The sequence below is a fragment of the Alteromonas oceanisediminis genome (assembly GCF_018474025.1).
GTDB classification, from domain to species: Bacteria; Pseudomonadota; Gammaproteobacteria; order Enterobacterales; family Alteromonadaceae; genus Alteromonas_E; species Alteromonas_E oceanisediminis.
Map to the genome: position 1 here is coordinate 115344 of NZ_JAHCTA010000007.1, position 56491 is coordinate 171834.

Genomic DNA, 56491 nt, shown 5'->3' on the forward strand with positions numbered 1-56491 from the left:
TCAATCAGATCCGTATCAAGATCAGTGATATCATCTTCATCGAATAGATCATCAATACTGTCTTCTGTCAGCGCAGATTCAACATCAAGTTCATCAATAAGCTCATCATCTAAGTCGTCCGTGAGGCTATCGGACAGATCGATCTCGTTATCGTCAGACAAATCGATACCGTCCAACTCATCCATATCCACGTCATCAAGCTCTTTGCTTAACTCATCCTCATCGTCATCGAATAGACTGTCGCCATCGTCTGAATCGTCTGGTACCAACATCTCGTCGCTAAGGTCGGCGTAACTATCCAATTCGCTTTCAACTGCGTCGTCCAGTGACTCGCCTAACTCCTCGGATAAAACGTCATCCAGTAGTTCATCGTCATTGAACAAATCATCAGCATCATCAGGCGTGGCCAAATCGTCTACCAGCGCATCGCTCATGTCGTTGACCGGTGCTTGCGTTGCCTGTGCGGCAGTCTCAGGGATAGGTTGAGCGTTAGGTTCGGAGCTGCCAGCCTGCGAGCTGCGATTTCGCTTAAATAACCAAGCGATAAAACCGCCAACCAAACCCAGTGTTAACAAACCCGAGCCAATAATGAGTGCTAGCGGACTGGTCAGGGCATTCAACCACGACGCTTGTTCTTTTTCTTGCTGTTTAGCTTGCTGGCTTTTCACCAAGTCCAACAGCTCTTGCTGTAACGCGAGTTGCTGGTCGATTTGCGGTTGTACCTGTTCATCAACCTTGGCGCGCAAATTAAGTAGGTCTTCGTTGACGGCGTCGAGACGTTCGAAAACCTTTCTATTTTCATCAATTAAAGACTGCACACCATCGATTGAAGAGGCAAATTCTTGCCGTAACAGCTCAAACTGCTGGAGTTGCTGCTCATCCAGCTTAGTGAGCTTTTGTTCGAGTTGATTCTTCGTATCCGTTAAGTCGCTTTTGTTGACGAGCTCGACGGGCGGTTTGATATTATTGGACTGCGGTGGGGTTGCTGACGCGCTTTGATTGCGTAGAGCCGCATCGTCACGTTCAGCGCGTGCTCTCGCCTTTTCGCGGTCTATTCGCGCAATGTAACGTTCTGAGGGCAATCTCAGTGTAGCGCCATCAACAAGCAAGTTTAAATTTTGCTGTTCAAAAGCGTCTGGATTAAGGTCGTAAATGGCGACCATGACTTGATAAATACTGAGATTATTATTCTGCCGATACCGACTGGCAATCCGCCACAACGTATCTGACGGATCGATTGGCCCGTACTCAGCCCCAGAATACTGGCCTTGGGCATCTCGAGGGCCTTTAATTTGAACACTGGAAGTTTGCGCTGAGGTGTCAGTCACCACGGCAAAAACGATGACGAAAACCACACTCATCATTAGCCCGGGTATTGATCTCATCGCGTTCCTTATTCTTCTTAGTAACGTGCTGACTACACGTTTTTTATTGCTGCCTACGCCGTTATATTGACGCACCTAAAGTTCAGTAAGCAAGAGTTATTCCATACACAGCGAGGCTGCATTGGCCACCCAAACTATAAACTAGAACGGGCTAACTAACCACCGCATAACGTACAATGGATAAGTTCGCCCGGCTATTGTGCCTGACATGGTGTTATCGGCTCAAGTACACCCAAACTGAAATGGTTTTCGCCACCGACGTCAGACGCTACAAGTAATCGCGGATCAGCACTTCAGCAATCTGTACGCTATTAGTGGCAGCCCCCTTTCGTACGTTATCTGATACGACCCACAAATTGATGCCATTCGGATGGGAGACATCATTGCGAATACGACCCACGTGCACAGAATCGTTACCACTGGCTTTACTCACTTGTGTTGGGTAATCCTCCCGCTCGCTGTAGAGAGTAACGCCAGGTGCGTTCATTAACAGACTCTTGACCCCTTCAGCGTCGATTGGCTGGCGAGTTTCAATGTGGATCGCTTCGCCATGCCCATAAAAAACCGGTACTCTCACTGCTGTTGGGTTAACACGAATTGTGTCATCACCCATGATTTTGTGGGTTTCCCACACCATCTTCATTTCTTCCTTGGTGTAGTCGTTATCCATAAACACATCGATTTGCGGGATCGCGTTGAAGGCAATCTGGCGCGTGAAACCCTCTGTAATTACTTCTCTACCGTTAAGTAGCGCTGCCGTTTGCTGGGCTAAACCATCCATAGCGGACTTTCCTGCCCCCGACACAGATTGATAAGTGCACACATTGATGCGCTCTATGCCCACCGCATCATGAATAGGTTTCAGTGCAACCATCATTTGGATCGTAGAGCAGTTCGGATTGGCAATAATATTGCGATTTCTAAAATCAGCTAGCGCATGTGCGTTGACTTCAGGCACTACCAAAGGGATATCAGGCTCATAACGATAATGAGAGGTATTGTCGATGACCACACAGCCAGCATCGGCTGCGATAGGTGCAAACTTTTCAGACACGCTTCCACCCGCGGAAAAAAAGCCAAGCTGAACCTGACCCCAGTCGAATTCGTCGGCATTTAGAACCTCAATTTCCTCTCCCTTGAAAGTGATGCTACCACCGGCTGAACGCTCACTGGCGAGCGGATACAACGTTCCAACCGGGAAGTTACGTTGTTCAAGTATATCGATCATCGCTTGACCGACCAGACCAGTTGCCCCTAATACGGCAACATCATAGGCTTGTGACATGAGGTATTGCTCTCCTAATTTAAATCAGTATCGCTGCACGGAAATCCTAAAAGACGCAGCCGGTGAACCGTTTTTGCTTGTAATAAATGATGCGGCACAATGAGTGGTTGAGCCGAAAACTCCCGTCGAACAGCATAGTGTTTTCTCAACGCAACAAAAGCTGAGGCAGGACTGTCTGATTGTGCCATTGCTGAACGCAAAAGCCTATCGTCGTGACTCATATCATATAGCGAAAAGATCAGTCTCGGCAGCGTGCTGGGATCATCAAGCTCAGCAGCCGATAGCACGATAGGTTCAAGCTGATGCAACACGTCCGATAAGCGCAGTTTTAGGTTTTTATCCAGCAAACGGCATAACTCGGCATAGGCCATAAAAGTGCCGCGCGCTTTGCCTTCAATCGAATGACCGGCGATATGTGCCGAGCCCATTGCGATACGCGCCAGCAACTCAACGTTGATGTTAGGTTCTCCCTGCCATGCATCCAGAATGAGTTGAGGACATCTGTCTGGCTGCGTGTTGGATTGGTGCAAAAAAGCAGCTTCATCGACTACGCCGCCGCGACAGGCATTAATGATCACTTGTGACGGCATCATATTGTTCAATATCTGCGCATTGAGCAAGTTTTTGGTGGCATACTCACCATCAGACTCATACGGCACATGCAAACACACAAAATCACAGCGCACGGCGTCATTTAAGGTTACAAAGGCACGCGGATCGTGCGTATCCTCTAATGGTGGGTCGCATAAGCAAAACGGAATAGCCAATGCCGTCAACTTTTCAGCCAGCGCGCTACCAACATGACCGGCCCCCACAATCCCTACCGTCTTGGTTTGTAGTGCGTGCAAGGGATCCTCTTCATCACGCACACAATTGAACAGTGTACTAACGACATACTCAGCAACTGCCACCGCATTGCAACCCGCCGCTGATGACCAGCGTATCCCGTTATTTTCCAGATAGGCCGTATCCAGGTGATTAAACCCAGCCGTTGCTGTTGCAACCCATTTGAGTTGGCTGGCAAAGGCGAGCAAATCAGGTGTTACAGATAATGTGGACCGTACGATTAACGCATCGACATCATCCAGATCGTGAGGAGTGATTGAGCGCGCATCGAACGCCTGCGCATCGCCCAGCAAACTGAAACATTCCGCCGCAAAGGGCATGTTATCGTCGTACAGTATTTTCATACGTTTGAGTGTAATCAAAGCCTGTGCTTTTGACGACAAAAATAACCACCTTCTGCCACTATTTGTCAGCGTTCAAGAATGCAATCAACGCATTGTTGACCTCGTGTGGTACTTCAAGTTGCGGATAATGACCCACATCCAACGCGACAGTCTCAGCCTCAGGTACGCAACGACGAAACTGATCCAGCATATGTTTGCCAGAGATGGGATCGTGAACCCCATTGATAAAACACAGCGATTGCCGGTTGATTTTAGCGACCTGCTGCATCGCCGTAACCCAGCGATCACGATACGTTTGGCGCTCGTCAAGATAGTCCAGCAAAGCGGGCAGAACACGGCGGCCATGATGATGGTTCAGCAGTGTCCAGAGTATGTCTATTTCTTGCGGTTTAGGTTGCGTGGCGGCACCAAATATTTTGCTAAAACTGCGTGCCATAGTGCCCTTGCTCATGAGGTTCACTATCAATGGGCCTAACGGGCTGTGCAGCAACTTTTGCGTAAGCAACGGCCGATGGCTTTCGGCGAACAGCCCTCCATTGAGCCAGCAGAGCTTTTCAATCACGAATGGCAGTGTGTGCTCAGTTTGTCGGGCGAGTAATTCCTGAGCGACTGAATTTCCATAATCATGCGCGACAACAAAGCAGCGTGAAATACCTTGCTGCACGCATAACTCAGACACGATGTCTGCCTGTTCAATAATCGAATAACGATACGGATGAGGCTTATCGGAAAAACCAAAGCCGAGTAAATCCATCGCCAATAGCGCATGGGATTTATTCAGGGCCTGCCATTGATTATGCCAGTCCCACGCTGCGCTGGGGAACCCATGAATAAACACAACGGTAGTTTGCCGCCCCACATCACCATGACGCCAGTAGGCAATGCGATGCCCTAACAGCGATGTAAACTGTGCGTGCTTGGCATGTTGCGCTAAATCAGGTTGAGGCATCGCTTTCGCCTAGTTTTTAAAGTCAGGGCAGTCACGTTCAAGCTTTCTTAATATGCCAGGCCACGCCAAAGAACCGCCGGCGGAGCGTGTTACCTTGTCAGCTTGGGCCCGAATACCCGCGAGAATCGGTGCAGGGATTGCCCTCAATTCAACACCGCTCGCTTGTGCCTGAATCTGTATTTCACAACTGCGCTGCAATATAAACATTCCCAAAAATGCATCCGCCACGCTATCAGCGCACGTAAGTAGACCATGATTACGCAAGATCATAAAATTGGTGTCGCCTAAGTCGTTAACCAGTCGCACTTTTTCATCCGGATTAAGCGCCACGCCTTCGTAATCATGATACGACAAAGACGCCAATGCAAACAGTGATTGCTGGCTGTAGGGAAGTAAACCGTCTTCCTGTGCTGAAACGGCGATCCCTGCCGTGGTGTGCAAATGCAAAACACATTTTGCATCATCACGCGCCTCGTGAACTGCGCTATGAATGGTAAATCCAGCCGGATTTATTTCATATTCACTGTCCATTACCTTATTCCCCTGAAGGTCTACCTTCACCAAGCTGGACGCCGTGACTTCTTCAAACAATAAGCCATAAGGGTTAATGAGGAAGTGATGCTCCGGGCCCGGCACTCGCGCCGAGATATGCGTAAAGACCAAATCGTCCCACCCGTAATGGGCAACCATGCGATAACATGCAGCAAGGTCAACACGCATATTCCACTCATCGACACTGACCGATTGTTGAACTGAAGATGACATTGAAAGACTCCTAAATGAAACGGTTTAGTTTACTGATGTAATAATGTACGCTGGTTTTCGTGGTAAAACTGTCGTGGATCCGACAATGTTATGATTTTGTTATCTGAACCGCAAAAACGCATTCTGGCCAGCACCGACTGGTTTCAGCAACTTTGCCACGGCAGCCGTACGTTCGTTTTACACGCTATTCGCGTGCTCGAACTCTCGCACAGACAGCGGCTGTACTCGCGAGGTGACGAGGGTGACGGATTCCACTGCGTACTGAGCGGCCGTGTTAAGGTCAGCAATTTGCATCGATCAGGCAAACAGATGGTACTGGCCTACCTGAGTCAGGGAAGCTGGTTTGGTGAAATATCGATGTTCGACGGCAAGGGACGCACGCACGACACGGAAGCCGAAGGCAATGCGCAGTTAGCGTTTATGAGTCGCCAGCATTTTCATGAGCTGCTTGCACACTACCCGGCAGTGCATGGTTATTTTATTCAGATGCTATGCGCTCGATTACGCACAACGTTTAGCTATATTGACGCCAGCGCAAGCTTGACGCCACGGCAACAACTCGCCAGGCGCTTGATTTTACTGGCCTCTAATTTTGGGCAATCCCCAGCAGCGGCGAATAATACGGAGATACATGCGTCGCAGGAAACGCTGGCGATGATGCTTAACATGTCACGGCAAACGGTTAATCAACTGATGAAACAATTGCAGCAGGATAACCTGATCCAGCAGCGCTATGGACGTATTTCACTACTTGATATGGATGCGCTGAAAGCGCTGGGCGATTGGAATGCTGAGCCACTCAGGCATTAAACCCCATGAATGATGGCGCATCAAAGCCCGCTTGAGGCGGGCTGTGGAGTTGCTTTAATTTGAATTAATCCTGATAACGTGACATCAGTAAAGTGGCGTTTGTACCACCAAAACCAAAACTGTTCGACATGATCGTATTTAATGTCGCTTCGCGAGTTGATGTGACGATATCCAAACCAGCGGCTTGCTCATCCAACTCCTCAATATTGATCGACGGCGCAATAAAGCCGTGCTTCATCATCAGTAGGCTATAGATCGCTTCGTTCACGCCAGCCGCACCGAGTGCATGGCCTGTCAGCGATTTAGTGGCACTGATAGGCGGTGATTTATCGGCAAACACTTCACGGATCGCTTTTAACTCCTGAACATCACCCACAGGCGTTGAGGTACCATGGGTGTTTAAATAATCAATCGGCCCGTTGTGATGCTGCATCGCCATTTGCATGCACCGCACAGCCCCTTCACCGGACGGCGCGACCATGTCATACCCGTCTGAAGTTGCACCGTACCCCACCACTTCGCCGTAAATCGTCGCACCGCGCGCCAAAGCATGTTCCAGCTCTTCAACCACAACCATGCCGCCACCGCCTGAACTGACGAAGCCGTCGCGCTGAGCACAATACGTCCGTGATGCGACACTAGGGTTATCGTTATACTTGCTGGATAACGCCCCCATGGCATCAAATTGACTGCTTAGGGTCCAGTGTAACTCTTCGCCGCCACCGGCAAATACCACATCTTGCTTATTCAGTTGGATCATCTCCATGGCATTGCCGATGCAGTGCGCGCTGGTCGCACAGGCAGAAGAAATGGAATAATTGATCCCTTTGATTTTAAATGGCGTGGCCAAACAGGCAGATACCGTAGAGGCCATACAACGCGTAACCATGTAAGGGCCGACTCGCTTTACGCCTTTTTCACGTAAAATATCCGCCGAAGCCACTTGGTTTACCGACGAAGCGCCGCCTGAGCCAGCAATAATACCCGTACGCGGATTAGAGATTTGCGCTTCACTCAGTCCAGAGTCGGCAATTGCCTGCTGCATCGCGATGTAAGCGTAGGCAGCTGCATCTCCCATAAAGCGTAATGCTTTTCGATCAATATGCTCGCTCAAATCAATGTCGACTTTGCCCCAAACGTGACTGCGCATTTTCATTTCTGCAAACTGTTCAGAAAATGTGATGCCCGATTTACCCTTGCGCAGTGAATCGGTCACTTGCTGTGCATCCGTTCCAATACTGGAAACAATCCCGATGCCGGTAATAACTGCTCTTCTCATAGTTCACCTGAAAAATTAAACGCCAGTAGTGTAACGATTTATTGCGAAAAACTGGTCTGCTCTTTCGCACTCGATCACGTTATCATAAGTGATGAACATTTATATGACGCTTTAACGACATACCTGTGCAACAACCTTACGCTAAAATTCAATTTGACCCAAGTGGCAGCCCCTTTGCCAACGAATTTGACGATGTTTACTTTTCAAAAGAGGATGGCGCTGCTGAAAGCCAGTACGTGTTCGTAGAAAATAATCAGTTGTGGCAGCGCTGGTCAGAAAGTGCTGGTCCGCACTTCGTCATTGCAGAAACCGGCTTGGGCACGGGCCTGAATTTTTTAGTCGTTGCCGAGCAATTCCTGAGTTTCCGTCAACAATGCCCTAACTCGCCGCTTTCTCAGCTTCATTTTATATCCACGGAAAAGTTTCCGCTGACTCATTCTGATTTAATAAAAGCGCTACAACCCTTTGCACATTTTAGTTTACAGCCATTTTTGACTCGCTGCGATCTGACTAACGTACAAGGCTGCCATCGATTTGAAACCGTGGTTAACGGAACGCGATTCGTTTTGGATGTGTGGATAGGTGATGTGTTAAACACGTTACCGCAATGGCATGCGGGGAATAAAGGTGTTGTTGATGCCTGGTTTTTGGATGGCTTTGCACCGAGTAAGAATCCCGACATGTGGCAAGACAGCCTGTTTTCACACATGCGACGCTTGAGTAAAAGTACAGCGACGTTTGCCACATTCACCGCCGCTGGATTTGTGAAACGCGGTTTACAACAGGCCGGATTTAACGTTGAAAAACGTAAAGGGTTTGGCCGCAAACGCGACATGCTGGCCGGCAGAGTGAATGAAACTGATACGACACTGCCTGTTCGACATCCCCAACCTTTCTACAATCGCTCCGTTGAAACCATAACGCCGCCGACGGCGCAGGGCCATCCGGTGACAATTATCGGCGGCGGTCTGGCCGCTGCTAATCTGTGCTATGCGTTGGCGAAACGTGGCATCAGCAGCCATATCGTCGTTCAGGATAGCCATATGGCGATGGGCGCTTCCGGCAATCCTCAGGGCGGCTTCTATCCGCAACTCACCGCAGACGCCAGTAACAACAGTCAAATTCAACTTGCCAGCTTTTTGTACGCGAAACGAGTTTATCAACAATTACTATCGCAAGGCTTCGACTTTGCACATGAATGGTGTGGAGCGCTGTTACTCAACTTCAGCGCAGAAATCGCTAAGCGCCAGAATAATCTCATCGATAAAGGGGTATGGCCGAGCACACTGTTGTACCCAGTGAACGCCAAACAGGCTAGAGAGATTGCCCAGATTCCGTTGGAAAGAGGCGGAATATTTATTCCAAGTGCGGGTTGGGTAAGCCCACCGGAACTGGTTAGTGCACTTTTCAAGGCGGCGGAAGCGTTAATCACGGTTGACTATTCCATGGAGACTTCGGTCGATGGCGTGAACGTAGGCGCAAACGAAGTGGTTGAGCTGCACTGCACTTCCCGCGGTAAACAGTCGGTGAAAAAAGCTGCAACCGTGGTGTTTGCCACGGGGCATCACAGCGCACACATCAATCACATTAATAACCTTCCGGTGGCGCTCACACGAGGTCAGGTGGAACAGATCAAGACAAATGCACAACTCACACCGTTAAGCACTGTACTATGTCATAAAGGCTATATGACACCGGTATTTAATGGCTATCATGCACTGGGTTCGACCTATGTAAAAAATGATATTGATACACATTATCGGCAAGATGAGACCCAGCAAAATTTATCCACACATCGACGCTGCCTGCCTGAGGCGGCCTGGCTAGACAATATCAATAGTGAGGGGCAAGGCCGCGCTGCGATCCGTTGTTCAACGCCCGATCACTTGCCTTTGGTGGGCGCCATGCCTGACGTGGAAGAACAAGCTAACCAGTATCGCGACTATGGCGGAAAACGACCACAGCGACTCCCGCAACAACCGGCTAACCTGTCTGGCGTGTTTGTCTTGACGGGATTGGGTTCAAGAGGACTAACCACTTCCCCTCTGATGGCTGACATTCTCGCAAGCCAGTTGCTTAACGAACCGCTGCCGATGGCGAACACCTTATTGAGTGCACTTAACCCCAACCGCTACCTGATCAGGGCTTTAAAGCGCGGAACGTAGTTTAGCCTTTCTTCAGTTTCACAGTACCGCTAACTTCATTGCCACTGCTCTCACTCGGGATGAGCGCGTCAACCACATAAAACGGCAGCAACATCTGCGCGCTGGCGACCACATTTTTTGTACGAAAACCGAGTACACGCGCGTTCACCAGATAGCCTCCCTGATGCTTTGTCATGGTGCCCGTTAGCACATAATCCATGGGCAGTTCGGTGTCTAACTCCAGATAATTTCGTGACAAGATAAAGTCACCCGCCTCTGTGACGCGCACATAATCAGTCGCTTTGTAGTCCACCACCGGGATGCGGAACTTGTGCAACTCATGGACAAAGGATTCAGCCATTTGCTGACCCAGCAAGTTCGTTTCCTGAAGGTTGCTATCGAGCAGAGCGAAATGCGTGACCGCAATGGGGGTGCTGGTGGTGATGTGATCCATATTGCCAATCAAATCCTGGGTAAGATTTTTCACGTAATCACCCACATGCTTGGTCAATGGCCGACCTTTGTAAGCGCCTTGCACACTGGAATACACCGGCGGTTGGCCAAAGGTACCAAAGCTTTCTGCAGAATCGCTATCCTGTGAATTGCTGTTGTCCGCACTCACAATCCTATCGCCCCCTGCTCCGCCAGTAATATCAATGACTTGCATGCCCGCCGGGGTATCATTGATGGTACTCGCCTGAGCAGCGGTATCGACGTCCGGCGACGTTGAACAACCCAGCATGCTAAACGCCGCGATGACCGACACAGCGAATCGCAGTATAGAAGGCATTGGTGTGTGTTTCATAATGTGTTCAACCATTGAAGTGAAAGTTAAAGGGCATCTGCCGTACGGTAGATTTTCCCGGCACGTGTGGTGACTTGTTCACGTTGCCAAAACAGCGCTGCCGGAAAGAAACGCGTTGCCGCAGCAACCACATCTTTAGAGCGTGCATTGATAATTCGCGCGTTAACGATAGCGCCTTCCTGTTGCTCAACGATAGTGCCGGTTATATAGAAATCCACCACTTCAACACCGCTCAACTGCTCAATATTTCGCGTTAACACCCGATCGGCATCATCGCTGATCAAAATATCGTTTGAGACCTTAAAATCTTGTGTGATCAAACCACGACGCGCCGATTCAGTCATCAAGCCCTGCTCAAGCTGGTGACCCAACAGCATCAATGGTCCTTGCGCCGCCCGGTCATACTCCATCGACGTAACAGGTACAAAACCCACGACGGCGTAGCGTGACTGCCGATTTTGTCTCACGCCCATAAACAGTTCGTTTGCAAGCTCGTGTGTATGCAGTTCTACATTTCCCAGCGCCGGGGGAACAGTGGCGCGCTGCGATTGGTTAGCGGCCATCTCATCAGTCGTTTGAGCGCAGCCCACCAACAGCAGTATTGACAAGAAACACAACCACTTACTGGCAGAGTAGATACGACAGTTATTCATCATTACAGGTCTCACTCGCGTGATTAACACGTTAACGTGCGAGAAGGTAAAGCAAGAACTTAGCCAGCGTGCACAGCGCTAACTTGCGCGGTCACATCGGCCTTTACCCGTTTTTTTACCAGCGCTTGCCGTTTTGCGCTCAAGTTCCTCTCCAAACTACGGCAAATTGATGCCGCTTTAGTCGTTATGGCAATGTTTGTTCAGCCTGCATCAGACTATCCCACAAGGTCAACACTTGCTGTTGGTCTTGCTCTATCAATTCCTGATTAGAAAATGCGCCGGCTAAACTGCTGCGCATCGTTTCGTCCAGCAGCTTAAGTGAAGGTTCAGCGTGACTGATAACACGGCTGACGACCACGTCGAAGTGACCATGCAGATAACTGGCAATAAAGAGCGCATGATCATCCTGATTATTGACAGCGCCCAGTAGGGTTGCCTCCATATTGTCCACATGGGATACAAAATCTGACATCGTTCTTTTTACTCGCTTACAAAGTCGGTGACGGAATACAGCACATGGTCGCGGTATCCGCATATAATATTAATGTGCCCGCATAGCATAGCATCGACAGTGGCGTTTCCGGTATCAACGACGAGAGGTCTTCCCGAAAGCGCTTGCAGCTTAGATTTGCTCGCGACAACGATGATGTTTTGTTTGCCGACGCGCTGAATAAACTCAGCGCTGAGCTGTTGATTTCCGCGACCAAAAATATGCCCTTGCCCACCAATCAAAGTGACCACGATTTTAATCGGTGCATGTTGTTCTACCAGCGTCATCAACTGCGCAGCGGTAACATCCTGCGCAAGAACACGATCACCTTGAACGATATCAACGCCCAATAACGTATTGGTTAAACCAAAATGTTGCATGATACCGTCGATGGTCGAGCCGGAGCCCATCACGAAACGCGTGTCAGGGTGCTCATCCATCAACTCTCGCACATAGTCTGCGATATCCGTGATCACCAGCTCGTCCACTTCTTTGCCGCCCATCTTTACGGCCTGCACATAGCGCAATTCTTCCGGCACCTGCATTTCGCCAACTTGACGAGCAATGACCTGCCCTTGGCGAAATGCATCTTCGTCAATATCTCGCACTTCCGCCTCTCGCACGGAGACCAATTCGCCCTTGATCATCATGTCAAGCACCTTACCTGCGGTTGTGGGCGACACAGCGTAAACGCCTGAGTGAATTTTGCAACCGGCTGGAATACCTAAAACAGGGAGGGTGTTGCCTACAACGCCAAACACATCATTGGCTGTACCATCCCCCCCCGCAAAAACGATAATATCCACTCGCTCTTCCAATAGTGCCTTTGCCGTGGCAATCGTATCTGACGCTTCGGTCTGCGTTTCACTGGGTGTGTAAACACAGCGCGTGTTAAACCCCAGTTCCTGCGCAACAGTTTCGCCCATGTTCCGCGCCGCCGTGAAAATAGTGACATCCTCGCTATGCGGTTTAATTTCACTCAATGCACGCTGCGTTTTTTGATTCGCCTGAGGCTCGGCGCCACGTTTAAGTGCCAGCTCGCGTGTGGCCTTCCCGTCGCTGCCTTTCAACGCCGTAGCGCCACCAAGACCCGCAAAAGGATTGACGATTAATCCTAACTTGAAACGTCTTTGCATCAGTTGAAATCCTTACTGTGCAACAGGCACAACTCCAGCGTGAGTGGCGTCGTTTGATAATGAGTGTGTAGTGCATCAATAAACTGGTGCGCTCGTGAGGGGAAGCCATGCTGAAGATAGTGTTGCAGTGCATTGCTCACCTTGTGCGCAAACGCCGTGCGATCAGGCTCGACCCCCGCCAAATTATCCGTACTGACACGGAAAAAACGCCCCGCAGAAGTACTGAACGCCCATTCAATCGCTTGCGGTTTAACCTCAACTTGCTCAAAGGCTTGCTGCTGTTCGTCATTCCGCCCGTCTGGGCAGTACCAATAGCCGTAATCAACCTGCTGTCGACGCTGCTCTCCGGCTATGCACCAGTGCGCGACTTCATGTAATGCACTGTTAAAAAAGCCGTGCGCAAATTCAATACGATGATAGTGAGCCTGCGCATCGGCTGGCAGATAAATTGGCTCGCCAGCGCCGCGAACTAACCGCGTGTTTAGCGCTTTAAAGGTTTGATTAAAAAGGGTTATCAGTTCATCCACACATTGGGTTTCTTCTACTTCCGCTGTCGGCAACACGGCAAATTGAGATACATGGGGTGCAACGCGGGTCATTTCTATCGTTGGATCGCAGTGAGTAAATTCTGACGGGCAGTTTAACAGAAACTGCTTGGCGCTTGTATTACTCTGCAAGTTGCGCCAACCTAACGGTCTGTCAACTTGTATGAAAAACGCCGTGTCACTTACCTCTGACCATATCATCCAGCATATCCATAAAGTCAATGCACGCCGCGATCTGGCACAAAAAATGGGCCGCTTAGAGGCCGTTCACGCGCTACAGGAGTGGCAATGTCGCCGCTTATTAACCACTCATGCTGATTTGCAACAAGAGCCTGAGTTTGCCGATGCCATGACTTTTTTTGTCGACGAGCTTTATGGGCCTAAGGATTTTAGTCAGCGCGACAAAGACCTCAGCCGGGTGATCCCTAAGTTATCATCCGTATTACCAGAGAAAGCACTGAACGCGCTGAACGACGCACTGCGGCTAAATGCCTTGTCCTTCGATCTGGATCTGGACATGGTGAATGCGATGGTGAAGCGTCGTAACGCCGACATTAAATCGCCCAGCGATATTGATACTGAGTTGTATGCCAACGCGTATCGCGACGTGGGGCGCTGTGATGATCGCGCCACTCAAATCGACATTGTTGACCATCTTGGCATGCTACTCGCTGACGTGGTGAAAGTTCGAGGGATCAGTATGCTGATCAAACTAGCGCGCAAGCCCGCTAAAGTCGCGGGCGTTTTGACGCTGCACGAATTTTTAGAGCGCGGCTTTGCGGCGTTTAAACAATTAGGCGACGTGCGCGATTTTCTGGACCCTATCGTCGACCGCGAACGCCACATTATGCGAGTGCTATGTGATGATAGTTATTCGCCGGAGAAGAACCCATTGCCGGATGAGCCAATTGCATGAGTGAACTAGTTTGGCCATTGCCTCAACCGTTTGTCGCTGACTGGGAAATACAGGCCGACGTTATTGATCACTACGGACACGTTAATAACGTGGCGTATATCGTTCAACTTGAAAAGTTAGCGTGGTTGCACAGCAACGCACTGGGCTTGAGTATCGACCAATATCGCTCACTCGATCGCGGTATGGCGATACGACGGCACGAGGTTGACTATTTATTGCCTTGCCATACCGGTCAAACAATTGCCTGCGCTACGTGGATAGTGAAATGCGACAGCCGATTAAACTTAACACGCCAGTTTGAGTTTATCTGCCGCACACGGGGTAAACCTGTGTTTACTGCGCGCACCGATTTTGTGTGTATTGCGCTTTCCAGTGGTGCACCCAAGCGTATGCCAGAAGCGTTCAAGTCCGCTTATGCCGGTGCGATGGTATCAGATGCGCCACAACATCGAGCGGAGGCTAACTGATGCGTGTGCTTCGCATCTTGGTGTTGCTGTCGCTAGCAGTCTCTGTGGGTTTGAACCTGTTGCTTTGGCAAAAGTTAGCGCGTGTGGCGCCCTCTTCAATATCATTGCCCTCTTCAACTGGGCAACCGTTAGAAACATTGTCTGCGTCCGATCGATCAGGCGAGCAGGATGCCGTCGACACTTTCGCTCCAGCCACGTCAACGACGCAGGATAATGCCGAATCCTCCACCAACAAAACCGAACAGCTTGAACGGCTCTATGCGTTGTTGCGCGAGGATAATTGGCCAAGTCTGATCGCGAAACTGCGCGATTATTTGCGCCGTTACCCCCACGATATTGAAGGCTTGATGATAGAAGCCGAAGTGATCGCGCGGACTGAACCCTTGTCGGTCGCGCTAGTACATTATTATGGTTTACTTGATTTACCCCTGAACCGTGAACAACGCGACCAAGTCAACGAAAAGATCAGCCAACGGTTTGAAAATGCCAGCGAACAGTTGCGCTTTGAGCGCGCCTGGAACTTGTTGGCGGAGTTGCTTGAACCTTTGGTACAGATTGCCCCGGATGAACGACGTTACTTGGTATTGCTTGCCGAAGCCTATGCTCAGCAGGCAAATGCCGTGATGATGGAAAACACTCTGGCGGCATTACCCAATGACGATCCAGCCATCGCGTCTATCCGCCAGATACTCATGCGCCAGCAACGGGTTGGACCTCAGGATCCAGACCAGCAACTCGCTGAACTAGGTGATTCACAAAGCGACCAGTCAGCGCAGCGCGTTCCACTGGATCGCATTGGCAATCAATATATGGTCGATGTGCGGATCGATTCACGCCCCCTGCGTTTAATGTTGGATACTGGTGCGTCAACAACGGCGATCACGGCAGACAGCTGGGCGCGCTTAAATCGACACGTGGCGTCTGAGTTTATCGGTATATTTAAGGTCAATACTGCGGCGGGCTTTATTCAATCACCCATGTTTACCGTGAAGACCTTGAGTATGGGCTCATTGCGCTTTGACGATGTGGCCGTCATGATCATTCCGTCGCAAATGATGGGCGATGACAGCGAGCGAGCGCCCCAAGGGTTACTGGGCATGAACATTCTGAGCCAGTATGATTTCCGTATCGATCAGCAAGAGGCGCAGTTGTTGCTTCGGCCACACGCTGAGTAACCGAAACAACATATCATGAATCGCCTTACAGGCTAGCAGCGAGGCGCGTGCCTTGATCGATTGCTCGCTTTGCATCAAGTTCAACAGCCTCGTCAGCGCCGCCGATAAGATGATACGGCTTTTGTAAGCCCTCAATCAATGCGCGCAGCGGCTCTTGCCCTGCACAGATAATGACATTATCAACGTCGAGTAGCTGTGCCTCTTCACCGACCGTAATATGCAAGCCAGCGTCATCGATTTTTTCATAACTTACGCCCCCGAGCATGTGAACGCCTTTCATCATCAACCCTGCACGATGTGCCCAGCCTGTCGTTTTCCCTAAACCAGACCCCACTTTGCTGCTTTTGCGTTGCAGCAGGTAAATTTCACGTGGCGAAGGTTCAGGCTGTGGCTGCATACCTTCAACGCCGCCACGGGCTTTGAACGACATGTCAATCCCCCATTCTTTCATAAACGCCGGGATGTCGGTGCTGGGTGTCGCTTTACCATGCGACAAAAACTCTGAGGTATCGAAGCCAATGCCACCGGCACCAATCACAGCTACTCGCTGACCAACCGGCTTTTTGTGTTTGATAACGTCGATGTAACTCAATACTTTGGGATGATCTATTCCCTCAATCGCTGGCGTGCGCGGTAAAATCCCGGTAGCCAGAATGACCTCATCAAAATCGCCTTGATTCAACGTATCCGGCGTCACTTTGGTATTCAAATGCACGGCAACATTGTGCAGCTCAAGCTGGCGCTTGTAATAGCGCAGCGTTTCGTAAAACTCCTCTTTACCAGGGATCTGTTTGGCGATATTGAACTGCCCACCAATCTCGGCATCCGCATCATACAACGAGACTTTGTGGCCTCGCTGCGCCGCTGTTGTGGCCGCAGCTAAACCTGCGGGGCCGGCGCCAACAACCGCTATATGTTTAGTGTGCGTCGCGGGTTGGATCACCAGTTCTGTCTCATGACAGGCGCGTGGGTTAACCAAACAGCTGGTCATTTTGCCAGAGAACACATGGTCAAGGCAGGCTTGGTTACAGCCAATACAGGTGTTAATTTCATCCGCTCTGCCCTGTTCGGCTTTAACAACGAATTCAGCATCCGCGAGAAACGGGCGTGCCATCGACACCATGTCCGCATCACCGCGTGCCAACACGGCTTCTGCCACATCGGGCATGTTGATGCGGTTTGAGGTGATCACCGGCACCGACAATGCCTCACGAAACTTAGCCGTTACCCAAGTAAACGCCGCACGTGGTACTTTGGTGGCAATCGTGGGGATCCTTGCCTCATGCCAGCCGATACCCGTATTGATAATCGTTGCCCCCGCCTTTTCAATCGCTTTGCCCAATAGGACAACTTCATCGTAGGTTGAACCGCCCTCGACTAAATCGAGCATCGACAATCGATAGATAATAATAAATTCGTCACCCACAGCCGCACGTACTCGACGCACCACATCAATTGGCAACTTAATACGGTTTTCGTAACTGCCGCCCCATTCATCATCACGGTGATTGGTGCGCGCTGCAATAAACTGATTGAGGAAATATCCCTCTGATCCCATAATTTCAACACCGTCGTAGCCGGCGCGCTGCGCCTGCTTCGCGGTAAAAATGAAATCTTCTATTTGTTTTTCAATGCCGTCGGCATCTAATGGCTTAGGCTTGAACGGATTAATCGGTGCTTGGACCGCACTCGGCGCAACCAAATCTTTGTTGTAGGCATAACGCCCTGTATGCAGGATTTGCATGCAAATCTTGCCTCCAGCATCGTGCACGGCTTGAGTCACAATTTTGTGATTTTCTACCGCTTGATCGGAGTCCAGCCTGTGAGTTTCGGCGTGGGTCGCGCCTTCATCGTTGGGCCCAATGCCCCCGGTCACGATTAAACCTACGCCGCCACGCGCACGCTCAGCGAAAAACGCCGCCATGCGCTCGTGACCGTTGGGGGCCTCTTCAAGGCCCGTATGCATTGAGCCCATTAATATGCGGTTTTTTAACGTTGTGAAACCCAAATCCAGCGGCCTGAACAGGTGTGGATAGTGTTCATTCTGCTTGTGGGTACTCACAGCGGGGTCGATGTGTGCTTGCATAATTTGGTCCTAGGGTAACAGTGTATTTAAAGCGAACTACAAACGGCTAAAACGCGTATGAAGTTCATCAAATTGAGGGGGTTTACGCTCTTTTTGTGCTTGTATAGCGGTATGAACATCAGGCATTTGAAACATACCGGCTTGCCATGTTGCCATGTGATTTAAGCTGTCGGCGACACTGTGGTCGCGCGCATAGGTGATCATATCCTTGCAGCCATGCACTGCCATCGGAGAATTCGCCGCTATCGCTTTTGCGATACTCATAACGCCTTCTAGGAGCGCGATTGGGTCAGAAAACACCTGATTTACAAAGCCGCACCGAAGTGCTTCGTCAGCACTCAAATTTCTGCCTGTGTACGCCAACTCTCGTACAAGCCCATGCGGCATAATGTGAGGAAGGCGTTGCAGTGTTCCCAAATCAGCGGTCATGCCTATTTGGGTTTCTTTGATACAGAAAAACGCCTCTTGAGTACAATAACGGCTACAACAAGCGCTAAGCATGTCAACCGCTCCGCCAATTGCACCACCATGAACCGCCGCCAGAACCGGCATTCTGACCGTTTCCAACGCATTAAAACTGTCTTGCAGTTCAAACACCATACGGCGCAAGCGTTCAGCGCGACGTGCTGGTTCGCCACTGAAGTCCTTGGCCATGTTTTCAAATACACTCAAATCCATTCCTGCACTAAAGTGCTTCCCTTGCGCAGAGATTACAATCACCCGAGCCGCAGAATGTTCATCAATAGATCGCACAACCGACGGTAACTCCTGCCAAAAGGCCGGCACCATGCTGTTAAGCTTATCGGGGCGAGAAAGCTGGATATGAGCAATATGGTGTTCAATGGAGACCGTCATAGTGGTTAAGTTGTTAAACGAAAGCGCTGCTGCGGTAGTCATAGCAAAATCCTCAAGGCGACGATGCGAAAGTGTCACCATATCGGCTAATTTTGACAGTGTCAAGATTGCCGTTCGCGGCAAAAATGCTATGCTATCGAAAGTTGATTATTGCTTGATTTACACGGTTTAGGAAACGCATGTCGAAGCGCGCTGATAAATCCCCTTATCATCATGGCAATCTGCGCGAGTCATTGGTGATAAAAGCGAGTGAAATGCTACACGTTGAAGGTATTGATGGACTGTCAATGCGTAAACTTGCAGACGCGGTCGGGGTATCTCGAACAGCGCTCTACCATCATTTCCAAGACAAAAATGCCTTATTGTGTGCTATTGCAGAGCAGGGTTTCGCGCGCTGGCATGCCACTTCAGAGCGTATATTTAACCAAGCCAAGGTCAAAGATAGAGATAAAGTACGCCAGTTTGTACACGATTATATCAACTACGCTGCTGACAACCCGCAGTTATATGAACTTATGTTCGGGCGCACGCTTTGGAAAAATGCGACGCCCACAGAGTCTCTTAAAAGCGTGGCCTATCCTAGCTTTCAACATCAGGTTACAATGACCAAACGCTGGCAACAACAAGGCTTAATGCCGGCCAATGAAGATACGCTTCGGTTAGCACAGGTTACCTGGGGCACATTGCATGGTATTGCCCGCCTGTTAATCGATGGGATCTACGCAGACCGCACACACATTGATGAAATGTGTGAGTGCGCGGTCAATCTGTTCAGCCAGCCAAATCGCTAACGAGGATTGCATGCCAGCGCACGCGTTACTGAGTCAATTAAGCAGCCTTCTAGGCAAGAAAAATATTGCCACACGGGCAAACGCTAAACAGCATTTTACACGAGGTTGGCGATCCGGTGGTGGTGACGCATTAGCCGTATTGTTCCCACAAACATTGGTACAGCTATGGCAGGCGCTTGAAGCCTGCGTTGAGGCAAATTGCATTATTATCATGCAGGCGGCTAACACGGGTCTAACCGAAGGTTCTACACCCAGTGGCAATCAATACGACCGCGCTGTAGTGGTGATTAATACGCTGGCAATTAACGACATTATCGTCTTGGATCAGAGCGAACAAGTATTGAGTTTTGCAGGCGCAACCTTGCACCAATTAGAGTCGGTGTTGCAACCGATGGGCCGCTCACCCCACTCTGTAATTGGCTCATCGTGTTTGGGTGCGTCTATTGTTGGCGGGGTTGCAAACAACTCCGGTGGAGCTTTGGTTAAACGGGGGCCGGCATACACCGAACTTGCCCTGTTTGCTCGGGTTAACGAGCATGGCAAGCTTGAGCTGGTCAATCATCTTGGCATTGAGCTAGGCAATGAGCCGATTGAGATATTAACGCGATTACAACAGGGTAAGTTTAATAAAGCACCGGCCCCAACTCACGCTAAAGCGTCCGCCAGTGACTATGAAACCATAGTTCGCGACGTGAACGCTGCCACCCCAAGTCGTTTTAATGCCGATCCAACCCGCCTGTTCGAAGCCAGTGGCTGTGCTGGCAAGTTGGCCGTCTTCGCTGTGCGCCTGGATACCTTTGCCACCGCAAAACGTGAACAAACCTTTTATGTCGGCTGCAACTCTCCCCATACATTGAGCAAACTTCGGCGTGTTATGTTGAGCACGTTTACGCACTTGCCTGACGTTGCCGAGTATATGCATCGAGACACCTTCAATATTGCACATCAGTATGGAAAAGATACGTTTTTAAGTGTGCAAAAACTAGGGACAGCGCGCTTACCCGCTTTATTTTCCCTGAAAGGCAAGATTGACGCGACACTCAGCAAACTTCCTTGGGCGCCCACCGGCTTAACCGATAGGTTGATGCAGAGCGCAAGTGCGTTAATGCCGGAGCATTTGCCGCAACGCTTGCTCGATTTCGAAAACCGCTACGAACATCACCTCATCTTAAAAACCACAGATGCGGGCATTGAAGAGGCTCGTCAATGTTTGTCTGATTTTTTCCAGAGCGAACCACTTAACAATGTGGATGGCAATTATTTTGCCTGTACCGATGACGAAGCGCGCAGCGCGTACTTACACCGTTTCGCTGCCGCAGGTGCGGCAATCAGATATCAATTAATCCATCGCAAACGCGTTGGCGATATACTCGCGCTAGACATTGCGCTTCGTCGCAACGATGCAGACTGGGTAGAAGTCCTGCCAGACAATATCAATTGGCATATCGAAAAACGCCTTTATTATGGTCACTTTTTTTGCCATGTGTTTCATCAGGATTACATTCTGAAGCAAGGCAGCGATGCTGCTGCCGTGAAGAAGGCTATGCTGGCTCATTTAGACAGTCGCGGGGCAAAATACCCCGCTGAACATAATGTAGGCCACCTCTACGAGGCGGAACAGACGCTACAGCAATTTTACCACTCGCTTGACCCCACCAATACATTTAACCCGGGTATAGGGGGAATGTCGAAGCATCGCCGTAACTGTGCGTGTTGTTAAATCTTCTGCGTCTGTTGGATAAATTCAGCGGCGCGTTCAGCGATCATCACAGTGGGTGCGTTGGTATTGCCGCCAATTAAAGAGGGCATCACCGAGGCATCAACTACGCGCAGGCCTTTTACCCCTCGCACGCGCAACTGAGGATCAACCACCGCCAACGGATCATCATCGGCTCCTATTTTACAGGTTCCAATCGGATGATAGATGGTTTCCGCACGTTCACGAATGAAGGCTAAAATCTGCTCATCGGTTTGTGCGGCCTCTCCGGGGTGTTGCTCGGTGCTATGATTGTTTTCAAACACCTGTGCCGCCAAAATTTCCCGGGCCTTACGCACCCCCTCGATCATGACGGCTTGGTCGTCAGGGTGACTGAGGTAGTTGGGTTCAATCAGCGCGTGGTCGGCTGGGTGATTGCTCTGCAGTCTAATTTGCCCGCGACTTTTAGGGTACAAACAGCACACATGAACGCCGTAGCCATAGCCAAAGACGGAATGACGACCATGATCTTCCAAAATAGCAGGCAAAAAGTGAAACTGTATATCGGGCCCCGTTTCAGCCAGACTAGAACGCATAAAACCACCCGCTTCGGCGATATTCGATGAGAACACCCCGCTGCGCTTAAATAGGTATTGGAACGTGCCCTTGATGTATTTAGGTAACGCACTCGCTGCAATCGCGTAGCCCTCACGCGCAGTACAGGTATGCTGCACAATCGCATCTAAGTGGTCTTGCAGGTTTTGTCCGACACCGGGTAAGTCAACATGACAATGAATGCCTTTGTCGCGCAAATGTTCAGCCGGGCCAATACCTGACAACATTAACAACTGAGGTGAATTAATCGCGCCCCCACACAAAATGACTTCCGCGTTGGCGAGTATACGTTGCACACGACCAGCAATGCGTGCTTGCACACCGATGGCTCGCCCTTCTTTAAGCAGCACGCGCTCTGCTGACACACCGGTCATGACGGTAAGATTGGTGCGCTTGCGCGCTTCGCTCAAGTACCCTTTTGCTGTTGAACAGCGCTGGCCATTTTTCTGTGTAACCTGATAAAAACCCAATCCTTCACGTTCATCACGATTGAAGTCGTCGCACAGCGGCAAACCCACCTCATCCGCGGCGTCGACAAATTGTTGCGAGAGTCTATCTTTGTGACGCAGGTCACCGACACTGAGCGGGCCACCTACACCGTGAAATTCGTCTTCACCACGCGCGTTATCTTCTGATTTTTTAAAATAGGGCAGTACGTCATTCCAGGCCCAGCCTTGGGCTCCCTGAGCGTGCCACTGGTCATAATCAGTTTTATCGCCACGGATGTAACACATCGCATTAATTGAACTTGACCCGCCCAAGGTTTTACCGCGCGGCCAAAACAATTCCCGGTCGTTCAGATGAGCCTGAGGGGCGGTATGGTACCCCCAACCAATACCCTCAACACGAGAAAGCAGCGAGATCCCGAAGGGAATATGAATGAGTGGATTGCGATCCTTATTGCCCGCTTCCAGCAAACAAACGGTGCATGCCGGGTTTTCACTTAACCGCGCAGCCAGTGTCGCTCCGCCGGAACCCGCTCCGACAATGATGTAATCGAAAGTTTGACCTGATGTTTGCATATACTACTTCTCGTAACGGACAACGCCAACTCGTCTGACGTCCTACCAGTCTACCAAAAACGGTTACAGGCAGTTAACAATTAAATGCGGCTAAATTCAATTAAATCTGCTCTTTAGCACGCGGCTCGGATTAGCATTGACTCAGCCACTATTTCTTTTCATCATTAAGGCCTCATTGACCAACGCAGAGCCGCCTTTGAGTATTCCCTGGCAAACCCTCTCATTGAGTGACCGCTGCAAAGTTGCCATCGCCATGTTATTGGTGAAATTAGGTAAACTTAAATACGATCAATTTTCAGAAGCTGAGCTTAATGCCCTTATTGTCACGCATTTTCCTCAGTCAATGCCGCTTCCCGTGCCCGTAGGTAAAGGCCGATTAACGCTGATCACCGGTGAGCTATTTATGCCAAAAAGCACAAACCGGCTTGAACTGAACGTATTGTGTGGCTTGGAGATCCGCGTTATGGGTAACCCAATTTACCGCGCTCATGTCAATGTTGTTGTGTCGGCAGAGCCGCTGTACATCGCCCAGCAGCAGTTGTTAAGCATTGATAAATTGCGCGTTGATTCTGTCGCCTTGATCAATGATGAATACGCGTTACTATCAGATACCACTCGCTTGATCGATAGCTTATCGCCGGTCCAGTTAAGTGGTTTTTTAGGCGCGCCATTGAAATCAGCCTTGAATGTGATCTCTGGCGGCACCTCCAACAGCGCCATCAATTACTTGAAACTGTATGTTGGTGGCAGTAAACAGCGTATTCTGGATTATCACCGTGAACACATTGAAGATCACATTATCGCGACCATTGCGAATGAGAACATCCACACCTCGATGAGTCATGACGACTGGCGTCAAAATTTGTTTGCCCGTCTGGGAAAACGGGTGGTGGTAGAAGAGCGAGAGTTGCGCTTTTACTTTTAGCCGGTAGCTTTAATTCGCTCGTGCTCAAACACCGTTTGAGTCGCCTCATCGGTTAAGGTCTCAGAAACAATGGAAACCGGCATATCAGCGATATGCTCCCCCATATCTTCTACGCTTACCGTCGGGTCATCCACGCACTTTTCGAGCAAATCAAACGCCTCGACACAGTACTGCGCCAGCGGCTGCAACGACTCAACGTGTTTATTGCAACATACCATGCCAATATTGGCAGTGCCTGCGTATGTCATCAGCGTAATGTTAACACCGCCTCCGGGCGTCATGGTCGACACCGGATAGTTCCCTAAAAGTCGGCTGTCTTTTAAGTAGCGTATGTCGGTGGGTCCCGGAATGTTCGATACCAGCAGGTTAGCGATCGGCTTAGGAAGATTCGATAAACGCAACACCTCAAATAGCAACGCAATCGATTGAATAAACACAGTGTAATAGCTGAATGCACCCGGGCTCGCATGCTGCGCTGCCTGTTTCACAATGCGGTGATTATTAATAGTTTGCCGCAGTCTTAGGTAGGGGTCGGTTTTTCCGTGTGCCAGTTCTACCGGCACAATCGCAATTTTATTGCCCGATGTTTGTTCGCCGGGTTTACGTAAATTGATGGGCATATTGGTAAACAATGCTTTTTCAAAGGTTTGTCCGTGGTCCTGTAAAAATCGGTGGATACCGATGTCAAAAACGCACAGCAAGATTTCATTGGCCGACGCGCGGGTACGCTTGCCTAACTGGCGAACTCGCTCAAAATCGAAGTCAACAGTGGCGACAGCACGCCCCGATTTCACCTGCCCCGTCAGCACCGTTTTGGTGCCTGCAAAAGGTAGCGGCATGTAATGCCGATTGATACGCAGCAATTTAAAAAACAAGCGGATAAAGATAACCAATAAATCTTTTGTGGCTATGAGGAAATCAGCAATTCCGCGCAATACGCGGCGCCATAGCTTCGCCTTGTTACGCTTATGTCGATTGCGCACGGCAGACCAGACAGGTACAAAACTATCGGTGCTCGGTTCGCTGATGTAACCTTGTTGAAACCAGCGCACCAATGAAGCGCCATCGCCGTACATGTGATGAACTTTGACATAAATCGCGTACACATCACTCTTTGCGTCATGAATAAAATGAAACTGCCACAGTGGCTTATCTCGATCCAGCATGACCTCATGCATTTTTGCCACATAAGCGTCAAGCGCAACTCGGTCGCTGACATCATCGATGGTGTGCAGTTGCACATGGTAGTTCATGTCCAATCGATCGACAGTGACCAAACGGAGCGGAAATTTCAGAAAACTGCTGACGCGACAATTAAACGGTGCGGTCGCTTTGTCATGCTGGCTGACTTCATCAAACAATGCTTCGACATAGTTTTCTGCTGCACCTGCAGGCATCTGCAACAATTGTAAACTGGCGACATGTTTTGGGTTGTTGGCCGACTCGGTGATCCAGAATGTTTTGTCCAGAAACGTTAGCGGTTTAGGCGCAGGCTTTTTCATAACACTCCTTGCTCATGTCGGCTGAAGGTATGCGCTGCAATGTCATTTTGAAGCTGACTAAGGTGCGCTGAGTCGATAGTGATGCGGGGCAATAGCAGTGCCAATAGCAACCCTAGTGCACTGTAAATTTGCGTTTCTTCATCAAACTTCTGTTTAATTTGGTAATACTGACTGGATTGCAACATGACAGCACTGCACAGCTCAACTAAGCTGGGCAGTTCAGAGGCTTTCGCGCGAATTGATTTTTGTTCAACGGCATTTTGCATCAGCATCAATAAGGCACGCTCCAACGCTGACACCATGCGATGATGCCCCTTTCGCAGCATCGGGTACTTTTCCATCAGATCCAGAGGCGAACGATACAAGAACCGATATAAATGCAGTTTTTCCAGCAGCAAATAAAAATAGTAGAAGCTTTCTTCCAGATTAAGTGATGCGCTGTTCAGCTGAGAGAGTAAGTGTTCCATCTGACTGCGGTGCAATGAGTATAGCGCGTCGACTATTTGCTCTTTGCCCTTAAAATGGTAGTACAAATTGCCAGGGCTGATATCCAGTTCATTGGCAATATCGACACTGGTCACGCTACTTTCTCCGTGCTCATTGAACAGCGCAAGCGACGTTGCGAGTATGCGTTGTGCTGTTTTCATGTGCGTATCTCTCCTTAACCTGTACTAGCGTCTTTGGGTTGCAGTCACCGTTAGATAAATAACCCGTACAATTGCCCGAAACCGGCCAGCATACCTAACACAGCACCTGTGACGATAAGCTTCCATTCATCCGCTTGATAGGCTGGGCGCAATACGCCCTCAAACTCTTCCGGACTTAGCAGTTGCATTCTGCCGCACAAATCGTCGCCCACCTGCAATGCATTGTTGGCATAATCGTAGGCGTACATCAAGTATTTGTCTGTGTTATCAAAGATTTGCTTTACCGCTAACTCTTTCATTCGAAAATAGTTTTCTGACCCAACGCCAAGGGCAAAATAGGGCTGAGCAATCGCCACATAACGTTCGATGGCATCGTTGACATGCAACTCGATCAACTCCAGCAACTGGGCAGATCCTGAACCATGCATGATCATGTTGGTTATATTCTTTGAGTTGATTAAACGAGCCTGGATAATGTCTGAATAAACACGTGAAACCTCGTTTTGCCGTTTCAGAAACATGCCTTGCAGATTGACAGGACCAAGCTTTATTGGGTGCTTGGGTTCAAAAATGATCTTAATTGCAATCCAGTTTGTTGCATAACCTACCAGCAGCCCACCAAGGGGTAAAATCCACCAGGCCTGATAAAAATGCCACAACAACATCGTCGGTAGGCCGAACAGGAAACCGAAGTAAAAACCGGACTTAATGATAAACGGAAATTCTTTCTCACCGGATTTTAGAAAAATCTCGTTAATTAACTCAGGCTCATTGACCAATTGCTCCACCACGAGCTCTTTGATGTTAAGGATTTCATTAATGTTATGTTGAAAATCGCCCACCATTTTTCTGACGACATTAGGAATGTCATTTTCGATCCGCGCGTAGACCAAATTCTTGCCTTGAACCGGCAGACCCGCCCACAACTGTGGCGCAGATTCGCGCATCACGTCGTTGACAATTTTCCTGACGACTTGCTTCAGTCGATGCTGAATGGCTTTGGTGAGTTCCTCGGGATCAAGGCGTTCAGCGAGTTCTTCGACACTGAGTAATTTATCCAGCACCAGCTCAACCTCAATCTCGGCCATCTCTCTACGTTTCGCCGGTATCAGGCCCTGCCACCCAAAAAACGGCTTAACCCCCACGAAGTCGATAGGATAAAACATCATTTTGACGGCAAGAAAGTTTGTCAGCCACCCGACGATCGCACTAATAAGCGGGATTGACAGCAAGCTTATTGTTGCTAGGTTCCATTCCATACTGACGATTTGACGCCTTTTTATTATGATTCATCACATTGTACACAATACACGCGTGGAATAAATTGGGTAGTCGTTTCTAATCATTTTGTTTAAACTCGCTGCATCAAAACTCCCCAATGGTGCCGTATGCCTTTGTTCAGCAGTCGATTGAATCAGTTAGAAGACGTCATTGAACATGCTCAAACTTATGCTGAATATCGTGAAGCCTGCGAAGCTCACGATGAGTTGTCTGGCGCCGATGAATGGAAAGCTAAAGATCATAGCCGCGACTATGACTATCGGCTAATCCGTAAACGCGTACAGCGGATCAAGCTGGCTCGCGGTCGTGGCGATATTCTGGCACTTATGTCGATATTGCACGAGGGGTTGCACGGTAATTTAGGCAACATCGCGAATCCGGTATTACGCAATCAATCAAAAATTGGCACTAAACAACTGATTATCGATTTCATCGAACAGGTCGTCGCGGCATTGGATGATATCTATAATGCGCCTGAACATGACGTTGATTTCTACGAAAAGCTGTCTTTCTTTGAAGAAACTGCACACGCGTTTGGTCGCAGCTGCCTCATGCTCAGTGGCGGCGCTGGCTTAGGCTTTTTCCATTGTGGCGTAGTGAAGTCACTGAATGAACGTAGCCTACTACCCGGTGTGATCAGCGGCGCGAGCGCTGGCTCAATCATTGCGGCCATGTTGGGTACCCGGACACAGGATGAACTGTGCGATGTGCTAAATGCCGAGTTTATCTTTGAAAAATTTCAAGACTGGCGATTATTTAAAGGGATCACCAGTAATAGTCTATTCGACAGTACCAAATTAGAAAACGCGCTGATTGAGTTGTTCGATGTGATGACATTCGAAGAAGCCTTTAAGCGCACAGGTCTGCATGTGACGGTCACCGTGTCTCCAGCTGATTTACACCAGTATTCGCGTTTACTCAATGCGAAAACCTCGCCAAATGCAATTATTGCGCAAGCGGTGCGGGCTTCTTGTGCGGTCCCCATCGTGTTTAGCCCGGTGCAGTTGCGCGCGAAAACCGCAACCGGAGATATCATTCCGTATATCCCCAACCGTCGCTTTGCTGATGGATCGCTCATGGCCGACCTTCCTTTTGAGCGTCTGGCGCGATTGTACGGTGTTAACCACAGTATTGTGAGCCAAACCAATCCGCTGGCAGTGCCTTTTCTGTCGCGCAATCCAAAAGACACTGATACGTTAGCCGGGATCACGGTGCGTCATGCGGCCAACCTCGCGAAAGTGAACAGTATTTTTGCGTTTGATTTGCTCAGCTCAGCGATTAACAATCGCGGCGCAAAACTGGCCATTCATAAAGTGCGCTCCATCATCGACCAACAATATGTGGGCGATGTGAACATTCTTCCTGAGCGTGGCATGCGCAGCTTGGCTCATTTATGGTCAAACCCGACCGTTGACAGTATCGCTGAGTTGATCAAAAGTGGCGAGCGCGCCACATGGCCAGAGCTCGATTACATTGAGAGAAGCACACTGATCAGTCAAACCTTGCGTCGCTCATTAAAAAATCTCAAGCAAAGAGAACAGCGAGTGCTCGCCAATCATCAGGGGCTGCATCTGGTGGGCGCTAAGTCAGCATGAGCAACGAATTCCTACGCGACGCCTATTTAGAGCAAGTTAGTCAAGCGGTTGATGAGGTTTATCCCGCCGATAAAAACAAGCCTTCCATTTACCGGGATACCACGTCATTTTTTATCAATGACGCCAAAAATACGCGTGAGCAATTGGATCTCAAGATTAAAATTGCTCAGGTACAGGATGAACTGGCTGATGCGCGGCAACATGACGAAGTGCTCGAAAAGCGGCTTATGGGGTTGATTGCCTCCCTCGATGATTCCAAGCAAAAAGATGCGACCGACCGGCACAACCGGCTCAATCGTGTGCGCAAAGTCTGTCAAACCCTGTATCAATTGTGTGAAGGGAAAAATCCCACAGAGACGCAACAAAAAACAGCCAAATTTCTAGCCGCGTTGTGGTTGATTTCAGAAAACCACCAAGGTGACTACCGAACACTGCATCAGCGTTTGAAAGCGCCATATAAAGTGGCTATCACCTTGCGTTTCATTGATGACGTACTGCGCAACCAACTCGCTCAAGTGCCGAATTGGGAGTCATTTACTGATCCTGATATGCGCTACAAAAATGAACAAAATCAGCAGCGCTGGTTTGCTGCGGTTGCGATGCCAATCATGATGGCTGCACTGTTTCAGGACGCAGGACTACAACATCCATTGGCTTTGCGCTTATTGAACGGTGCACGGGGTGAGCTTGACCCGTTTAGGGTGCTTAATCAGGAAGAGCGACCATCATTACTCAAAATGAACTATCGCTTCAGTGTCGATTACGTCACGCTCGGACTGGGAGTGGATTACGCCACAAACTATGCCAGCCCCGAGGAGCAAATCCTTGCACACGCGACCACCTTAGAGGTGGTCAAAGATGCGTATAAACCCATGCAAGGGATTGGCGAACTGATCAAAATTCCACAAATTTACGCGTCAGTTGTATTTTCAACTAAGCAGCACTTTGTGCGTGAAGATGTTCCTAAAGATTGCATGCTTGTCGACCAGCTCGGCAAAAAGGGCGTTCTTCAGCCGGCTTTAGCGAAGTCTTTCAGCGGCATCACCGGGTTGTTTCCACAGGGGTTTGGTGTCCTCAATCAGGATTACAAAGGGATGGTATATGGGCTCAACCCTAACAGCGCTCACGAGCCTCATTGCCTGCCATTGTTGGACCACAACGACGCCTTGGTCAACCAACCTGAACACGTGTTGGCCAAAGCTGAAAATTTCTATTTTACCTCAACACGCAAGCAATTTAGCGTGGTCGAGAAAGCTAAAATTGATGTATTGGTAAAGCCTAATAACACGCCGCCCGATACCAATTTCTGGCAACCATCACAGTACTTTACGCGATGGCAGCCTACATGGGCGGCGCTTTAGCGTTATTCATCGTCAGCTTTTTTAGCCGTGCTCGCTTTGGTGGTACGCGGCTTCCGCGCGGGCTTTGCCCCAGCGGTTTTACTGGCAGCCGCTTTCGGTGCTGATTTTGTCGCAGTTCGACGCGTCGCAGGCTTTTTCGCCGGCGCCTTAGTCGTTGATTTCGCCTTAGCTTCTTTTTCAGCTAAAGCGGCTACGACATCAATCAGTGCGTCGACTTTATTCGACAACTGATTCAGCTGTTCGTCTCGGCGGCTTTTGCCTAGGCCAAGTGGTCTTAACCACGATGTCATGGGATTACTCAATGTACGGCTCCGGGTTTTAATTTTTGCTTCAACCACTTCACCGCGCGAAGCAAGCTCATTAAACAGCGCGTTCGACTGCGTCACAGCCTTGTCAAACTGTACAGACAGTTCGCTAAGCTGGTCGGCAACAAGGCCGCATGAAGCATTCGCGAAACTCACAAACGGATTTTTGCTATGGGTGCTCATACTTGCTCCTTAAACGTAATTTCGTGGACTAATAAGCGCACTCAATAATGAGTGCGCCTGAAGGTCAACACGTTCTACTATGCGCTTACTTATTGGCAGCAAGTTTAGCAACGGCTTCAGTCAGCGCGTCGATTTTTGCAGAAAGCTCTTCGATTTTCTGATCCTGGCTTTCAGTGCTGTCTAAACCCAGCTTCTTACGCACGTCAGATACACGATCTTCTACTTCTGACGTTGTTTGCTTGAATTTGCCTTTCGCATCTTGCTCTAAAGATTCACCTTTAACGACAAGTTCTTCAAACATTTTTTGCGTGTCGGCACTGAGTTGCTCATAGCGACCTTGTGCTTCATCGATACTTTTACCGTAAGCGCCAAGGCCTGCTAACCAAATTTTACGTGCAAAATCTTCAGCTTCGTTTAACTTTGTTTTGATCTGTTGTGTCTTAGTCATGATGTTCTCCAGTGACTGATTTGTTAATTCCTGTATAGAATACAAATCGTCATTAGAAACCGCATACTAAACCGAGCATTTGCGAGGATTTATGGGAGGAAAAATCATATCCCTATGATTTATAAAACAATTTAGTCGACCAAATCACTGGGTATTGTCTCGCGAACCTGACTCCAAACCTTACCACTTTCAATGCCATATCGGCGCAATAACGTGGGAACCGACTCGTAATCGCCTTTCTCTGCTGCAGCTAAAAGGTTTTGATAAAACGCTTTGACCGCATCACGCGCACTTTGGTGCGAAAAGAAATAGCCGCCAATCCGCGCGTACATGCTTCTGAAACCATTCATCATTAACACAAAAACAGGGTTGCCGGAGGCTAACGCCAGATCGTGATTAAGCTGATAGTCAAACTCGGCAAACGCTAGCCCCTCTTCAGGAACTTCCGTGTACCGACTTATTATTTCAACTGACTTTTCCGGATTGTTACGCAACGCACCACGGATGAATACCGCACTTAAGTTAGTGCGGGCAGCAAGCAGATTATCAATTAAGTCCGGGATCCCTTCCTGGTCGAGACGCGCCAAAGTTTCTAGAATGTTCAAGCCGCAGGTTTCCCAAAAATTATTCACTTTCGTGGGCTTACCGTGTTGGATGGTTAGCCAACCATCTCTCGCCAGACGTTGTAGTACTTCGCGCAACGTTGTTCTCGTTACGCCAATGAGTTCAGACAGCTCGCGTTCAGCGGGCAAAATCGTGCCCGGTGCAAAACGCCCACTCCAAATCGACTCGACAATGTATTCCTCTGCAAAACCGGCAGGGCTCTGAGCCTTATATATCATGTACTACACACCTGTGATGTTGTTATTGTTTTTACTGATTGTACCAGTTAATTTTGGCAGTTATCCGAGCACACGTAAACAACAATTTAACATAGCGAAAAAACGCCGCAAAAATACCGCTATCTGTGCTCAAAATCAACGCAAACCCCGTTTCTTAGAATACCACAGGCTACGGTCGTTGCAGAGCAAAGAGTCATGCCATGCGCGAGGGCTGGATAATTTTTCGTCAACATGACTGAACGGATGCCTGGGATCTGTTTTCAACGAGTATTGATTGTCCGCGACACGGTAACAACGGTATGATTCAAGCCAATGTTATGTTTCACTATTTTCCAATGCGGATTAGGTGCTTATCGCCATGATTAACTTTATACACCAGTGGTCAAAACAACGTTCGAGTTGGGCGTTGCTATTCTTTTCGGTTTTGGGATTAGAGCTGACAGCGCTGTATTTCCAATATGGTATGGATTTGCGCCCCTGCATTATGTGTATTTATCAGCGCACAGCCTTGTTTGGCGTTTTGCTGGCCGCGCTATTACCTTTGCTGGTCAACCAGCGTTTGACGCGCGCTTTAGGCTATGCTGTTTGGGGGGTGTCATCAGTATGGGGCTTTGTTATCGCAAAAGAGCACGTTGATATCATCAAAGCAGCAAATCCGTTTGTGCCGTGCGAAATCGTGCCGAATTTTCCAGTATGGCTTCCACTTCACGAGTGGCTGCCCCGACTCTTCGCTGCAAACGGTGATTGCCTCGAGAATAGCTGGCAGTTTGCGGGTATGGGAATGGCCGAATGGATGATGGTAATTTTCGGCTTTTACACGCTGTTACTCGCTGTTGTGTTAGCGGCAAAGTTAGCGGCTCGTCGAACCGCCGTTTAAGCGAATAAACGGCGGGGCGTAGTCAGCTAATCGATATCCTCTAATGGCCACAGTGCAATGTAGTCATGAAACTCGTCCAAGTCGACGTCATTCTCGTTCACAGTTTTCCCACGAACCGACATACCCGCCTTATGCATGGCGGTCTTCTTACTGCGATTGAGTAAAGGATGCCAACTCGGCAGGCCTCGCCCCTCGTGCAAACGTCGATAGCTACAGCTTGGCGGCATGTAGAAGATACGGTCCAGATTCTGTTGCGTTAACTGAACACAATCTGGCACACGTACAGTTCGGTTTTGATAGTCCGAACAGGCGCAAGTTTTCGTATTCAACAGATCACAGACAATGTTGGTAAAGTGAACGTGCTCACCCTCGTACAAGGTGTCGGTACCGGAGACCGCATAAACCGAGTCTTCTGCAGTGTCGTCATCGATAAACTTATGCAAGCAACATTTACCACAGCCATCACACAAGGCTTCCCACTCTGAGCGTGTCATGTCGCTCAGCGATGTAGTTTCCCAAAAAGGCCCCTCTTCAGAGTGCGACATAAAAACTCCTAACGGATCACTGTGGTTGAAACCACTATGGGTTCGGGTAACAAGGCACCACTGAGACGCGCTTCGATAGCATCCTCGTGGTGAAGTGGCCCGACACCGGCCGGTGTGCCGGTCAGTACGACGTCGCCGGGGACCAGTGTAAAGGTAGCGCTGATTTCGCACAGCAGGTCCAATATCGAGAAAATCATATCGCGACTGCATCCCGATTGACGCAACTGACCATTAATCGAGAGTGAAAGCTGCAAACCCTGCAAATGTTGGCCGTCTTGCGGACTCTCTAGTGACACCGGCTGAAAAACGGATAATGGACAACTGCGATCAAACGCCTTTGCACGCTCCCACGGGTGCCCACTGGCTTTTAACGCTGTTTGTGCATCACGTAACGTCAAATCGAGCCCCAAGCCGACACCACAGATGGCGCTAATTGCCGAGCCTTTGTCCGCCTTCGACAGGGGTTTTCCAACCAGAATAGCGACTTCTATTTCATTGTGGCAGGTCCCCCAACCGGCTGGAATATGCAATGGCTGATGCATATCGGCCAGCGCTGTCTGCGGCTTCATAAAAAGCAACGGATGTTGAGGTATGTCATTACCCAGTTCACGCGCATGTGCCTGATAATTCCGCCCTACACAGACGATTTTTCCTGCTGAAACATGACAATCACGATTGTCACGGAACCGATGTCGATAGACGCTTTCACTCACCTTTTTGGATCCGCTCTGAGAGGTAGCTCACTGAAATACCAAAATAGCTGGATCGATTCCACTTCATTAACGTGTGAAAATTGTTGTAAACCAAATAGGCTCGCCCAGCCGGTCCGTCGGGCATGATCAGGTTTGCATTGATGGCGACCTCAGGAAGATCAGCGCCGTTGAATCGACGCACACCGAGCGCTTGCCACTCAGCCAATGATTTTGCTGCTCGCTTATCTAAACCACTCAATTTGACTAGCGGGTCACCCACAAATGACACTTGTCGTCCCCAGGTTTGCTGCCCATTCCACCCTTCAGAGGCTAAGTAGTTTGCAATAGACGCAAAAACATCGGCGGGATTTGTCCAAATATCTTTTCGACCATCGCCGTCATGATCAACGGCGTAGGTCAGAAATGAAGACGGGATAAATTGACTCTGCCCCATTGCCCCCGCCCACGAGCCGGTGAAACTCTCCAGCGCAATGTGGCCTTCGTCCAAGATCTGTAGCGCGGCAAAAAACTGTTTGCGAAACAGTGCTTCACGACGCCCTTCAAACGCAAGGGTAGCCAACGCAGATAATACGGGGATGTTGCCCTGAATGCGGCCAAAGTTACTTTCGTTCCCCCACAAGGCTACAATAAAACGTTTTTGAACACCGTACTTCTGAGCGACATCATCCAGCAATGCGGCATGCTCTTCCATCTTGTCGAGCGCTTGTTTAACCTTCCAGTCGGGTACACGTGTTTCTAAATAAGTATCAAGCGTAATCTTGCGCTCGGGCTGATTTTTATCCGAAGAAATAACGCGTTTGCGCAGGGCAACGGTTGCCAGAGCCTTATCAACAAAGGTGTCATCAAAACCTTGCTGTATCGCCTCTGCGCGCAATTCACTGACATAACTTTTAAACTGGGTATCGATGTCTTGCTCGACCTCATCATGCGCAGCGACGGCAAAAACCTGCACCAATAGCGCGATGAGCCACACACGATAAAACCAACGCTGGCGCATTATTTGATCTCCCGAGGAGGTTGTGGTGAAAGCCCTAATTCCTGACGATGTTCAGCTAGCCAATTTTCCTGCTTAGGCGGCATTTGCAAATAAAAACCATCGTGCTCAAAAGCGGCACTCAAGACTGCCTTATCAATGTGCAATGATTTGTTGGTTTTCTCGGGAATATGCATCACCAGTTGCGGATTAGGAAATTTTTCCATTAACGCCGCCGGTACATCAGCGAAATCATTCGCCACGGGCACGTATAAAAACATGCCCTGTTTTTTAGGCGTCTTATAGACGCTGCAAAACAGCGCCATCGGTACCGCGGTTTTTTGTTTATCGTTACTTGCTGATGTCATGCAATCTACTCTCTAATCAATACTACGAACCGGCTCACCAAGTAGAGACAACAACGGTTCAGCCATAAGCGGTTTGCGCCACCCCATCAATAAGTCTGGCAGTAAGTGTTGTGCGCTGGTTTCTTCGACATCAAACCACCACCATTTTAACAGTTGATTGAGCTGTTTTTTAGAGGCAATTACCTCAGTGGTTAAACTTTCCCGTTCAGCAATGTGGCCACACAGCGCTTTTAGTTGAGACAACGTTTTTTTGTATTGCGGCAGTTCGGTCAAGCGTTGAATCGGAGGAACACGGCAATTGTGCGGTTCAGTATCGTATTTAGCCAGCGACTGATTAATCAGACCAACTACCGTATCACCATGCTTACGGACTTCCTGTGGTAATAACCCACACTGCGATGACAACTGTGACTTGCCTGAGGGTAAGTACTGCGCCAGCGCAAACAGGTGTGACTCCTTGATGATGAAGTTAATGGCACTGTTTCTTTCTCGGGCCAGGTTCAATCGCCATGCTGCTAATTTTTTAAGCACGTAGCGTTGGCGCTCATTTAACTTCCACGCATTTCCGATTAACAGATAGGCCATGGCCGGTGGCATATTGGCCATTTTTTTCTGCCCTAGTGCATCAAGCTCATCGTAAATGAGGCCACGCAGTCCGCTCGCATCCACCTGCTTGCTCAATTGCAGGTACACATCATGCAGATAAATAACATCATTCGCGGCATAGTGAAGTTGATTCTCAGACAGGGGGCGCGCCAACCAATCTGTGCGTGATTCACCTTTATCCAGTGCCACATTGCAGGTGAGTTCCACGAGTCTGGCATAACCCAGCGTTGGGCCCATACCAAGCAAATTAGCGGCGTATTGGGTATCAAAAATAGGCGCTGGTAGCACCCCTAAATGGGCAAGAAAAACCTCAAGATCTTCTGAGCAGGCGTGCAGAACTTTAACAATGTCACTGTTTGTCAACAATCTCGCGAAGGCATCCAGATTTGTCAGCCCTAGCGGATCAATTAAGTAGGCTCTGTCGCCATCAAACACTTGCAGCAAACCTAATTGCGGTAATAGCGTGCGGGTTCGAACAAACTCGGTATCCAGCGTAAAAAAAGACAGCGTGCCAAGGTGGGCGCACAGGTGTTCGAAATCAGTTTGTTCGGTGATCAGCCGATAGTGTGTGTCAAACATAGTCGGCTCTCACCCGCAACTTAGTCGCGCAACTCGCGACGCAGTATTTTCCCCACATTCGTTTTGGGCAATTCGTCTTTGAACACCACATGCTTGGGAATTTTATAGCCCGTCAGATGCGAACGACAGTGTTCAATAACCATCGCCTCTGTTAACGACTCATCGCGGCGCACAACAAATAACTTCACGACCTCACCAGACACCTCATGTGGCACCCCAACCGCTGCGGCCTCCACAATCCATTCATGCATAGCCGCAACTTCTTCAATTTCATTGGGGAACACATTGAAGCCGGACACAAGGATCATGTCTTTCTTGCGATCGACAATATAGAAATATCCCTGCTCGTCTACCTTAGCGATATCGCCTGTCGCCAGCCAACCATCTTGTAAAATTTCAGCGGTCGCTTCAGCCCGATTTAAATAGCCCGCCATCACCTGCGGACCTTTGACCCACATCTCTCCGACCTCACCCACACCAACCTCATTACCATCGTCATCCATGAGCTTAATATCTGTGGAGGGTACCGGCATACCAATACTGCCTTTGTAAGCTTCCAACGACGGCGGGTTGACCGTCACCACCGGCGAGCACTCCGTTAGCCCATACCCTTCTAAAAGCACCGTTCCGGTCACTTCCTGCCACTTTTCTGCCACTGGACGCTGCACAGCCATGCCGCCGCCTAAACCAAATTTAAACTGGCTAAAATCAAGTTCTTTGAATTCAGGGGTATTGAGTAGCCCGTTAAACAGCGTATTCACGCCCGGCAGAATCGCAAAAGGATACTTACTTAACTCACTGACAAAGCCTTGCATGTCTCTCGGGTTGGTAATTAACAGGTTCGGACAGCCAAACTTCATAAACAACAAACAGTTACTGACAAGCGCGAAAATATGATACAGCGGCAATGCAGTCACGACGATATCTTCACCCTGCGTGATCGCGGTTTCAAGGATGCCTGAAACTTGCTCCAAATTTGCAATTAAATTGCGGTGCGTCAGCATGGCGCCTTTTGACACGCCAGTCGTGCCGCCGGTGTATTGAAGAAACGCTAACTCGTCATTAGTGACCTCAGGGCGCGTGTACGAAGAAGACTGCCCTTTGTTCAGCGCATCCATAAAACGCTTGGCATCAGGTAAATGAAAAGATGGCACCATTTTCTTAATGTACTTCACCGCAACATTAACCAACCAGCGTTTTGGCGCTGGCAACATATCGCCGATAGACGTCAGAAGTACGGATGTTACCTGCGTTTTATCAATCACCTTCTCTAAGGTTGTTGCAAAGTTCTCAACAATCACGATGGTTTTGACATTGGCATCCGTTAACTGATGCTGTAATTCACGCGGCGTGTAGAGCGGATTCACGTTCACGACCACCATGCCTGCGCGTAGAATACCAAAGATGGCAACGGGGTATTGCATCAGGTTTGGCATCATAATCGCCACGGCGTCGCCGCGTTTCAAGCCTGATTGCTGTAAATACGCAGCAAACTGTTTTGAGAGCTTATCTAATTCATTAAAGGTGATTGAATGACCCATGTTGATATAAGCAGTTTTGTCACCAAAGGTTTTGACGGATTGTTCGAACACGTCAATGAGTGATGAGTAAACATCTGCGTCGATGTCTGGCGCGATACGTTGGTCATAGTGCTTAAGCCAAATCTTATCCATGGTCCTTCCTGCAAGCGTATTTGAACATGAAGTCACAAACCGACTTCAACAAAGCGCTAGTGTTGTTATTGTTAATTAAGGCTATTCGGCGTCGCGTTCAGGCACAAGACGGGCCGAATACAGCCATGCATGGTAATAAAAGTTAACACAAAGTTAAATCATCAACTGCGGTATTTAAGTTTTTCGAATAAAAATTAGACGGTGATTGCCAAGGCGCGCCCTAATATTCATTATTTCTTTTATTTATTTGATTCGATGCGAGTTAATGTGAGTGGCTACTTGCTGCGGAGCCTGCATATGAACGTGATGGTATCCTTCGATGACTTCAATGTTCAACACTTTAAACCAGTCTCGCCGCTGTTCGATCAAGTTGCGCTTCATGACAAATCCGTTGCTCGCGACGATAGCTGTAACCGGGCACTCGATAGATTCGACGATCGCCTGCGCTTGCGCCTCAGTCAAACGTAACAAAGACTGTTGCCGAAGACGTTTATCCCAACGCCAGATGATCAGACTGTCATCCCTTAAGGCTGTTCCCTCTTGCGTCGTCACAGAGCGTGATAGCAGCGTCTCGGTCAGTGACTGACTCAGGCTGGAAATCTCGGCTCGTTTGGCAACCGCTTCAGCGAATGTGGTGTGAGAAGTCGGCGTTTTTCTCATGGCCGATATTTTTCGTCGACTCGCGATTCCCGCTCGGATCCCTGAAACTGTTTCTTTCTCGTCACCGGTTAAAGGACCGAATGCGTCAAGGCAAATAACATGATTAACATGCTCAGGGAAAACGGCAGCGTACAAAGTGGATAAAATTCCGCCCATCGAGTGGCCTAATAGGACCGCGTCCGACCAGCCCTGCTGTTCAAATAGTTGATGCAGATCATCGATGTAATCGAGTTGGTGATAGTCTGTCCCCGCTGGGCGGTGAGAGGAATGCCCGTGTCCCACCCAATCCAATGCAATAACGCAGTAGTCCTGTAAATAAGGCAACAGCGGTAAAAAGCTGTTGGCGTTATCTAACCAGCCATGCAATGCGATCAACAGGGAATTTGCCGAACGCTGTTCCGGTAAATGGTTACTGATCCCACGAATGACCACATTGGGAAGCTTGAACTCCACAGAATGCACCTTTGCCATGGCGTCGTTTTCCTTACAAAACACTCACCCTAGCACAGTGGAAGACGTTTAACGACGGCAAGGTATTGCCGGTTGATAACCGATTGTTGCCGGAATGTCGGCGCAATTCGGCAAACTTCCGCCGTCAATAAGCTGAATTCAGGTAGGGTTACGCAAACAGATCGATGCCGAGCAAACCTCGGATTTCCTCTCGTTGCGATTCAAGCGCTAGACTTTGATAAGCAGCCAACGCTGCTTCGTTCTGCGGGTTTGGCGAGTCGTGACCGGAACGTTTTTGTTGATTAAACCGTTCAGCTTGTTCAAACGCTTCTGCCGAGCGCTGGCGAACCACGGTTTGTGATGCAGGTAGCTCAGTTTGCTGACGCTGTTGCTGCTGCGCGCGAGCCTCCGCTTCCCGCTCGGGTTGTCGAGGGGACGGATTGATAATCAATGCATTTTGTGAGGCGACAATGGACGACTCAATCTCCATGCAGTTTACGGCTCCTGATAGTTAAGGCACACCCATTCAAAACGCGTTAACGCGGGCAAACTAGGGTGTGAAAACTGCAATAACCGTTCCATCAGCGGCAGCTGCTTGCCGCTATTCTCTGCCGGGCAGTTTTTTCCATGTTACCGTATTGCGTAGATAAACCGGCTCCAATTCATCAACGCGCTGCTGCTGTTGACGCGACACACTCTGTTCAACCAGCGCTAACATATAGCGAGCATTCGGTAATGTCACCAAACAGCCACCGGACTGGCTAATATAGGTTTGCATTTCTGGGTAAGCCTGCCATCCTGTGCCTGCAAGCGCCATTGTTTTCAGCGCAGCCAGATCCCGCTCACGCACGTAACAAGCGGCATCAAAGGGTGATAAAACACTTTCTTGCCCCACTAACATAGCAATGCCGTCGACGTGTTGGTAATGAGCGAAGTAAACTTCACCCATTCGCGCGTCAATCGCCACCAAGCACTCAGTAGCCTGACTCGTTTGAAAAACCTGCTGCGCCATGGCGGCCAGTGTTGATACGCCGACGGCTGGAATATTTAGTCCTAAGGCTAAACCCTGCACCGTCGAAATGGCGATACGTACGCCAGTAAAACTTCCTGGCCCATGGCCAAAACCAAGTATGTCGATATCTTGTATACACGTCCCCGCGCTTCGACATACCTGATCGATCAGGGGCAGGATTTTCTGGCTGTGCTGCTGCGGGCAAATTTCAAAATGGCGTGCCTCGTCATCGGGTGTTTTCAAAGCAACGGAGCAGGCTTCAGTTGCTGTATCAATAACTAAAATTGAGTGCGTCATAGTTCCACAGGATCTTCTTTGGGTGTGGTTGGCAAAGCGTTATCCCCTGCCGTACGAATGGTTTCGAGAAATGTCAGCGTCTCAGTGAGGTCTCGACTGCGCTTCATTGGCGGTAAGCTGCTTAAGAATATTTTGCCATAATCTTTAGTGACTAAGCGATGATCACAAATGATCAATACACCTCGGTCACTGGCATCTCGGATCAAACGGCCTGCCCCTTGTTTTAGCGCGATAACCGCATGCGGGATTGAGATTTGCGCGAACGGGTTCCCCCCACCACGTTTACAGTCCTCGCTACGTGCTTGTAGAAGAGGGTCATCGGGTGAAGCAAACGGCAATTTATCGATCATCACACAAATGAGGTCATTACCCCGCACATCTACACCTTCCCAAAACGCGCCGGTACCCAGCAGCACCGATTGTTTGTCATCCAGATAATTCTGTAGCAACGCCCGTTTGGACGTTGTGCCCTGCACTAACAGAGGCCGATCAGTCAATTCAGCCAGTTGGGCTGATACATGTCGCAGTGTAGCGTGACTCGTAAACAGCAAGAAACAGCGCCCATTGCTGGCTTCGATTATCTGCTGGGCAATTTCTACCAAACGGGCATTACGATGCGGATGATTAGGCTCCGGCAGGAAACGAGGCACGCATAGCATCGACTGTTTCTGATAATCAAAGGGGCTGTCTAACATCAGCGTTTTTGCTGACTCTAGACCCATTCGCCGTTGAAAATGGCTGAAACCGCCATCCACCATCAATGTTGCGGAAGTGAATATCCAAGCCTTATCCCCGTTTTCAACGAACGCACGAAATTTGTTGGCAATCGATAGCGGTGTCAGGTGCAAAATGAAGTGGCGTGGTGTGGTTTCAAACCACAAGCTAACCCCCGTTTTGTTGACGTCCATCAATGTTTTCAGTGTATCTCTGGCCTGCGACAGTCTGTCATAAAAGGTGTCTAAGTCTTTATCTCGCCCGACATGCAATTTGGCCACTTCTTGTAATACATCAAGTGCGTCACTGATGCGCTTAATTGCGGTATCGATTTCGTCATTCATCAAGGCTTTGCGCCAATCACCGCGTTGCGCTGTTTCGGGGAACAAAAGACGGAAGTCTTGTAACAATGTTCGGCATTTTTCCGCGGCTTTATCCAGTTGCTGTGCGTCTTTGAGCACCGTGCGGTAGAGCATGGACACATCTTTGCACATATCCATCAGTTGACGGCTTGACAAGGTTTCACCAAAGTACTCGCTGGCTATCTCGGGAATTTGATGTGCTTCGTCAAAAATCACCGCATCCACTTCAGGGATGAGTTCGCCAAAGCCCGTGTCTTTGAGGGCCATGTCTGCGAAAAACAGATGATGATTGACCACCACAATATCCGCTTCCATCGCTTTCTTACGTGCTTTTACCAAGTAACAGTCTTCGTAATCAGGGCATTCTTTTCCCGCACAGTTATCGACGGTGGAAGTGACCAGCGGTAAAACTTTAGCGTCTTCAGGGATCGTAGTCAGCTCACCAATATCACCTGATTTTGTACTTTCAGCCCACGCCCTGACCGCCGTCAGTTCTGCCAGCGTATCGGCTTCGTATAAAGCGGTACCTGCACTATTTTGCTTTAAGCGATGAATACACAGGTAATTTGCCCGGCCTTTCAGCAAAGCCGTCGGTCGCTGACCGCTAACGGCTGCTTTGATAACCGGTAAATCGCGATGATAAAGCTGCTCCTGCAAGTTTTTCGTACCAGTAGAAACAATCACCTTACGCTGCCCCGTTAGCACCGGCGCAAGGTAGGCAAACGTTTTGCCTGTGCCTGTGCCAGCTTCAACGATCAACGATGACTTTTCACGCAACGCCGTTACCACTGCACTCGCCATATCGGTTTGCGCCTGACGCGGTGTATAGCCACTGATATGCTCAGCCAACAGGCCTGAGGGCGAAAAAATTGAGGAAATGTTTGGCATGTCTACAATGTTGAAGCAGGTTTGGGAGTATTATGCCAAATATTCACTCTCGGCGCGTCAGATTCTTCGAGCAATTAACTGTCATCGGTATTGCTTAATGAATATCGCAAAGCTAAATGGCGCTATTGCCAGCGGGTTATCAAAGGATGTATCGGGCGTGGAAGCCAACAACGTGCGCCATGTTCCTACACTCAAATCAGCTTGCAACCTGACGGTTTTTGCTTGCCCTGAAAAATTCAGTATCACCATGATCTGCATCTCAGTATTCCCTCTCACAAACGAGAACACGCTGTCCATCTGATCCTGGGTAACTTGCAACATTGTTGCGCCGTGTTCACCATTGTGCAGCACTGGATAGCGTTTTCGGATAGTCAGTAGTTGCTGGTACAAGTCGCCGATAGGGTGCGGTTGCCATTCAATCGGGTCTCGTTCGAAAAAAGCAAGCCGTTTGGTTTCTCCTGCCTCCTGCCCGTTATGGATAAGCGGCATGCCCTCACCGATGACTGACAACACGATGGCATTTTCAAGGCAATCACCAAACTGCTCATGCTGTGTACCATCCCAGGCATTTTTATCGTGATTACTCACAAATGTCATACGATACGCCGACTTTGGCCACGAGCGTTCATTCCACGAATAATATTGACGAAGTTTATTAAGCGACACGGTTCCTTGTGCGATGCCGTGCATAATTTCATTCCAACTCCACGCGTAAGTCATGTCAAATGCGTGCTGATGCAAATCGCGCGTCTCCCACTCAGCGAGCATAAAGACTGGCTTAATGCTATCTAACGCTTGGCGCGCCTGAGTCCAAAAATCGTGTGGCACATAACCGGCAACATCACAGCGATACCCGTCGATATCAAAGCGAGTGACCCAGTAACACAGCGCGTCGATCATGTAGCTACGCAAATCACTGCGGCTATAATCGAACTCAATAATATCGGACCAATCCCACCAAGGAGAGGGTCTAAAATCGCCTTTGTAGTCTCTGGCATACCAATCGGGATGCTGTTGAGTCAATGGGTTGTCCCATGCGCTGTGATTTGGTACCCAGTCGAGTATGACTTTCATCCCTATGGCATGAATCGCCTCAATCAATTGTCGCAAGCTTTCTGCGTCTCCAAACTCAGGGTTTATCCCGAGAAAGTCTTTGACCGCATAAGGGCTACCCAACGTGCCTTTCCGGTTAACTTCACCAATGGGATGAATTGGCATCAACCATAAAATATCTACGCCGAGCTGTTTAAGGCGCGGAAGATGCGCGTGTACTTCGTCAAATGTGCCTTGAGCCGAAAACTGACGGATATTGATCTGATAGATAGTGGCATCTTTGCTCCACGCGGGATGACTCACCTGACTAAACGGCGTTACTGGATACTTTTCATAAGACATTGCGGCAAATCACTGAACCTAGCACAAGAATAAGGGTCATAATTGCACAGTGGACGCTGAGATAAAATAGGTGTGCCCTTCTGCTATCCACTGAAAACAATCTGAATGCACTTAGAATGGATAAATCAATGTCAACTTCACAAAAGCTGCGGTTATTGCTAGTCACGCTCAGCGTCGTTATGGGGTTAAGTGGCTGTAGCGCGAAACAACTTTACAACGCGACGCAGGAAAACCGTCTGCAAACGTGTTCTGAACTTTATGGTGCGCAGCGTGAGGAATGTGAAGCACAATATCAAAAAGATTACGAAACCTATGAACGCGAACGTCAACAAGTGATTAACGCTAAAAAACCGGTAAACCGCTGATCCCCAGTAGTAGCACCCAGGTAGCGAAGAACAGCTTGAGCTTTGTGACTGAGAACATCAGTACTACACGTTTGGCCACAATTCCTCCTATCACGGCGCCAGCACCAGCGAATAGAACCACTGGCCAGTAGATGGCCTGACTAAACTCGATATGATAAACAACCGCGCCCCACACGCTAAACGCGCTCAAGATGACCGCGCTGGCGATAGCGAAGGTCACGTTGAACCCGCGCACGATTAAATACACAGCGACCAGCTCACCCACACCTACCGACAACCAAGCGGTCACCATTCCACCCAAAAAGCCAATCAGTAATAGTAACGGTTTATCAAGTGAGGTAAGGCTTGTACTGAATGAAACTCGTTTCAGCAAGGGTATAGAGGCATAAATAGCACAGGCTAACACGATCGAAAAAATACCGAACCACAGATGCAGTTGCTGCACGCCATCTTTATGCAGGTTGAACTGGTCGCTGAATTCGAGTAACTGTACAGTCCAAATGCCCGCCCAACTGGTGGGTATTGTTAGCAACAGCACCGCAAGTAAGCTCGACCACTGCGTGTCGGCACGATGTTGAGCGCGATAAAAGCGATACCATGTGACTGCGCCGGCAGTCATACCGCAACACTGTATCGCGAAACTTGTGGCCACAATGGTGGTAGCAGTGAAGCCAAGATGATTAAAGAATGGCACGAATACGACACCACCACCAGCTCCCGTCGCATTTGCGAAGATGGCTCCGGTCACACCCAATGCGCTAAACGCCCCGTAGGTTTGAAGCAGCGCAATACTATTAGGCTGCCAGAGCACCAAAACACACCACGCCATCAGTAGCGCCAACCTGAAGGGATGGCGAAAAACTCTTTTCACTATGAAACACACCGAAAACAAGGGTTGACGACTCTGCCAGAAAATAACGTATTTGCCAATACGTAACGACGCTGATCAAAGCTCAACGACGACACGTAGAGATGCTATCTATGTTTACCTTAACAAATTACCTTGCAATGCATTTAAGACGTCGCAACACTGTGCCTGCAACTACGTTCAGCTTAAGACCAGCGCGTATTGATTTTCGCGCAGTTGAAATATAAACACGATATCGACAATTTATGATCAGCACAGATTATCAGGGCGACGATGTAATGATTACGCTCACACCAAACCGATCAGCCAGCTGGTCGCATACCAAATATCTGATGGCAATCATGGTCTTTTTCGTGATGGTGATAGCGCTAGCCTGGGGTATTGTAGGTGCGTGGGTCATATTGCCCTTCGCCGGGATAGAGGTAGGCTTACTGGCGTACATTATGTATCGCGTATCACAGGCTACGTATCGCTCTGAAACGGTTAAAGTTACCGCCAATGAGGTTACTTATGTGCGCGGCAAACTCAGTGGAAAAAGCCAACGGAGTTACATCACGCTATCGCGGGACGAATTACACATCGACGTGATTGAAACTGAAAACAATTGGTGCCTTCCCGATATTCGGTTGATCACGCCAGAGCACACTATTAGTGTGGGTAGTTTTCTCAATCTGCCTGACCGACAGCAACTCACCGACTTATTACGTGATTGCGGTATTCCACACTGCCGCACTCATTGGTGGAAAGAACGCTAGAATCGCATCACATGCATGACAGTTGGGTCGACATGCCCGCCCAGAAATTGCTGATATTGTTTGACTATCGCTTGGGCGCCTACATGCTCCTGTTCTTTCAACAATGGACTGCAATGCTCGACGAACCCCTGCCAATGCTCAGCGTAGCGTGCCTGAAAAGTGTCGGCTCCCCAATCTTTGTTGAATTCCCGTACCACATCCGGAGCAAAAAACACATTTCCAACCGTCGTTTGCTCGCGCATTCCCTGAGCCTCGACATCCGTAGCGCCGATCAGCAGTGTTCGTTCTGCAGGGGCACTATGGCCTTCTCTTAGGTTTTTTAAACGCTGCTGGTCACCGGCAAAGTCTAAAATCCAATCGTTTTCGGTGACCGACAAGCCCGCGGCCTCCTCATAAGCGTGAACCTGAGAATAGCAGCCCGTACTTTCAACAAAATCACACTGTGCCGCAGACGTTAAGCCAATGAGTGTCAGATCAGGGAGTAACTGCCTAAGGATTTGTGCCGTACCGTAAGCCGTTTTGCTCGAAGCACTGGTAAAAATGACGCGGCCACGTTCAAGTTGACCCTGCATAGCATTTTGTAAATAGTAGGCGAGCACGAATGATGTGGTATACAGCGGTCGAAAAGTCAATATCCAACTTTCCATGGCTTTGCTGTAACCTGCGTCCGCGTCGCAGCGCATGTAAAAGTCATACACCGGCGAAATGGAACGGCGCTGAGGATGGCGATCGCTAAACATAGCGGGCGAAATATTGTCGGCGTGCACTAACAGGTAGCCTGCCATTGGCAGATATCCATACACTAACTCGCCGATGTTCAAAGCCGCCGTGTTTGACGCAACAACACGAGCGAATCCCCAAACCGGTATAATACCAAACCCTTCTGACGCCGGAAAAAAACCCCAGTAACCAAATCGATTACCCAATAAAGCATAGGTAATGTTGTTGGCTGAGAAGCCAAATTGTTCAACCTGTAAGATGACAGCATTGGGATGGTCGTCCAGACTCAATGTCGACTCAACCTGCCGGGTATTAACCAGCGCTGTCTGTTGTACTTCAATCTGCGTTTGGCGAAATGTGCTCATGCTTGCTCTCCATTCTGTCACGCTACCTGTGTACTTGCGCTGCGATAGCCGGTTGTTATGTAAGACTAGCATAACAACGCATAAGGTTTTGACACTCACTTTTATGAATAGATTGTGGGTGATTGAAATAATTCGAAAATTTCACTTATTACCCCTATGATTATCAGCTACCTACCGCAAGAAACGAGCTTGAGGGACAAATGAATGAGTAAAGAATTTGATGTCATTGTGTTTGGTGCGACCAGTTTTGTCGGCCAGATTGTGTGCGAGTACATGCACTCACAGTATGCCGGCCACGAAGTAAAATGGGCAATGGCGGCCCGCTCGCAACACAAGTTAGACAGTGTTAAACATGAGTTGGGTATTGAAGACGTTCCCACGCTGATTGCCGATGCGAGCGATCAAGAAAGCATTGATGCACTGAGTGCGCAAACCAAGGTGATCATTTCCACCGTGGGCCCTTATGATCTGTACGGCGAGCCAATGGTAAAAGCGTGTGTTAAGCACGGCACCGATTACGTAGATTTGACCGGCGAACCGCAATGGATCCGTAAAATGATCGACCGCTATGAAGCAGACGCGAAAACGTCTGGAGCTCGCATTGTGCACTGCTGCGGTTTCGATTCTATTCCGTCCGATCTGGGTGTCTTTTTTCTTCAACAACAGGCGAAACAACGCTTCGGTAAGCCTTGCGATCAGGTAAAAACGCGCGTTAAAGCCATGAAGGGCGGCGCTTCTGGAGGAACCGTAGCCTCGTTAGTTAATGTGGTTAAACAAGCCAGCAAAGATGCCAAATTGCGCAAACTCTTGGCGAATCCTTATGCTCTGTGTCCAGAAGGACATCGATTCAATGCCCACCAGAATAATGTGAACCATGCAAAGTACGAGGAGGAAACCGGCAGTTGGGTTGCGCCGTTTATCATGGCGAGTATTAACACTCGCGTTGTTCACCGTTCGAATGCATTGCTTGGCAATGAGTATGGCGAACGCTTCTTGTATGACGAAGCCATGATGACGGGCAAAAATGCCAAAGGAGGCCTGATGGGTTGGGCTGTCACAGCCACGCTATCGGGGCTTATGGTTGGCGCGGCGTTGCCCCCCACTCGTTGGTTATTGGAAAATACCGTGTTACCCAAGCCCGGAGAAGGCCCGAGTAAGGAAGAGCAACGTAATGGCTTTTTTGATTTTAGGCTTTTTGGTAGTACGCCGCAAAAACAACATATTGTGGTAAAAGTGACTGGCGACCGTGACCCGGGGTACGGCTCGACAGCCAAGATGCTTAGCGAAGCCGCTGTATGTTTGGCGCATGACACTGAAATGAACGATGTAGAAGGCGGCTTTTTAACACCGGCCAGTGCTTTTGGTGAGACGTTAATCAAACGACTCGAACAAAATGCGGGTTTAACGTTTAGTGTCTTAGCATAAACAGCACTTAGCCCGGCAGCGGTATAAATTCGTCCTCGTCGCCTACGACTGGCTCAAAGCGCTGTGCTTGCCAGTCTTGTTTTGCTTGCTCAATACGTGCCCGACTCGTTGAAGCAAAGTTCCAGTACATGTGGCGTGGCTGCATAACCTCACCGCCAATCACAGCGATTCGTGCTGCGGTGTTGGCGGTAACCTCTGCCTCTTTGTTCGAAGACAAAATAGCCATTTGGTAGGGTTGGATAACTGCGTTGCCAATGGTCACGGTGCCCCCCGCCACATAAACCGCGCGCTGTTCAGCGGCTGGCAGTATCAATGACTGGTGCGGCATCATCCCCGCCTCAATATAGAGAGTCTCTGCAAAGGTTTTTACCGGGGATTGTTTGCCATAAGCTTGCCCCATAATGACCTTAACCATCACTTCACCGACCTGCACGTAGGGAATATCGGCATCGGGGTAATGCATAAATTCTGGCGCCATCTCCTGCTGCGCTTCAGGGAGTGCCAGCCAGAGTTGGAGCCCATGCAAACGGTGCGCAATGGCGGTCACCTCTGCTCGTTCCCGTTCAGAGTGCACGATGCCACGACCTGCCACCATTAAGTTTACGTCGCCCGGGCGGATTGCTTGTTCCGAACCCAATGAGTCACGATGCAATATTTCGCCTTCGAACAGATAAGTCACCGTAGCGAGATGAATATGCGGATGCGGCCTAACATTAATTCCCTCGCCCGCTGGGAAGTCGGCAGGCCCCATATGGTCAAAAAACAACCATGGACCTACCATACGCTGTTCCCGAGCAGGCAGCACACGTCGAACCGAAAATCCGCCCAGCTCCTTGGTTTTTGGTGTAATCACCTGCTCAACGACAGTGCAATTCGTTTCAGCACACAGCGCATCAGGTTTATGCTCGGTCTCAATGCTCATCGGCTATTCCTTCACTTTAATCGACATGTTTTGATGGCCTCACCCCAGCGCAGCGATGTAAGAGCCTGTTTACCCATCATATCACGCAATGTCGATATCCCACCATTGTGCCATTGAGACAAAAAAAAGTACCGACAGTGAGTCACTCTCCATGAGGTGTTCGTAACAGGGTGACTAGCGCGTTTTGATCTTTCCAAACACCGTCGCGTTTAAAACGCGTAAACTGCACTTAACCGGAGAGAACGATGAATTTATTTATTGAGTCAATCGAAGGCGGTACCTACCTTGCTGCGCTCGACAATGCTGGGCATCGTGATTATTTAAAAGACAGCGCCAATAAGCCCATCGCTTTTGACTGCCTGAACGAAATAAAATCGTACCTAGCGGGTCAGACATTTGAACGTGTATGGCTAAAGCAAAACACCCCCTATGATGAGATGGTGGGGCTGGACAGTAGTGATGAAAAGCTCGAAATTGAGATTGAATGGTAATAAAGCCGTTAGTCGATAAGCGTCCGATAGGTTTCATAGAAATCACGACATAATGCGGTGCTTTGCAGACTATTTAATGCTGTGCGCAAGTGAGCTATTTTTAATGAATCTCTCCGATTAACGCTTGTTAAAATAGTGCTAGCTGTTTAGTCTAAATCTTGTTTTTGAATAACAGGATGGGTTTATGTTGAGACGCGCCATGCTGGCGGGGCTGATTGCCCTGCTTAGTTACACTTCGGCCACCGCAGCGGCTCCGGCATGGAAAGTCAGCAAGGGCGATGAATATCTCTACATCGGCGGCACTATTCATGTTCTCAGTTCGCAGGATTACCCGCTGCCAGCTCCCTTTGAAAAGGCATATCAGGACGCCGAGTGGATCGTCTTTGAAACAGACATCAATGCGTTGAGCAGTGCCGAATTTCAACAGCAAGTGATGAACACTCTCACCTATACCGATGGCACGACGTTTCACAGCACACTAAACGATGACACAATCGCCGCGCTTGACAAACACTTCACCAGTCGCGGCGTGCCGATGCAGAACTTTGTTACATTCAAACCGTCATTCTTAGCCCTCACCTTGAGCAATATTGAGTTTCAACTTATCGGTTTGACCAGTGATGGCGTCGATCATTATTATGCAAAGCGTGCGCGTAATGATGGCAAGCGAGTGGCGTGGTTAGAATCTCCCACCGAGCAACTCAGTTTTATGGAAAGCTTAGGGAAAGGTGAGGAAAATGAGTTAATCACCTACACCTTAGCTGAGATAGACACACTGGCAGCCTCGGTAAATGAGCTTCGCACTCAATGGCGAGCCGGTGATATGGAAGGCTTGGCAGAATCACAACTCACCGACATGGTGAATGATTTCCCGGCGGTGTACGATGATTTATTAGTGCAAAGAAATAACCGGTGGCTTCCACAGATCGAAGCGATGTTTATCTCACCAGAAAAAGAGTTTGTTCTTGTCGGTGCACTGCACCTCGCCGGTGAACATAGCGTACTGAAGATGCTAGCTGACAAGGGATATCACGTTGAAAAATTCTCAGGAGAACAACATGGACAATAATGTGCAAAGCGATATCGAACCTAATGATACGACTTCAACGGCTCGCGTCGCCTACATTTTATATTTACTGGGTTTAGTGACCGGTGTTTTAGGCATCATCGGGGTTATTCTCGCCTATATTAATAAAGACGATGCGCCGGACTGGCTGCGCAGTCACTATCGGTTTTTAATTCGTACGTTTTGGATCGGTTTTTTGTATTTGGCCATCTCGTTTTTACTGATGGTGGTTTTGATTGGCTACCTTGGCATTTTTGTCTGGATGTTGTGGTTAATTATCCGCTGTATTAAAGGCTTAAAAGCGCTTGATCAACGCAGACCTGTCATGAATGAGAGCAGTTGGGGATTCTGATTGATGCTAACCCAGTAGGGCGAGCGGCGCTCAGACAACGTCGTCCGTCACTGCTCGGCGGATAGTTGCTGAAGCGTGCTAAGTGCGCGTTCGGCGTCACTGCACTGAACAAAAATATGGTCGTGATGATAGGCGGCAACCACATTGGCGCTGATATTTTCATTCGCTAACGCTGTTGCAACCGCAGCTGTCAGCCCGACCGCTTGCAAACTCGAATGAACCGACAGTGTTATGCACCTAAAGACGCCGTGGTAGGCAAGTTCATGTTGTGCTGCCTGTGCAGGGGTCAGGATCACCGTGACACCTTCCTTTTCACGAAAAATACACTTGGGCGCAGGCTGCATTGAGGATAGCTGACTGACTGAAGGCACAACACAAAATACCCACTCTGACTCATCAAGCTCTGGTGACATGCTCTGCAGTAAGCGCGTCAAATTGGTTTCTCCGACCATGATATTCTTCCTACGTTAATGCTGCGCTGAATGATAGCATCCGATTAAATAACCTGAATTCAGGTTAAATAGTCACATCGAGGTTTCCGCCTTTCTCATCTTCATCGTCGATCTCACCATTTGGATATTCATCATTGGAATTAGCTGTCGCTTTTTCCATACGCTGGGATTCGTCATCCGTTGTATCGACGATAAGGCCCACGTGTTGGTCTGTAAAATCTGGCGTGTCGGGCTGTTCGTCGCCTTTACTTGACTCGTTTTGACGACTGTCATCCCCCTTTTTTTCCAACCTGCGTTCTACTTTCGGATGGTTCTCATCGGATGGCGAGGGGTGCATAGGCGTTTTCTTATCCACCTTTTTAACCTCACCACGATCGCCTTTAATCGGCACAGTGCCACGCCGTGGCATAACTGAGAACAGCAAATCATTACTCATTTCGACTGACTCCTGTGCGTCTTAGTGAATTTATAACATTACGCTATAAGACGGTGAAAAATTCTATATACAGTTTAGAGCCTAAATGATTTGCAAAATCTTTACCACTTCGTTAATGTTTTGCACCGAAACGAACGGCACTGGTGTCTTATTCGTTTTCTTAGGATAGTAAATCACATGAATTTAAAACGCGCTGCCCATCATCACCATAAAGCATAACCTTTCAGGTTTGTGCTGGAAGGTCTATTGATTCTTCCGGCGGCGCGGCAACATCGACACCCTCGGAAGGCACTTCCGGGGGTTTTTTATTTGGGTCGGCGAAATATAACAAGGGGAAGAAGGGAATGAGTGACGCAAAACGTCTACGCATTGCAGTACAAAAATCAGGGCGCTTGAGCGACGATAGCATCGCTTTGCTGAAAGCTATCGGCATTAAACTACAGATACGCGACCGTCTCCTCATTGCGCATTCAACCAATCAACCCGTCGACCTTTTGCGAGTACGTGACGATGACATTCCTGGTCTGGTCATGGATGGAATTGTGGACTTGGGCTTTATTGGCGAAAATGAGCTTGAAGAAAAAATGCTTGAGCGAAAAGCCTCTAACCGCAGTCACGCGTTCAAAACGTTACGTGAATTAGACTACGGTGCGTGCAGGCTCTCTATTGCCGTTCCGAATGAATTTGAGTACCTAAGTGTTACCTCTTTAAACGGCAAAAAAGTGGCCACGACGTACCCTTTCCTGCTTGAACGCTTCTTCGCCGAAAAAGGCATTGATGCGACTGCCGTTATGCTCACTGGTTCTGTTGAGGTTGCTCCGCGGGCAGGTGTTGCAGACGCAATCTGTGATCTTGTGTCGACGGGCGCAACGCTAGAAGCCAACGGGTTAAAAGAGAAAGACACGGTGTTTGAATCCAAAGCGGTGTTAATTCAAAGCGAAAAGCCGTTAAGCGATGAAAAACAAGCACTGATAAATCGCCTTTTGCCTCGCATTGATGGCGTAACGCAAGCGAAAGAAAGTAAGTACATTATGCTGCACGCACCCAAAGCCTATTTAGAGCAGGTCAAAAGCTTACTACCGGGTGCTGAAAACCCAACCGTTTTACCGCTGGCCAGTAGTGAAGACATTGTCGCTATTCACGTCGTCAGCCCGGAAACCTTGTTTTGGGAGACCATGGAAAAGCTGAAAGCGTTAGGCTGTAGCTCCATCTTAGTCATGCCCATTGAAAAAATGATGAGCTAACGAGCGAAGCAGATCACAATGATTAAGTGGAATTTACTCTCAGCTGAAGAACAACGAAAAGTGTTGGCTCGCCCAGCATTAGCCGACGCAACATCACTCAAACAGACCGTTTCTGGCATTATTGCGCGAGTGCAAAAGGAGGGTGATAAAGCGGTATTAGCCCTCACTCAAGAGTTCGACAAGGCCAAACTCAACGCGTTAGCATTGTCCAGTGACGCGCTTGCTTGCGCGGAAGACGAGTTAGACGAAGAGATTAAAGCGGCGATCCATGTTGCTTATGACAACATCAGGCGTTTTCACGAAGCACAACGTCCGACGGATATCACGTTACAGACTCAACCCGGTGTGTTTTGTGAGCAACGCACAGTTGCACTCGACAGTGTGGGGCTTTACATCCCCGGTGGAACGGCTCCCTTGCCTTCAACCGTACTGATGTTAGGCGTTCCCGCTCAAGTGGCAGAGTGCCGCCAGCGCATACTCTGCACCCCACCAAACAGCAAGGGGCAGATTGCGGCAGAAATTCGTTACGCGGCGAAGCTGTGTGGCATCTCGCAGATTTTCCTATGCGGGGGCGCTCAAGCGATTGCTGCCATGGCGTTTGGTACAGCATCAATTCCCAAAGTGGATAAAATTTATGGCCCGGGCAATAGCTTTGTCACCGAGGCTAAGCAACAGGTCAGCACGACAGCAAGCGGCGCAGCGATTGATATGCCCGCTGGGCCATCTGAAGTTTTAGTGTTGGCAGATGCCTACGCCAACCCCGCTTTCATCGCCGCTGACATGCTGTCTCAGGCGGAACATGGTCGAGACTCTCAAGCTGTGCTGGTGTGCAATAGCGAAAAACTGATCAATCAGGTCACGCGTGAAGTCGACCGACAACTTGAACAACTAAACCGTAATGAAATTGCCAGAGCCGCCATGCAACACGGGCGTTATATCTTAACCGAATCATTTGCTGAAGCGATTGAGGTGAGTAACGCTTATGCGCCGGAACATTTGATTGTGCAAGCTGACAACGCGCGAGGATGGCTAAGCAAAATACGGCATGCTGGGTCGGTATTTCTAGGGCAGTGGTCGCCAGAATCGGCCGGTGACTACGCCAGTGGAACGAATCATGTGTTACCCACTTACGGTTACTCACGCATGTATTCTAGTTTAGGGCTGCTCGATTTTATGCGCCGCTTTACCGTGCAGGAGCTGACAGAGTCTGGCTTTAAAGCACTGGCCCCCTCGCTGATTGCGCTGTCGCAGGCCGAGGGACTTGATGCACACGCCAAAGCAGTTTCTCTGCGAACCGACGCGCTTAACGCTAAAGCCAATGATTCGGGGGTGTCTTCATGAGCAATCTGATCGCACGCTTAACCAATCCCAATATCGCCACGCTGGCACCTTACGAGTCAGCTCGGCGGCTGTATGCTGGCGGTCAGGATTGGCTTAATGCCAATGAGTCACCCTACGCCAACCCGTATCAGCTTGACGACACTAAGCTCAATCGCTATCCGGCATGCCAGCCGGTATCAGTTGTGGAACAGTATGCCGCGTATGCAGGCGTTATGCCGCAAAATGTACTGGTAACGCGCGGTGCGGACGAAGGCATTGAGTTATTGATCCGTGCATTCTGCCGGCCCGGTCGTTCAAGTATTATGATTTGCCCGCCAACCTACGGCATGTATGCGATCAGTGCGGAAACCTGTGACGTGAGCGTGATTAAAGTACCTCAACACAGTGATTTTAGTTTAGATGTTGACAGCATTTGCCAACAGGCTGGCGATGTCAGTTTGGTCTTCATCTGCTCTCCCAACAATCCCACCGGCACTCAGGTGGCTAAAGAAGATATTATACGTGTGCTTGAGCACTGCGCAGATAAAGCGCTTGTCGTCGTCGATGAAGCTTATATCGAATTCGCGTTCAGTGACAATTGGGCTTCTGCACTGCAGCGCTACCCGCATTTGGTGATACTAAGAACGCTTTCCAAAGCATTTGCACTGGCTGGCTTGCGGTGCGGCTTCACGCTGGCTTCTGACGCTATTATACAGACGCTACTGAAAGTCATTGCCCCTTACCCGATCCCTGAGCCTGTAGCGCAGATTGCCGCACAAGCGCTCGGTGAAGACCCGATTGCCCGTATGCGTGAGCAGGTGGACATCATTGAAACGGAGCGGCAGCGGCTCACTGATGCGTTATCTGCAATGGATGAGGTTACGCTTGTTGGCGCACAGAAAGCTAATTTTATTTTGTTTAGAACTCCCGCAAAAGATGCGCTTATGCGGGACTTAGTCGACAACGGATTACTGATCCGCGACCAGTCAAAACAGCTCAACTTACAACAATGCCTGCGTATTTCCGTGGGCACGCCGGAGCAAAATACGCGTTTGCTCAGTTTAATGCGCGACTTTTTTACCCGAGGAGAAACGGCGTAATGCAACAGCCTACTTTATTTATTGATCGCGATGGCACCTTGGTAGAAGAACCACCGGTGGACAAACAGCTCGACCGTTTGGAAAAACTTAAATTTGAGCCGAACGTCATTCCGGTGCTGTTAAAGTTACAAGCGGCAGGTTTCCGTTTGGTGATGGTGACCAATCAGGATGGCTTAGGTACCGATAGCTTCCCACAGGCAGATTTTGAGCTGGCACACAATGCGATGATGTCAGTGTTTACCAGTCAGGGCGTGGTGTTTGACGATGTGTTGATTTGCCCGCATTTTGATTCGCAGCAGTGCAGCTGCCGCAAACCTAAACTGGGGCTGGTCAAAGATTATTTACAGCAA

At 49.3% G+C, this 56491-nt stretch carries 57 protein-coding genes and 1 other annotated feature (2 of these 58 only partly in view); of the genes, 21 read left to right on the plus strand and 36 right to left on the minus strand.

Annotated features, from left to right (window positions below; translation table 11 throughout):
* From KIU71_RS13460 to KIU71_RS13480, 5 genes are all read right to left on the minus strand, one after another.
* Positions 1-1385: the 5' portion of a FimV/HubP family polar landmark protein gene (locus KIU71_RS13460; protein WP_214131811.1), read on the minus strand. 2107 nt of this gene lie to the left of the window's left edge; only the first 1385 of its 3492 coding nucleotides appear in the window; its start codon is at positions 1383-1385; its stop codon lies beyond the left edge, outside the window.
* Between the two features lie 268 nt (positions 1386-1653).
* The gene (locus KIU71_RS13465; RefSeq protein ID WP_214131812.1) at positions 1654-2670 is read right to left on the minus strand and encodes an aspartate-semialdehyde dehydrogenase; all 1017 of its coding nucleotides are present in this window, start codon (positions 2668-2670) and stop codon (positions 1654-1656) included.
* A 14-nt stretch (positions 2671-2684) separates the two neighbouring features.
* On the minus strand, positions 2685-3899 hold the full coding sequence (locus tag KIU71_RS13470; RefSeq protein ID WP_214131813.1) for a 4-phosphoerythronate dehydrogenase: 1215 nt from the start codon (positions 3897-3899) through the stop codon (positions 2685-2687).
* Between the two features lie 19 nt (positions 3900-3918).
* On the minus strand, positions 3919-4809 hold the full coding sequence (locus KIU71_RS13475; RefSeq protein WP_214131814.1) for an alpha/beta fold hydrolase: 891 nt from the start codon (positions 4807-4809) through the stop codon (positions 3919-3921).
* Positions 4810-4818: 9 nt separating this feature from the next.
* Positions 4819-5574, minus strand: a complete 756-nt coding sequence (locus tag KIU71_RS13480; RefSeq protein ID WP_214131815.1) for a class II aldolase/adducin family protein — start codon at positions 5572-5574, stop codon at positions 4819-4821.
* Positions 5575-5664: 90 nt separating this feature from the next.
* Here KIU71_RS13480 and KIU71_RS13485 point away from each other — a divergent pair, with 90 nt between their 5' ends.
* Complete coding sequence (locus KIU71_RS13485) at positions 5665-6384, plus strand: Crp/Fnr family transcriptional regulator (protein WP_214131816.1); 720 nt, start codon at positions 5665-5667, stop codon at positions 6382-6384.
* A gap of 64 nt (positions 6385-6448) precedes the next feature.
* Here KIU71_RS13485 and fabB read toward each other — a convergent pair whose 3' ends face one another.
* Positions 6449-7663 (minus strand): beta-ketoacyl-ACP synthase I, encoded by a 1215-nt coding sequence (gene fabB / locus KIU71_RS13490; protein ID WP_214131817.1) that lies wholly within the window; start codon positions 7661-7663, stop codon positions 6449-6451.
* A 125-nt stretch (positions 7664-7788) separates the two neighbouring features.
* Here fabB and mnmC point away from each other — a divergent pair, with 125 nt between their 5' ends.
* The gene (gene mnmC, locus KIU71_RS13495; protein ID WP_214131818.1) at positions 7789-9828 is read left to right on the plus strand and encodes a bifunctional tRNA (5-methylaminomethyl-2-thiouridine)(34)-methyltransferase MnmD/FAD-dependent 5-carboxymethylaminomethyl-2-thiouridine(34) oxidoreductase MnmC; all 2040 of its coding nucleotides are present in this window, start codon (positions 7789-7791) and stop codon (positions 9826-9828) included.
* A 1-nt stretch (position 9829) separates the two neighbouring features.
* Here mnmC and KIU71_RS13500 read toward each other — a convergent pair whose 3' ends face one another.
* The 5 genes from KIU71_RS13500 to KIU71_RS13520 all read right to left on the minus strand — a co-directional run bounded on the left by KIU71_RS13500 (position 9830) and on the right by KIU71_RS13520 (position 13568).
* Positions 9830-10612, minus strand: a complete 783-nt coding sequence (locus KIU71_RS13500) for a FlgO family outer membrane protein (protein ID WP_250207504.1) — start codon at positions 10610-10612, stop codon at positions 9830-9832.
* Positions 10613-10638: 26 nt separating this feature from the next.
* Complete coding sequence (locus KIU71_RS13505; protein ID WP_250207505.1) at positions 10639-11268, minus strand: FlgO family outer membrane protein; 630 nt, start codon at positions 11266-11268, stop codon at positions 10639-10641.
* Between the two features lie 181 nt (positions 11269-11449).
* Positions 11450-11737, minus strand: coding sequence for a YfcL family protein (locus KIU71_RS13510; RefSeq protein ID WP_214131819.1), 288 nt, complete (start codon positions 11735-11737; stop codon positions 11450-11452).
* Positions 11738-11745: 8 nt separating this feature from the next.
* A complete protein-coding gene (locus KIU71_RS13515; protein ID WP_214131820.1) occupies positions 11746-12891 on the minus strand; it encodes an ATP-NAD kinase family protein in 1146 nt (381 codons plus the stop codon).
* Positions 12891-13568 (minus strand): elongation factor P hydroxylase, encoded by a 678-nt coding sequence (locus KIU71_RS13520; RefSeq protein ID WP_250207506.1) that lies wholly within the window; start codon positions 13566-13568, stop codon positions 12891-12893. The genes KIU71_RS13515 and KIU71_RS13520 overlap by 1 nt, the downstream gene beginning before the upstream one ends.
* A 31-nt stretch (positions 13569-13599) precedes the next feature.
* Here KIU71_RS13520 and KIU71_RS13525 point away from each other — a divergent pair, with 31 nt between their 5' ends.
* The 3 genes from KIU71_RS13525 to KIU71_RS13535 are packed head-to-tail and all read left to right on the plus strand — an operon-like array spanning position 13600 to position 15994.
* A complete protein-coding gene (locus KIU71_RS13525) occupies positions 13600-14352 on the plus strand; it encodes an FFLEELY motif protein (RefSeq protein WP_214131821.1) in 753 nt (250 codons plus the stop codon).
* Complete coding sequence (locus KIU71_RS13530; RefSeq protein ID WP_214131822.1) at positions 14349-14819, plus strand: acyl-CoA thioesterase; 471 nt, start codon at positions 14349-14351, stop codon at positions 14817-14819. The genes KIU71_RS13525 and KIU71_RS13530 overlap by 4 nt, the downstream gene beginning before the upstream one ends.
* A complete protein-coding gene (locus KIU71_RS13535) occupies positions 14819-15994 on the plus strand; it encodes a retropepsin-like aspartic protease family protein (protein ID WP_214131823.1) in 1176 nt (391 codons plus the stop codon). Before KIU71_RS13530 ends, KIU71_RS13535 begins: the two co-directional genes overlap by 1 nt.
* A 25-nt stretch (positions 15995-16019) precedes the next feature.
* On the opposite strand, the gene KIU71_RS13540 is transcribed toward KIU71_RS13535, so the two are convergent.
* Both KIU71_RS13540 and KIU71_RS13545 read right to left on the minus strand, forming a co-directional pair.
* Positions 16020-18080 (minus strand): NADPH-dependent 2,4-dienoyl-CoA reductase, encoded by a 2061-nt coding sequence (locus tag KIU71_RS13540; RefSeq protein WP_214131824.1) that lies wholly within the window; start codon positions 18078-18080, stop codon positions 16020-16022.
* A 36-nt stretch (positions 18081-18116) separates the two neighbouring features.
* On the minus strand, positions 18117-18977 hold the full coding sequence (locus KIU71_RS13545) for a crotonase/enoyl-CoA hydratase family protein (protein ID WP_214131825.1): 861 nt from the start codon (positions 18975-18977) through the stop codon (positions 18117-18119).
* A gap of 137 nt (positions 18978-19114) precedes the next feature.
* On the opposite strand from KIU71_RS13545, the gene KIU71_RS13550 reads away from it, so the two are divergent.
* Positions 19115-19726 (plus strand): TetR/AcrR family transcriptional regulator, encoded by a 612-nt coding sequence (locus tag KIU71_RS13550; protein WP_214131826.1) that lies wholly within the window; start codon positions 19115-19117, stop codon positions 19724-19726.
* A gap of 10 nt (positions 19727-19736) precedes the next feature.
* On the plus strand, positions 19737-21446 hold the full coding sequence (dld, locus tag KIU71_RS13555) for a D-lactate dehydrogenase (protein ID WP_214131827.1): 1710 nt from the start codon (positions 19737-19739) through the stop codon (positions 21444-21446).
* On the opposite strand, the gene KIU71_RS13560 is transcribed toward dld, so the two are convergent.
* Positions 21443-23059 carry a GMC family oxidoreductase gene (locus KIU71_RS13560; RefSeq protein WP_214131828.1) on the minus strand — a complete coding sequence of 539 codons (1617 nt, stop codon included), beginning with the start codon at positions 23057-23059 and terminating at the stop codon, positions 21443-21445. The two genes, dld and KIU71_RS13560, sit on opposite strands and share 4 nt — an antisense overlap.
* Positions 23060-23195: 136 nt before the next feature.
* On the opposite strand from KIU71_RS13560, the gene KIU71_RS13565 reads away from it, so the two are divergent.
* Positions 23196-23984 carry a DUF1439 domain-containing protein gene (locus tag KIU71_RS13565; protein WP_214131829.1) on the plus strand — a complete coding sequence of 263 codons (789 nt, stop codon included), beginning with the start codon at positions 23196-23198 and terminating at the stop codon, positions 23982-23984.
* On the opposite strand, the gene KIU71_RS13570 is transcribed toward KIU71_RS13565, so the two are convergent.
* From KIU71_RS13570 to KIU71_RS13580, 3 genes are read right to left on the minus strand one after another with little or no spacing between them, the layout of a single operon-like run.
* Positions 23981-25486, minus strand: coding sequence for a wax ester/triacylglycerol synthase domain-containing protein (locus KIU71_RS13570; RefSeq protein WP_214131830.1), 1506 nt, complete (start codon positions 25484-25486; stop codon positions 23981-23983). The genes KIU71_RS13565 and KIU71_RS13570 overlap by 4 nt on opposite strands.
* Positions 25483-26133, minus strand: a complete 651-nt coding sequence (locus KIU71_RS13575; RefSeq protein ID WP_214131831.1) for a TetR/AcrR family transcriptional regulator — start codon at positions 26131-26133, stop codon at positions 25483-25485. The genes KIU71_RS13570 and KIU71_RS13575 overlap by 4 nt, the downstream gene beginning before the upstream one ends.
* 50 nt (positions 26134-26183) lie before the next feature.
* A complete protein-coding gene (locus tag KIU71_RS13580) occupies positions 26184-27392 on the minus strand; it encodes a DUF445 domain-containing protein (protein WP_214131832.1) in 1209 nt (402 codons plus the stop codon).
* 129 nt (positions 27393-27521) lie between these two features.
* Between KIU71_RS13580 and KIU71_RS13585 the strand changes: the two genes are divergently transcribed.
* Together KIU71_RS13585 and KIU71_RS13590 are read left to right on the plus strand one after the other, a co-directional pair.
* The gene (locus KIU71_RS13585) at positions 27522-29009 is read left to right on the plus strand and encodes a DUF3336 domain-containing protein (RefSeq protein ID WP_214131833.1); all 1488 of its coding nucleotides are present in this window, start codon (positions 27522-27524) and stop codon (positions 29007-29009) included.
* Positions 29006-30370: a hypothetical protein gene (locus KIU71_RS13590; protein WP_214131834.1), complete on the plus strand. Its 1365-nt coding sequence runs from the start codon at positions 29006-29008 to the stop codon at positions 30368-30370. Before KIU71_RS13585 ends, KIU71_RS13590 begins: the two co-directional genes overlap by 4 nt.
* Before the next feature lie 2 nt (positions 30371-30372).
* Here the strand turns inward: KIU71_RS13590 and KIU71_RS13595 are convergent, their stop codons facing one another.
* The 3 genes from KIU71_RS13595 to fadR form a co-directional block, all read right to left on the minus strand.
* On the minus strand, positions 30373-30858 hold the full coding sequence (locus tag KIU71_RS13595; RefSeq protein ID WP_214131835.1) for a hypothetical protein: 486 nt from the start codon (positions 30856-30858) through the stop codon (positions 30373-30375).
* Positions 30859-30943: 85 nt separating this feature from the next.
* Entirely contained in the window at positions 30944-31306 is a 363-nt protein-coding gene (locus KIU71_RS13600) for a phasin-related domain-containing protein (protein ID WP_214131836.1), read from the minus strand.
* A 131-nt stretch (positions 31307-31437) separates the two neighbouring features.
* Entirely contained in the window at positions 31438-32148 is a 711-nt protein-coding gene (gene fadR / locus KIU71_RS13605; RefSeq protein ID WP_214131837.1) for a fatty acid metabolism transcriptional regulator FadR, read from the minus strand.
* 358 nt (positions 32149-32506) lie between these two features.
* Between fadR and dsbB the strand changes: the two genes are divergently transcribed.
* The gene (gene dsbB / locus KIU71_RS13610) at positions 32507-33025 is read left to right on the plus strand and encodes a disulfide bond formation protein DsbB (protein ID WP_214131838.1); all 519 of its coding nucleotides are present in this window, start codon (positions 32507-32509) and stop codon (positions 33023-33025) included.
* 26 nt (positions 33026-33051) lie between these two features.
* On the opposite strand, the gene KIU71_RS13615 is transcribed toward dsbB, so the two are convergent.
* From KIU71_RS13615 to KIU71_RS13665, 11 genes are all read right to left on the minus strand, one after another.
* A complete protein-coding gene (locus tag KIU71_RS13615) occupies positions 33052-33570 on the minus strand; it encodes a YcgN family cysteine cluster protein (protein WP_214131839.1) in 519 nt (172 codons plus the stop codon).
* 8 nt (positions 33571-33578) lie between these two features.
* Complete coding sequence (locus KIU71_RS13620; protein ID WP_214131840.1) at positions 33579-34283, minus strand: fumarylacetoacetate hydrolase family protein; 705 nt, start codon at positions 34281-34283, stop codon at positions 33579-33581.
* Positions 34276-35280: a lytic murein transglycosylase gene (locus KIU71_RS13625; RefSeq protein ID WP_214131841.1), complete on the minus strand. Its 1005-nt coding sequence runs from the start codon at positions 35278-35280 to the stop codon at positions 34276-34278. The genes KIU71_RS13620 and KIU71_RS13625 overlap by 8 nt, the downstream gene beginning before the upstream one ends.
* Positions 35280-35624, minus strand: coding sequence for a YcgL domain-containing protein (locus tag KIU71_RS13630; RefSeq protein ID WP_250207507.1), 345 nt, complete (start codon positions 35622-35624; stop codon positions 35280-35282). The genes KIU71_RS13625 and KIU71_RS13630 overlap by 1 nt, the downstream gene beginning before the upstream one ends.
* A gap of 12 nt (positions 35625-35636) precedes the next feature.
* Positions 35637-36809, minus strand: coding sequence for a ribonuclease D (rnd, locus tag KIU71_RS13635; protein WP_214131842.1), 1173 nt, complete (start codon positions 36807-36809; stop codon positions 35637-35639).
* Positions 36810-36829: 20 nt separating this feature from the next.
* The gene (gene fadD / locus KIU71_RS13640) at positions 36830-38482 is read right to left on the minus strand and encodes a long-chain-fatty-acid--CoA ligase FadD (RefSeq protein ID WP_214131843.1); all 1653 of its coding nucleotides are present in this window, start codon (positions 38480-38482) and stop codon (positions 36830-36832) included.
* Positions 38483-38725: 243 nt separating this feature from the next.
* Positions 38726-39613 (minus strand): alpha/beta hydrolase, encoded by an 888-nt coding sequence (locus KIU71_RS13645; RefSeq protein ID WP_214131844.1) that lies wholly within the window; start codon positions 39611-39613, stop codon positions 38726-38728.
* A 148-nt stretch (positions 39614-39761) separates the two neighbouring features.
* Positions 39762-40082: a hypothetical protein gene (locus tag KIU71_RS13650; protein WP_214131845.1), complete on the minus strand. Its 321-nt coding sequence runs from the start codon at positions 40080-40082 to the stop codon at positions 39762-39764.
* Positions 40083-40193: 111 nt separating this feature from the next.
* Positions 40194-40901, minus strand: a complete 708-nt coding sequence (gene tsaB, locus KIU71_RS13655; RefSeq protein ID WP_214131846.1) for a tRNA (adenosine(37)-N6)-threonylcarbamoyltransferase complex dimerization subunit type 1 TsaB — start codon at positions 40899-40901, stop codon at positions 40194-40196.
* Positions 40898-42865: an ATP-dependent DNA helicase gene (locus KIU71_RS13660; RefSeq protein ID WP_214131847.1), complete on the minus strand. Its 1968-nt coding sequence runs from the start codon at positions 42863-42865 to the stop codon at positions 40898-40900. The genes tsaB and KIU71_RS13660 overlap by 4 nt, the downstream gene beginning before the upstream one ends.
* An 81-nt stretch (positions 42866-42946) precedes the next feature.
* Entirely contained in the window at positions 42947-44260 is a 1314-nt protein-coding gene (locus KIU71_RS13665) for an alpha-amylase family glycosyl hydrolase (RefSeq protein WP_214131848.1), read from the minus strand.
* Between the two features lie 128 nt (positions 44261-44388).
* Between KIU71_RS13665 and KIU71_RS13670 the strand changes: the two genes are divergently transcribed.
* Positions 44389-44625, plus strand: coding sequence for a hypothetical protein (locus KIU71_RS13670; RefSeq protein ID WP_214131849.1), 237 nt, complete (start codon positions 44389-44391; stop codon positions 44623-44625).
* Here KIU71_RS13670 and KIU71_RS13675 read toward each other — a convergent pair.
* Positions 44603-45454, minus strand: coding sequence for a sulfite exporter TauE/SafE family protein (locus KIU71_RS13675; protein WP_214131850.1), 852 nt, complete (start codon positions 45452-45454; stop codon positions 44603-44605). The two genes, KIU71_RS13670 and KIU71_RS13675, sit on opposite strands and share 23 nt — an antisense overlap.
* A 284-nt stretch (positions 45455-45738) precedes the next feature.
* Here KIU71_RS13675 and KIU71_RS13680 point away from each other — a divergent pair, with 284 nt between their 5' ends.
* Complete coding sequence (locus KIU71_RS13680) at positions 45739-46248, plus strand: DUF2244 domain-containing protein (RefSeq protein WP_214131851.1); 510 nt, start codon at positions 45739-45741, stop codon at positions 46246-46248.
* Here the strand turns inward: KIU71_RS13680 and KIU71_RS13685 are convergent.
* Positions 46245-47333 carry a DUF2855 family protein gene (locus KIU71_RS13685; RefSeq protein WP_214131852.1) on the minus strand — a complete coding sequence of 363 codons (1089 nt, stop codon included), beginning with the start codon at positions 47331-47333 and terminating at the stop codon, positions 46245-46247. The genes KIU71_RS13680 and KIU71_RS13685 overlap by 4 nt on opposite strands.
* A gap of 204 nt (positions 47334-47537) precedes the next feature.
* Here KIU71_RS13685 and KIU71_RS13690 point away from each other — a divergent pair, with 204 nt between their 5' ends.
* Entirely contained in the window at positions 47538-48758 is a 1221-nt protein-coding gene (locus KIU71_RS13690) for a saccharopine dehydrogenase family protein (RefSeq protein ID WP_214131853.1), read from the plus strand.
* Positions 48759-48765: 7 nt separating this feature from the next.
* Here the strand turns inward: KIU71_RS13690 and KIU71_RS13695 are convergent, their stop codons facing one another.
* Positions 48766-49680, minus strand: a complete 915-nt coding sequence (locus tag KIU71_RS13695; protein ID WP_214131854.1) for a pirin family protein — start codon at positions 49678-49680, stop codon at positions 48766-48768.
* A 245-nt stretch (positions 49681-49925) separates the two neighbouring features.
* On the opposite strand from KIU71_RS13695, the gene KIU71_RS13700 reads away from it, so the two are divergent.
* From KIU71_RS13700 to KIU71_RS13710, 3 genes are all read left to right on the plus strand, one after another.
* Entirely contained in the window at positions 49926-50171 is a 246-nt protein-coding gene (locus tag KIU71_RS13700) for a DUF6482 family protein (protein WP_214131855.1), read from the plus strand.
* 184 nt (positions 50172-50355) lie between these two features.
* Positions 50356-51240, plus strand: coding sequence for a TraB/GumN family protein (locus KIU71_RS13705; RefSeq protein WP_214131856.1), 885 nt, complete (start codon positions 50356-50358; stop codon positions 51238-51240).
* Positions 51230-51589: a DUF4870 family protein gene (locus tag KIU71_RS13710; RefSeq protein WP_214131857.1), complete on the plus strand. Its 360-nt coding sequence runs from the start codon at positions 51230-51232 to the stop codon at positions 51587-51589. The genes KIU71_RS13705 and KIU71_RS13710 overlap by 11 nt, the downstream gene beginning before the upstream one ends.
* Positions 51590-51636: 47 nt before the next feature.
* Here KIU71_RS13710 and KIU71_RS13715 read toward each other — a convergent pair whose 3' ends face one another.
* A complete protein-coding gene (locus KIU71_RS13715; protein WP_214131858.1) occupies positions 51637-52041 on the minus strand; it encodes an ACT domain-containing protein in 405 nt (134 codons plus the stop codon).
* A 64-nt stretch (positions 52042-52105) separates the two neighbouring features.
* Entirely contained in the window at positions 52106-52477 is a 372-nt protein-coding gene (locus KIU71_RS13720) for a hypothetical protein (RefSeq protein ID WP_214131859.1), read from the minus strand.
* 197 nt (positions 52478-52674) lie between these two features.
* Positions 52675-52787 (plus strand) — a sequence feature (His leader region).
* A gap of 34 nt (positions 52788-52821) precedes the next feature.
* On the opposite strand from KIU71_RS13720, the gene hisG reads away from it, so the two are divergent.
* The 4 genes in view from hisG to hisB are tightly spaced (at most 18 nt apart) and all read left to right on the plus strand, a layout consistent with a single transcriptional unit that may run on beyond the window.
* Positions 52822-53721: an ATP phosphoribosyltransferase gene (gene hisG, locus KIU71_RS13725; protein WP_214131860.1), complete on the plus strand. Its 900-nt coding sequence runs from the start codon at positions 52822-52824 to the stop codon at positions 53719-53721.
* Positions 53722-53739: 18 nt separating this feature from the next.
* Positions 53740-55062 carry a histidinol dehydrogenase gene (hisD, locus tag KIU71_RS13730; RefSeq protein WP_214131861.1) on the plus strand — a complete coding sequence of 441 codons (1323 nt, stop codon included), beginning with the start codon at positions 53740-53742 and terminating at the stop codon, positions 55060-55062.
* Positions 55059-56141 carry a histidinol-phosphate transaminase gene (gene hisC / locus KIU71_RS13735; protein WP_214131862.1) on the plus strand — a complete coding sequence of 361 codons (1083 nt, stop codon included), beginning with the start codon at positions 55059-55061 and terminating at the stop codon, positions 56139-56141. The genes hisD and hisC overlap by 4 nt, the downstream gene beginning before the upstream one ends.
* Positions 56141-56491, plus strand: the beginning of a protein-coding gene (gene hisB, locus KIU71_RS13740; RefSeq protein ID WP_214131863.1) for a bifunctional histidinol-phosphatase/imidazoleglycerol-phosphate dehydratase HisB. The gene runs 717 nt beyond the window's last position; 351 of the gene's 1068 nt are visible here — the first part of the coding sequence; it begins with the start codon at positions 56141-56143; its stop codon lies off the right edge, out of view. Before hisC ends, hisB begins: the two co-directional genes overlap by 1 nt.

What these genes read in the sequence shown, in the direction of transcription:
- KIU71_RS13465 (WP_214131812.1), bottom strand. Translation starts at nt 2,670, where the DNA reads ATGTCACAAGCCTATGATGTTGCCGTATTAGGGGCAACTGGTCTGGTC.
- KIU71_RS13475 (WP_214131814.1), bottom strand. Translation starts at nt 4,809, where the DNA reads ATGCCTCAACCTGATTTAGCGCAACATGCCAAGCACGCACAGTTTACA.
- KIU71_RS13480 (WP_214131815.1), bottom strand. Translation starts at nt 5,574, where the DNA reads ATGTCATCTTCAGTTCAACAATCGGTCAGTGTCGATGAGTGGAATATG.
- KIU71_RS13485 (WP_214131816.1), top strand. Translation starts at nt 5,665, where the DNA reads ATGATTTTGTTATCTGAACCGCAAAAACGCATTCTGGCCAGCACCGAC.
- fabB (WP_214131817.1), bottom strand. Translation starts at nt 7,663, where the DNA reads ATGAGAAGAGCAGTTATTACCGGCATCGGGATTGTTTCCAGTATTGGA.
- KIU71_RS13500 (WP_250207504.1), bottom strand. Translation starts at nt 10,612, where the DNA reads ATGAAACACACACCAATGCCTTCTATACTGCGATTCGCTGTGTCGGTC.
- KIU71_RS13505 (WP_250207505.1), bottom strand. Translation starts at nt 11,268, where the DNA reads ATGATGAATAACTGTCGTATCTACTCTGCCAGTAAGTGGTTGTGTTTC.
- KIU71_RS13510 (WP_214131819.1), bottom strand. Translation starts at nt 11,737, where the DNA reads ATGTCAGATTTTGTATCCCATGTGGACAATATGGAGGCAACCCTACTG.
- KIU71_RS13515 (WP_214131820.1), bottom strand. Translation starts at nt 12,891, where the DNA reads ATGCAAAGACGTTTCAAGTTAGGATTAATCGTCAATCCTTTTGCGGGT.
- KIU71_RS13525 (WP_214131821.1), top strand. Translation starts at nt 13,600, where the DNA reads ATGAAAAACGCCGTGTCACTTACCTCTGACCATATCATCCAGCATATC.
- KIU71_RS13530 (WP_214131822.1), top strand. Translation starts at nt 14,349, where the DNA reads ATGAGTGAACTAGTTTGGCCATTGCCTCAACCGTTTGTCGCTGACTGG.
- KIU71_RS13535 (WP_214131823.1), top strand. Translation starts at nt 14,819, where the DNA reads ATGCGTGTGCTTCGCATCTTGGTGTTGCTGTCGCTAGCAGTCTCTGTG.
- KIU71_RS13540 (WP_214131824.1), bottom strand. Translation starts at nt 18,080, where the DNA reads ATGCAAGCACACATCGACCCCGCTGTGAGTACCCACAAGCAGAATGAA.
- KIU71_RS13545 (WP_214131825.1), bottom strand. Translation starts at nt 18,977, where the DNA reads ATGACTACCGCAGCAGCGCTTTCGTTTAACAACTTAACCACTATGACG.
- KIU71_RS13550 (WP_214131826.1), top strand. Translation starts at nt 19,115, where the DNA reads ATGTCGAAGCGCGCTGATAAATCCCCTTATCATCATGGCAATCTGCGC.
- dld (WP_214131827.1), top strand. Translation starts at nt 19,737, where the DNA reads ATGCCAGCGCACGCGTTACTGAGTCAATTAAGCAGCCTTCTAGGCAAG.
- KIU71_RS13560 (WP_214131828.1), bottom strand. Translation starts at nt 23,059, where the DNA reads ATGCAAACATCAGGTCAAACTTTCGATTACATCATTGTCGGAGCGGGT.
- KIU71_RS13570 (WP_214131830.1), bottom strand. Translation starts at nt 25,486, where the DNA reads ATGAAAAAGCCTGCGCCTAAACCGCTAACGTTTCTGGACAAAACATTC.
- KIU71_RS13575 (WP_214131831.1), bottom strand. Translation starts at nt 26,133, where the DNA reads ATGAAAACAGCACAACGCATACTCGCAACGTCGCTTGCGCTGTTCAAT.
- KIU71_RS13580 (WP_214131832.1), bottom strand. Translation starts at nt 27,392, where the DNA reads ATGGAATGGAACCTAGCAACAATAAGCTTGCTGTCAATCCCGCTTATT.
- KIU71_RS13585 (WP_214131833.1), top strand. Translation starts at nt 27,522, where the DNA reads ATGCCTTTGTTCAGCAGTCGATTGAATCAGTTAGAAGACGTCATTGAA.
- KIU71_RS13590 (WP_214131834.1), top strand. Translation starts at nt 29,006, where the DNA reads ATGAGCAACGAATTCCTACGCGACGCCTATTTAGAGCAAGTTAGTCAA.
- KIU71_RS13595 (WP_214131835.1), bottom strand. Translation starts at nt 30,858, where the DNA reads ATGAGCACCCATAGCAAAAATCCGTTTGTGAGTTTCGCGAATGCTTCA.
- KIU71_RS13600 (WP_214131836.1), bottom strand. Translation starts at nt 31,306, where the DNA reads ATGACTAAGACACAACAGATCAAAACAAAGTTAAACGAAGCTGAAGAT.
- fadR (WP_214131837.1), bottom strand. Translation starts at nt 32,148, where the DNA reads ATGATATATAAGGCTCAGAGCCCTGCCGGTTTTGCAGAGGAATACATT.
- dsbB (WP_214131838.1), top strand. Translation starts at nt 32,507, where the DNA reads ATGATTAACTTTATACACCAGTGGTCAAAACAACGTTCGAGTTGGGCG.
- KIU71_RS13615 (WP_214131839.1), bottom strand. Translation starts at nt 33,570, where the DNA reads ATGTCGCACTCTGAAGAGGGGCCTTTTTGGGAAACTACATCGCTGAGC.
- KIU71_RS13625 (WP_214131841.1), bottom strand. Translation starts at nt 35,280, where the DNA reads ATGCGCCAGCGTTGGTTTTATCGTGTGTGGCTCATCGCGCTATTGGTG.
- KIU71_RS13630 (WP_250207507.1), bottom strand. Translation starts at nt 35,624, where the DNA reads ATGACATCAGCAAGTAACGATAAACAAAAAACCGCGGTACCGATGGCG.
- rnd (WP_214131842.1), bottom strand. Translation starts at nt 36,809, where the DNA reads ATGTTTGACACACACTATCGGCTGATCACCGAACAAACTGATTTCGAA.
- fadD (WP_214131843.1), bottom strand. Translation starts at nt 38,482, where the DNA reads ATGGATAAGATTTGGCTTAAGCACTATGACCAACGTATCGCGCCAGAC.
- KIU71_RS13645 (WP_214131844.1), bottom strand. Translation starts at nt 39,613, where the DNA reads ATGGCAAAGGTGCATTCTGTGGAGTTCAAGCTTCCCAATGTGGTCATT.
- KIU71_RS13650 (WP_214131845.1), bottom strand. Translation starts at nt 40,082, where the DNA reads ATGGAGATTGAGTCGTCCATTGTCGCCTCACAAAATGCATTGATTATC.
- tsaB (WP_214131846.1), bottom strand. Translation starts at nt 40,901, where the DNA reads ATGACGCACTCAATTTTAGTTATTGATACAGCAACTGAAGCCTGCTCC.
- KIU71_RS13660 (WP_214131847.1), bottom strand. Translation starts at nt 42,865, where the DNA reads ATGCCAAACATTTCCTCAATTTTTTCGCCCTCAGGCCTGTTGGCTGAG.
- KIU71_RS13665 (WP_214131848.1), bottom strand. Translation starts at nt 44,260, where the DNA reads ATGTCTTATGAAAAGTATCCAGTAACGCCGTTTAGTCAGGTGAGTCAT.
- KIU71_RS13670 (WP_214131849.1), top strand. Translation starts at nt 44,389, where the DNA reads ATGTCAACTTCACAAAAGCTGCGGTTATTGCTAGTCACGCTCAGCGTC.
- KIU71_RS13675 (WP_214131850.1), bottom strand. Translation starts at nt 45,454, where the DNA reads ATGGCGTGGTGTGTTTTGGTGCTCTGGCAGCCTAATAGTATTGCGCTG.
- KIU71_RS13680 (WP_214131851.1), top strand. Translation starts at nt 45,739, where the DNA reads ATGATCAGCACAGATTATCAGGGCGACGATGTAATGATTACGCTCACA.
- KIU71_RS13685 (WP_214131852.1), bottom strand. Translation starts at nt 47,333, where the DNA reads ATGAGCACATTTCGCCAAACGCAGATTGAAGTACAACAGACAGCGCTG.
- KIU71_RS13690 (WP_214131853.1), top strand. Translation starts at nt 47,538, where the DNA reads ATGAGTAAAGAATTTGATGTCATTGTGTTTGGTGCGACCAGTTTTGTC.
- KIU71_RS13695 (WP_214131854.1), bottom strand. Translation starts at nt 49,680, where the DNA reads ATGAGCATTGAGACCGAGCATAAACCTGATGCGCTGTGTGCTGAAACG.
- KIU71_RS13700 (WP_214131855.1), top strand. Translation starts at nt 49,926, where the DNA reads ATGAATTTATTTATTGAGTCAATCGAAGGCGGTACCTACCTTGCTGCG.
- KIU71_RS13705 (WP_214131856.1), top strand. Translation starts at nt 50,356, where the DNA reads ATGTTGAGACGCGCCATGCTGGCGGGGCTGATTGCCCTGCTTAGTTAC.
- KIU71_RS13710 (WP_214131857.1), top strand. Translation starts at nt 51,230, where the DNA reads ATGGACAATAATGTGCAAAGCGATATCGAACCTAATGATACGACTTCA.
- KIU71_RS13715 (WP_214131858.1), bottom strand. Translation starts at nt 52,041, where the DNA reads ATGGTCGGAGAAACCAATTTGACGCGCTTACTGCAGAGCATGTCACCA.
- KIU71_RS13720 (WP_214131859.1), bottom strand. Translation starts at nt 52,477, where the DNA reads ATGAGTAATGATTTGCTGTTCTCAGTTATGCCACGGCGTGGCACTGTG.
- hisG (WP_214131860.1), top strand. Translation starts at nt 52,822, where the DNA reads ATGAGTGACGCAAAACGTCTACGCATTGCAGTACAAAAATCAGGGCGC.
- hisD (WP_214131861.1), top strand. Translation starts at nt 53,740, where the DNA reads ATGATTAAGTGGAATTTACTCTCAGCTGAAGAACAACGAAAAGTGTTG.
- hisC (WP_214131862.1), top strand. Translation starts at nt 55,059, where the DNA reads ATGAGCAATCTGATCGCACGCTTAACCAATCCCAATATCGCCACGCTG.